Raw genomic sequence first — 57,671 nt, 5'->3', positions numbered from 1 at the left:
GCGGGACTCCAGGCTTCTCTCGTGCTTATTCCTAATGATTCTCTTAAACGAAGATATCACGATGTTCAACAACTTTTCGGTCTTTTGAGCATTAATACAATAGGTGCGGATGCAATGGAAGCAGCCTACTCTTATGGTGAAAAATGGCTTGATGAACTTCTCCCATATTTGGAGGAAAATGTTGTCATAATTGAAGACTATTTAAAAGAGCATTTTCCCCAAGTGAAAGTCATGAGACCCGAAGCCACATATCTTGTATGGCTTGATGCAAGAAGTTTAAATAAAACAGATAAAGAATTACAAGAACTTCTACTTAAAAAAGGGAAACTAGCATTACATATCGGATCTAAATTTGGAGAAAATGGTGAAGGTTTTTTAAGAATGAATATTGCCTGTCCAAAATCAACTATTATTGAAGGAATGGAAAGGCTTGTCACAGCTTTAAAAGCTTAATAACGATACCTCCAAAACTCTTTAGATAATCATTCAGTTGATATCTGAAGAGTTTTTGGTATATAAAAGTCCAGTTATTTTTAAAAACAATACTTACTGCCAAGAATGGAGGAGTCGATGTCTTTTCTATACTTTAATCCTTAACATAGTTAAACTTTCTTAAAGTATTAAAAATTTAAACAAATCCCCTTCAAGTAATGGTATAATTAGACAGAAAATACTTTTACTAACTAAAGGTGACTAATAATGGATCTCGTAAAAGATATCATCCTACAAACTACATTTGTTATTTTACCAATTTTTATCTTTCATCTTTTTTGGTTAAGCAGGAATGATCTTAATGCATTGAAAACGAATATACCTTTGATCACAATCGGATGCATGATTTCATCTATTCTTTGCATTATTGCTCCTATTGAAATTAATAATGGGGTATATTTTAATTTGCACACAATCCCCTTATTTATTGGCTTTGTATACGGCGGCTATATTTCCGGCTTTGTTATTCTTCTTTCAACAATAGCTTATTTCGTGTATCCGTATGATTATAGTTTGTTTTATCTGATTATTAGTATATTACTCTATGGTATCATTTCACTATCGATTCGGAATCGTTGGCTTACATATACCTTAAAGAAAAAATTCATATACACACTGCTTTATGGCGCAAGTATTCTGATTTTCACTTTATTAGTATTTTTATTTGTAAGCGTTTCAAAAATTGAATCAATTCATTTTCAACAAATTATCCTTGTCGGGGTTTCCATTTTCATTTTAACACTAATGCTGGCCTTATCCGTTTACCTAATTGAATATATGAGAGCAACAGCTGTTTTACGATTAGAGTTAGTGAAAGCCGAAAAGCTATCAATAGTGAGTGAACTTGCCGCGAGTGTAGCCCATGAAGTCAGAAATCCACTGACTGTTGTTCGGGGCTTCGTTCAGCTTATTGGAAACTCAACCGATAGCACAGATAATCAACGAAAAGAATATATGAATCTCGTTCTTGCCGAATTAGACCGAGCTCAATCCATCATCACAGACTACCTTGGAATGGCTGGTCAACACAAGGTTCAAAAGGAAAAAATCAACCTAACTGATACTCTAAATGAAATTACTGTTTTAATGACTTCGTATGCTAATTTCAAAACTGTACGATTCAACTGTGATATCGAAAAAAACTTGTATGTCTTTGGTGACCGTTCAAAATTAAAACAAGTATTTATAAATATTATTAAAAATTCTATTGAAGCTGTTCCAAGTATCAACGGTATCGTGTCTATTAAAGCTGAAGTGAAGGAAGAACTTATTTATATTAAGATTTCGGATAATGGGGTTGGAATGACTAAAGAACAAATCGAACGGTTGGGAGAGCCTTATTATTCGCTTAAAGAAAATGGGACTGGTCTCGGATTAACCGTTACCTACAGCATCATAAACAGTCACGGCGGATCTGTTAAATATTCAAGTGAACTAAACAAAGGAACAATTGCTGTTGTTCGATTGCCCTTCTATGTCAACAAAAGCACCACACACCCATTTGAGGTACACCAAAATTCAGGATAGAATAATGATAGATATTGTTTTTTTATCATACATACTTTATACACAAAAAAGGATGATTGTTAGTCATCCTTTTTTGTTCATTCCTCTTCCTCTTCAGGCTTAACTTCCTTCTTATCGCTTCGTTCTGCCTCTTTTTCAGTAATTTCACCACATGCGATTCTCTGTCCTGAATTGCCTGCAGGTTGGGACATACCGTCGTCTTTACCATCTGTTATGACAATAGACGTACCCTCTTGACGGAGCAAGGAGTTTTTCTTGTCAGCCTTTAACGTTAGCTGAGGAGCCATTAATGTTGCTTCAGCTTTCCCATTTTCCGAAACGATGTTTGGCAGGTCCCCTGCGTGTGCTCCTTCCGGATGAAGTAAGCCGTGTTGCTTTTCATCAGGGTTAAAATGATTACCAGCAGATTTAAACTCGGGAGCTTCACATGTTCCTTTTTCATGTATGTGAAACCCTAGCTCCCCATCCGGCAATCCCTCCAGCATAACGTCCAGTTCGACACCCTCAGACTGCTCCGACAGTTTAATTGTCCCTAGAGAATCACCGCTTGTATTAAACATTTCAACATCCATTTTCGTGATTTCCTTTTCCATACAACCGGTTAATACAAAAAGAAATACAATAGAAAAAAAGTTATATGTTTCATCATACCCTCCAACAAAAGTATTGGCTAAAGGGTATTTTTCGCCTTACAATCTGTTTTTATACTATTTAAGAACACAAAACTGTGAGCGATTGCAAAAACAGGTTAGATACTCACTTTTCTTTTGACTGTTTGCCTGCCTTCATTAATTTATCCACTTTGTCTTCTTCTTTTTTTGATACTTTTAATATAAAACGGAAAGCAAAAAACGCTGCGATGGTAAAGATGACCATTGTTATAGCTGCTGGAATATATTCCGTTTTATCCTCCGGGAAATATAAGAACAATCCTATTACAGGGTTTAGATAATCCAATTTATTCACGCCCTCTCTTTGTCCTACTATAGCAAGATTTTTTGATTTTCACTAGTTCGCAAAAGCAGATAAAACAAAACGTTCACAATTGCGTTGGAATACCGACATAATGAAATAAATGGTAGTATAGACAGGGAGTAGTTCATTTAAATGAAGATTAGTTTAAGGGGGTAAACATAGTGGAAGAAAAGAAAATTGGAGATGTTGTAACAGGGATTTATAAAACAGGAAAATATATCGGAGTTGTTACGGACATTCGCCAAATGCATTACTTAGTCCAAGTAAAAGCTGTGATTAAGCATCCTCAACAAGGAGATTTACATAATCCGAAACAGGTGGATGTCCAAATGTTTCATGAACGAAGAGCTTTAGCTTTTAATGAACAAACAAATGTACCAAAGCAGATGGTTAAATCTTATGATGGAGATATACCTGATTATCATCAGTCTTTACAGAAAGCTGTGATAGCCATGAAACAGGATTTAGAAGAAATGAACACTGAGTGGGCACAACAGTCGTTAAACAGACTACATGTATTGGAAAAAGAATACTTCTCTAAATAATCGTAAATGATTTACTCAATAACAATATTACTCCACACTTCATACAATATTGTTATTGAGCTTTTTTCTTTGTTTACTTCCATCGATAAAGTTATGTGGCATATTTATTTAAAACCTCTGATAAATCAATTCGGTCTCCAATTGTAGGTGGAGTCGGTTTTTGTAAATAACGCTTATCATCCTCAACTAACTTGAATAAATTATAGGTAGTTAGAGCATCATCCAGTGCACGATGATGTTTTCCAGTAGCTTTCTTTCCGTATTCTTCAACAGCCTTCCATAAACCGGTTTGATTACGATCTCCAAAGAACTTTTTATATTCCATTGATAAATCTCTAAATTTACCCGTGAACGGGAATTCTATTTTATTCATTTCACAATTATGTCTTAATACTTTCATATCCATATTCCCCCACGTAATAACTGTTGTAGGGGCTTTTTGATTATAATTAGATAAAATACTTAATAGTTCTGTAAACGTCATACCCTGGTCTATTTTTTCCTGTGAAATTTGCAGAAAGGTTTTACATCGTTCACTCAAATTGGGGAATTGGTTTGGTTTTACGTATGAGGAGAATTGCTCTTCAATCTTTTGGTTTTTAACAGAAACTATACCCACTTCAATTATTTCAGGGTAAAACCCCTTTGGGTTGGATTTTCCTTCTGGCATTGTAAATTCAAAATCAATAAATAGTAATTGCTCTTGTCCCTCCAATCTGCTTCACTCCTCCTTTACTAAGAAATAGTTTGTTAGTTTCATTATATCACCGAAGCGCTAGAAAGAACTTCAATTTTCCGAAAAATAATGAAATATCCCTTGACTATTTTTTTATAGTGAGACTTCCATCAGTGGGATTTTCCCTATCCCTACTGATGGCTAGCTGGACTTGTCACGCTCAGGAGCGCCACATCCTTAGTCTAACCAGACTTGGACGTCAATCGTTCGAAGGATCTTTACGGGCAGTTATCTCCCACTCATCTTCTTAGCTTCTTCTCGAAACTTAAGCGGGAGCTTTACTGCCCGTTAAGGTGGGATAAGTATCTATTTAAGGTGGACGATTCTTTTTAAATATATTCAACTGGCAGGATTGTTAGGTATAATTTTTTTTAGAACATATACAATCAATACGCTTATTTTTAAGAAAATCATGTACAATAGGACTAATGACCTTAAATAAGCCTTGTCTACTAATATAGAAAGAAAGTGAATGTATGCGGAGATTATTTGGCTGGATTTGTATCTTTATTATGGTTCCCATTTTCCTCCTTTGCGGATTTATAGCAGGAAAGGAATCTCAAGCAGTAAAAGGATTGGGAACTGTATTAGATGAAAAAATCCCTATCGATTCTGTCCAACTCGTTGAAAACAGCTATGTCTTTGACCATGAGGGTCGTCTAATATCAGAGATTGTTACTGATCAACAAAACCGAACATATCTTTCATATGAAAATATTCCGGATGTTGTCAAAACAGTATACATCGAATCAGAAGATAAGCGTTTTTTTGAACATATCGGATTTGATGCATCAGGTATGCTTCGGGCAGTTTTAATTAATGCCCAATCTCAATCGGTTGAGCAGGGTGGGAGTACCATTACCCAGCAATTAGCACGGAATGTTTATTTATCACACGAACAATCTTATAATCGTAAATTAAGTGAGCTTTTATATTCCTATCAACTGGAAAAAAACTTCACAAAGGAACAGATCTTAGAAGCCTACTTAAATGCCATATACTTCGGAAATGGAACATATGGAATCGGGACAGCTTCCAGTTATTATTTTAATAAACAAATTCAGGAACTAAGCTTGGCTGAGCTTGTCTTTATTAGTGCTATACCAAATAACCCGACAATGTACGACCCGGTAAAAAACTTTCAAGCAACGAAAGAGCGGCAGGAAAGATTGCTTCAGATTCTATATGATAATGGTTCTATTTCAAGTGATGAATTGCAGGATGCTTTGAAAGATTCTATCAACCTTTCCATAAAAACCCGGACAGATACTAATGCCGACTATGTGACATATGTTCATCACGAGTTAAAACAATTAATCGCTGAAAAAGAAGGCTTAGCTCCACAAGCAGAATCAGCAAAAAATAAAGATACCCTTAAAAAACAACTAAATGAAAAAGTGAATCAAGTATTAAGCAAGGGTGTTATTATCCATACAGCATTGGAAACTGAGCGTCAGAATACATTAGAACGTGCAATAGAACAGTATATTCCATCAAATGATATTCAAGGTTCAGCTGCAGTCATTAATCATAAAACACACAAAATTGTTGCATTATCCGGTGGTAAAAATTATGAAAAATATTCATTTAACAGAGCATATCAAGCTTACAGACAACCTGGTTCAGCAATAAAACCACTATTGGATTATGCTCCCTACATTGATATTACCGGTGCAACAGCTACCTCAAGAATTGACGCAGGTGAATTTTGTAAGGATGACTGGTGCCCGGAAAATTATAGTGGTAAAAATTATGGAAAAGTCACATTGGAGACAGCCCTAAAATATTCCTATAATACAGCAGCAGTTCGCTTACTCGATCAAATAGGAATTGAAAAAGGATTTTCTTACTTAGATCCTTTTCAGTTTGCCAACATCTCCAATAGCGACCATCAGCTTCCAGCTGCAATTGGTGGTGTCAGCATCGGTGTATCTCCACTTGAATTGACAAATGCTTATACAACCTTTGGTAATAAAGGGATCTTTTATCAAAACCATGCGATTACCAAAGTAACGGATTTAAATGGGCAAACCCTCTATGAATGGAAGGAAGACCCTACACGTGTTTGGAAGGAATCAACCAATACACAGATGCTTTCATTACTGTCAGCTGTTGTAAAAAGTGGCACAGGGCAAAAGGCATACTTTCCAAGTGATTATATCGGAGGAAAAACAGGCACTTCTAACAATTATTATGATCTTTGGTTTGCCGGTTTGACAGAAACCTATACAGGGGCAGTTTGGGTTGGAAAAGATCAGCCTGCTAACATTGAAAGAATGTATACCCAATCACCTCAACAACTAATATGGAAAGAGATGATGAAGTAACTCATTCTACTTAGGGGAGGGTTTAAGTTGGTGAATAACCATAATGCCTCTATATTGCTTTTTGATGGAGTTTGTCATTTTTGTGATCGATCTGTTCAATTCTTAATTCGCCACGATCACAAAGGGGTCATAAAATTTGCTGCTCTGCAGTCGAACAAAGGGCAAGAATTGTTACATGAACATCAACTCTCAACAACTAATTTAAATAGTTTGGTCTTTATACAAGGTCAACATTACTACACAAAATCAACAGCCGTGAGAGAAATTTGCCGTCAGTTAGGCGGTAAGTGGAAATTTTTAGCTGTTATACTAAAACTGACCCCAAGACCAATAGCTGATACGATATATGATTTAGTCGCAAAAAATCGTTATAAATGGTTCGGTCAAAAAGACCAGTGTATGATCCCTAGTAAAGAAGTAAGAAATCGATTTTTACAGTAGGAGTAGGCTATTTTTATAGGCTTTTTCGTCGTAAAGTTTGATGCTTTTAAATACTAATTTTTAAATTTTAGTGGAATGGAGCGGAAGACACTTGACTCCTGCGGGAGGTATAGGAAAGGCCGAGACCCCGCAGGCGAAGCTGAGGAGGCTTGGCTTCCTCCCCGCGGAAAGCAAGTGTCTGGAGCATAATGAAACAAAACTTAGTCTTAACATTACCTGTATAAAAAAGATGGCCTTTGACAAATGTCAAAAGCCATCTTTTTTATACAGGTAAACTAGCCATAATACTATTATAAAGCCTAAAACAAATATATAAGGTCCCTAATATAAAGATAAACCAAAAAAGAACATGAAATAAAACCAATCCTACTAATGAAAAAGATGTCAGTGTTTGACTAATCTTATAAACGATATAGATGAAATATCCAAGTGTCGAAAGCAGAAAAATCGCAATAATAAAGATTGGATTTTGCACGGCAATTAAAGATAAAGAACCACCTACTAAATAAATAACTGATCCACCTCTAATTTTCGTTAAGTTCTCCCCTGCAACATCTTTTGAAAAAAACAACAGTGAAACCTCTGTTACAGTGTTCGCTATTAGTTTTAATGCAGAAAAAACCATAAAATACAAAAGAGCAAAAAGGATAAACAAAGCCAATTTTATTCCATTATTTGAGAAAAACTCAAGCATTCCATCATAAATGCCAAATGTCTGTAAATAATCAATGACAATCATAACTGTCGAAATGGAAAGAGAAGCACTAAAAAGTAAAATTGTTATAAGTGGGAAATAACTTGTAAAGTATGTGTTTTTCATGGTCAAATTCCTTACTCTATAAAATGATCAGATCTACTTAATTATGAAGTAGAGGAAAGGTTTTGACAAGACTATGTTGGCCTTCATCACAACTCTTGTGGCAGACATACGAAAACAGGATGTATTTATTCTCACATCCTGTTAACGAATGACCACACGAACATATTCCCGTGGGCGAAACTTTTCAAAGACATTCGCTTCCTCTGTTAATTTCTCAATAGGTGTTTCTGTATTTGTTAACCGAATCGCGGAATCGTCAAATGAAACAGCTTCTACATATTCTCTTTTTACTTTTTCGTTCACGTACCAAGCACCGCTGAACAAGCATGAAAATAAGCATCCTGCAACAAAAATCCTTGCTTTGTGCATGGAATCACCTCAAGGTTAGGATGCTCTTTGGACTTTTATAATATACAAGTCAGCAGAAATTTGTTATCATTTTTATGTTCATATGAACCTGAAATGAGCAATTTTTGCTATCATTTCATAGTTGTCCACAATCTGGAACATAATAACTCAGTAAATGTTAAGGATGGATTTTTTCTTTTCTTAAACTGAAAAGCCAGATGAAATAATGAATACTGTAAGGAGGTTAAAAAAATGACGTTATTACATGTGGCCATCTTATCGCCCTTTTTGCTCGCCATCTTGATTCCGTTCCTGTATAAGTTTTTCCGTCAAATACATACAGGCTGGTTCGTGCTGGTTTTACCAGTTATACTCTTCACATACTTTATACAATTTATTGAAGATACCATGCACGGACACACTATCCGCCAAACGATGGAATGGATCCCTTCTCTCGGTATTAACTTTACAGCATACATAGATGGTCTGGGACTATTATTTGCCTTATTAATTTCAGGTATAGGTGCGTTAGTTGTTCTTTATTCAATTTACTATCTTTCAAAAGATAAGGAACAGTTAAACACCTTCTATGTGTATTTGTTATTGTTCATGGGAGCAATGCTTGGGGTTGTCTTATCTGATAACTTAATTGTACTTTACACGTTCTGGGAGATAACTTCTCTTTCTTCTTTCCTACTCATTGGGTATTGGTACAATCGAGAAAAATCCCGTTACGGTGCACAAAAATCGATGATTATCACTATTTTTGGCGGACTACTCATGCTTGGTGGTTTCATCATGCTTTACATCATGACAAACACCTTCAGCATTAGAGACATAATTAGTCAGGTCCCACAAATAACAGATCATACATTATTTGTACCTGCACTCATTCTTGTGCTTTTCGGAGCATTTACAAAGTCAGCTCAGTTCCCGTTCTATATTTGGTTACCAGATGCGATGGAGGCTCCAACGCCTGTCAGTGCCTACCTTCACTCAGCAACAATGGTAAAAGCAGGGATATATCTCGTCGCCCGTTTTAGTCCTGTATTCGCTGGTACACCTGAATGGTTTTGGATTGTGTCATCCTTTGGAATTTTCACGATGTTCTGGGGATCATTTAATGCAGTCAAACAAACCGACCTTAAAGGAATATTAGCATTCTCAACTGTCAGTCAATTAGGTATGATCATGTCAATGTTTGGGATTGGTTCCGCAGCACTTGTACTTGACTCTATCGATAACAGCTACTATACAGTAGCCACATTGGCGGCAATCTTCCATTTAATCAATCATGCTACCTTTAAAGGAAGTTTATTTATGGTTGTCGGTATTATTGATCATGAAACAGGTACACGTGATATACGAAAACTTGGTGGATTAATGAGTCTTATGCCGATAACTTTTACCATTTCGATTATCGGAGCTTTTTCAATGGCTGGCTTACCTCCATTTAACGGATTTTTGAGTAAAGAAATGTTCTTCACAAGTATGATACGAGTACTTGAAATGGATGTATTTAATATTGAAACCATTGGTCTTCTTTTCCCAATTATAGCTTGGGTTGGAAGTGTCTTTACCTTTATTTACAGCATGGTATTAGTTTTTAAAACATTTACAGGGAAATATCAACCGGAAAAACTAGAGAAGAAACCCCATGAAGCACCAATTGGTATGCTTATTTCGCCAATCATTTTAGCTTCACTAGTGATTATTTTCTTCTTCTTCCCTAATATCTTAGCATATACCATTATCGAACCTGCAATGGCGTCGGTTATACCTGCTTTATTAGGAGAAGAGGGACATTTCCATGTTCATATTTATCCTTGGCACGGGTTTACGGTTGAGCTGTTTATGACACTTGGTGTCATTGCTTTAGGTGTCATTGGCTATTTATCTCTTACAAAATGGAGATCCGTATATGGCTTGTTCCCAAAGAAGCTTACGCTTAACAAAGGATATGACGCAGCATTGGTTCAGCTGGATAAATCCTCTTTCCGTCTAACAAGATTTTACATGACAGGATTTATCAGAGATTATCTAGCTTATATTTTTACATTCTTTATTTTAATATTAGGAACTTCCCTTGCTCTAACCGGTGGGTTTTCCTTTTCTTTAGCCGATACAGCACCTGTTGGAATATATGAAGCTGTGCTTGCCATCGTGATGGTAATTGGTACAATTACTGTTTTATTATCTAGGTCACGGTTAACAGCGATCATTGCGTTAGGCTCTGTCGGATATTCATTATCCCTGTTTTTTGTATTATTTAGAGCACCTGACCTTGCATTAACACAACTTTGCGTAGAAACAGTTTCTGTAGCTTTATTCTTGCTTTGCTTTTATCATCTGCCGGAATTTAAGAAGAAAGAAAAGAAACTGAATTTCAAACTAACAAATCTTATTATTTCATTAGGTGTTGGAACAATCGTTACACTTCTTGCATTAGCTGCAAACAGTCAACGTGTAACTGAAACCATTTCAACTTACTTTGTTGAAAATAGCTACAAGCTTGCAGGCGGAAAAAATATGGTTAACGTCATTCTTGTAGATTTTAGAGGCTTCGATACATTATTTGAAATAACCGTATTAGGAATTGCTGCTCTAGGCATTTATGGGATGATTCGCTTAAAAGTCAGAAAGGGGGAAGAAGGGTGAAGAAAAACATTAAAACAAATGATGTGATCTTTCAAACAGCTACAAAAGTTATTGTGTTTATCATCATCCTCTACTCCTTACATCTCTTCTTCTCCGGACACTACACACCGGGTGGAGGTTTTATAGGCGGATTAATGACGGCAGGGGCTTTAGTACTTTTACTGTTGGCATTTGATATCAAGACCGTTGTCAATACGTTACCGCTTGATTATATAAAGTTGACAGCTACCGGGCTGCTCATAGCTGTTCTCACCGGGATTGGGTCATTCTTTTTTAAGGTCCCATTTCTAACTCATACATTCAGCTATGTTGAGTTACCATTTTTGGGTGAAACTGCTTTAGCCACAGCTGTTTTATTTGATCTAGGTGTATATCTTGTTGTTATTGGTGTAACGATGACCATTATTCAAACGATAGGAGAGACGGAATAATGGAAATATTAATGTCTGTTGTTGTCGGTATTTTATTTTCTGCTGCTGTTTATTTAATGTTATCTAAAAGTTTATTACGAATTATCATCGGTACAGGTTTACTTAGTCATGGAGCTCATTTACTCATCTTAACAATGGGCGGTCTGAAAAAAGGAGCTGCACCGTTGCTCGGAGAACATGCAGAAGTCTATGTTGATCCACTTCCACAAGCGTTGATTTTAACTGCAATCGTTATTAGCTTTGGGGTAACTTCATTTTTCCTTGTTCTTGCCTATCGCTCATATCAGGAATTAGGAACAGATGATATGGATCAACTAAGGGGAAATGATCAATATGAATAACTTAATTATTTTACCTATTGTCATCCCATTACTGATGGGGATTATTCTAATCTTTTTCAATAAAAACATTAAAATTCAAAAATGGCTAAGCGCTATTGCATCCTTAGCTAGTGTGATCGTTGCGATTATAGTCGTTCAAACTGTTCATACAAACGGAATTCAAACATTAGAGATTGGAAACTGGGTACCGCCTTATGGGATTGTTCTAGTTGCAGATATGTATGCTAGCTTATTGGTTCTAACTACTGCAATTATTGGCTTCACTTCCCTGTTATTTGCCTTCTCATCAACTACTGCTGAGAGAGAAAAATTTCACTTTTATCCTGGTGTACAGTTCCTTCTACTAGGTGTCACGGGAGCATTTTTAACAGGTGATATATTTAATCTGTTTGTTTTCTTTGAGGTCATGCTGATGTCATCCTATATGTTGATCGTCTTAGGGAGTTCAAAGAATCAACTTAGGGAATCAATAAAATATATTCTTGTGAATGTCATCTCTTCTGCCCTTTTCGTCATTGCTGTAGCTTATCTTTATGCCTTAACAGGAACATTAAATATGGCTGATTTAAGTGTAAGAATTGCGGAAATGGGTCAATCAGGGTTATTAACGGTCATTGCTATTCTTTTCTTAGTAATTTTCGGGCTAAAGGGTGCAATTTTCCCGTTACATTTCTGGCTCCCCGGTTCCTATCAGGCACCGCCTGCTGTTGTAACAGCACTTTTTGGAGCATTACTAACTAAGGTCGGGGTATATTCCATTACCCGTGTTTTTACACTTATTTTCTATCATGAACCGACCTTTACTCATGAGATTCTTGCATGGTTATCCGCATTAACGATTGTTTTTGGAGTGATCGGAGCGATTGCCTATTGGGATATAAAGAAAATTGTGATCTATAATATCATCACTGCTGTGGGAGTTATTCTCTTTGGTGTTGCGGCAAATACACAAAATGCTATTGAAGGATCTGTTTACTACCTTGTTCATGATATGATTATTAAAGGAGCCTTATTCTTCCTGGTAGGAGCTATTGTAGCCATTACAGGTACGAGTAATTTACGCAAGTTTAGTGGTTTAATTGCTAGCCATCCCTTATTAGGCTGGATGTTTTTTATCTCTGCTTTGTCTCTTGCCGGAATACCACCGTTAAGCGGATTTGTAGGAAAACTTAAAATTGTTCAAGGCGGCTTCGAAGCTGGTGAATATACGATTGCTTTTGTTGTTTTACTTTCAAGTTTATTGGTTCTCTATTCTATCATGAAGATTTTCATACATGGTTTCTGGGGAGAACCAAATAAAGAGGCAATTGCACAAACGTCACCAAAAGGGTTACTCATCCCAATTGCAATTCTTTTAGCATTATCTATTGCGTATGGTTTCGGTGTAGAATTCTTATCACCTTATATATCACAGGCTGCCGATACTCTACTTGATCCATCAATCTATATTCAAGCCGTATTGAAGGAGTAGTGCATATGGCATTTCAAATTTTACTTAACGTTTTTCTAGCGTTTATATGGATGTTTCTATCAAATGATTATTCTTCCCTGGCATTTTGTAAGGGATACTTTTTCGGGTTTATCATTATCTTTGCTCTAAGACGTTTTTTTGATCACCGCTTTTATTTTTTAAATATTATAGCGGTCATCAGACTTATTGGTATCTTTCTGATCGAGCTTATTAAATCCAATATCTCGGTGTTAAAAGTCATTCTATCTCCAAAGCTTGAGTTACGTCCGGGTATTTTTGCACTAGAGACAGAATTGAAAAAGGATTGGGAAATTACGATTTTATCCAATCTGATTACGTTAACACCTGGTACACTTGTTCTCGAAGTTTCTGAGGATAATAAGACGTTATATATTCATGCAATGGATATTGACGATGTTGAGCAAGCAAAGCTTGATATTAAAAACACGTTCGAAAAGGCGATTAAGGAGGTGAGCCGTTAATATGTTTAAGATTATCATGACCATTTCACTTATTATCGTGGCATTCTCAACACTGTTATATGTTTATCGATTAGTGAAAGGTCCTTCAACTCCTGATCGCGTTATTGCTTTAGATGCAATCGGAATTAACTTAATTGGTATTACGGCCATTATCTCCATTGTCCTTGACACAAGTGCGTTCGTAGAGGTTATCCTTTTATTGGGGATACTGGCATTTATCGGAACAGTTGCCTTTTCTAAATACTTGGAGAAAGGAGAGATTATCGAGAATGATCGAAATCAGTAAATTCATCGTAGGTTTTCTTATACTCCAAGGAGCGATTTTGAGTTTAGTAGCAGCAATTGGTGTTATAAGACTTCCTGATGTTTATACGCGTAATCACGCAGCATCTAAAAGTGCAACATTAGGAGTTATCAGTATTCTGCTAGGTTTATTTCTCCATTACATTCTCATTGATCATCATGCGAATTCAAGAGTCTTGCTAGGGATTATTTTTGTCTTCGTCACTGCACCTGTTGCAGGTCATTTAATTAGTAGAGCGGCTTACAATACAGGAGTACCTTTATGGAACAAAAGTGTTCAAGATGATTTGGCCAAAGTCCGATCCAAACAAAAAAGTAGATGAGCCATGTGCTCGTCTACTTTTTTTGTTTAACTATGGGAAAGGTTAAATTATTTGTTCCTCTTTAAAATGGCTATTGTACATCTAGAAAGACATATTAGTTGGTTTTCTTCATCAACGATCTTCACTTCCCACACCATTGTCGTTTTACCATGATGTACAGGTTTGCCATAAGCAGTAACAATACCTGATTTCTTTCCACGTATATGATTGGCATTGATTTCAAGGCCAACACAAGCCTCTGCTTCCTGATCTATTAAATGAAAAGCACCAAAACTTGCCACAGTTTCAGCTAAAGCGACAGAAGCCCCTCCGTGTAACAAACCGAATGGTTGATGTGTACGATGATCAACAGGCATTGTTGCAATAACTTCATGGTCTGTCACTGAAACCAACTCAATTCCCAGTGCTTCCATTAATGTTTTCTTCATGTTCAATTCCATTGGAATCCCTACCCCGCATTCAATTTATTTCCTTAGCACATACACCACAAGAGTAAAATATCCACAAATTAAAAGTAATACCGGCCACACTGCCATAATATCCATCATAACCTCCTCTACTAGTAAAGGGTATAATTAAGATCATAAAGGATAAACATCATGGCAATGTTGAGTCTATGTTTAGGTTTTGTAAAATTTTAGAAAAGCAAGACGCTGAGCATAAGGCGAACTGGAATGAAGGAGTTCTTTGCCTTCATTTCCTATTTCCATATATTTTTATCCTTTTTCACAGAATTGAAAATGTAAAAATTAATCGATTACCCCATTGGATTTTGCAATCAATACCGCTTCTGTCCGACTACTAACATTCAATTTGTTAAAAATAGATGTTAAACTGTATTCTATTGATCTTTTACTTAAATGAAGGTTATCAGCAATTTCCTGATTTGTAAGTCCTTTTTCTACTTCTTGAAGAATGGCTTTCTCCCGCTCATTAAACACCTCTTCTATCGCTTCAGAGTGCTCTGCATGAACTTGATTTTGTGACAGCAGCTTTTGGAAGAATTGATAAGGTACAACGATATCTCCCTCTATAGCAAGGCGAATATATGTAAGTAACTTTTGCTTTGATTCTGTTTTACTAATTGCACCATGTATACCTAGTCGAAGTGCCTCTTCAAAATAATCATCAACATCATAACCCGTGTAAAGAATGACTTTACACGTTTCTTTCATATCTAATATTGTTTTAGAAAGCTCCATTCCATTAACTTCACCTAAGTTTAAATCCATTAAAATAACATCAAACGGTGAAAAATCAAGTTTTTCGAAAGCTTCCTCAGTATAAGGCGGATTTAAACAATCCACTTTTACACCTTCCTCGGCTTCCAAGATCGCTTTCGTACCTTCCCTAACCGCTGGATGATCATCCACAACTAATATGTGTATCATAAGAACTCCTTTCAGAAAACCTATTTCCTACATTAAGGCAATTTGGAATAGAAGGTTTTCCCTTCCATTCCAAATTGCCTTATATTCAAGCCTTGTAAAAAGGGACTTGGTAGTTAACCAAGTCCTATTATATTTCAATATCTAATTTTAGACCATTGCCCAGTGAGGTTTCAACAGAAAAAGAGCCCTTAAGAGCCTTAACCCGCTCACTTATACCTGAAAGCCCCATACTCTCTGCTTTATCTTCCAATTCACTAGGCTCAAAGCCAACTCCATTATCCTCGTAATGAAAAACGATTTTATCTTTTATACAAACTAAAATAATGAGAACATTGGTTGCCTGTGAATGCTTATGTGCATTTGTGAGTAACTCCTGGACAATTCGATAAATATTCAACTGTGCATCAATATCTAATGTTATTGTGAAGTTTCCTGTATTTAATCGAATATCAAAGTTCACAATTTCTTGATATTGAGCTACTAATTTATTTAAAGCTTTTACAAGACCTAAATCATAAAGTAACTGAGGACGTAATTCCTGGCAGGTTTCTCTAGTTGTTTTAATAATCCGTGTCATACTACTATTCATGTTTTGCAACTGACTTTTTAATCCTTCGTTATTTGCCTCAGCCAGCGCTAATTCACACTGTCTTTTTAATGAGACTAAGTCTTGTAAAACAGAGTCATGTAAATCCTTCGCTAAGTTAGAACGCTGTTTTTCCTCAATTGAAAATAAAAGCTTTGTTAACCAGCCAGGATTTTCCCCCTCTGTTTCAACCTTTTGCAAATGCTGCATCAACTCATCGATTTTCAAGAAATTTTCCAATGAAACATTCGTATAAAAGGAAAGTGTCTTTAACCATGATATTTCATCGCGAGTTAAAATCGGCGTATTTAATATAGATAAACACACTAACACATAGCTGCGATCATCTGTTACACCTATATTAATAATAAACCCTTTATCCACTTCAATAATCTTACCAATTTCATTAGAAACTTCTTGGATTTCAGAAACATATGCTCCATAATCTGCTTCCTTAGCCTGTGGATCTATTGATCTAATATTCTTAAGCTTATCAACTTCAATAAAATAAGCCTTGCTGACAAGCAACACATCCACAATAACCTGCTTCAGCTCAGAAATAACCTGATCTAAATTACTCGCCTTTCGGATACTTTGAGTATATTTAAAGATACTATCCTGATAATTGTATTTCTCAGAAAATCGCTTAAGCCTAAAACGGAAGTCGAAGATTTCTTTGATGTAGAAGACTAGGATCAGACAGAAAAAGATAGCTACTGAAAGCTGAATTTGATAAAAATCCGGGTTTTTTTCTTTTAGAGTAAGCATAATTCCTACCATTACAAAGGTTGGTATTACCGCTAACAATGAATAATATCTAATTCGTCCAAGTAAGAATTCAATATCATATATTTTAGTGGCTAAAAATTGATATACGAGTGAAAATGGTATAAGTAATAAAAAGGTTGCTAGAAACGTTGGCGGGAAAACATAATCTTGAAATATTATAAATGGTAATACATAGAAAAGTAAAAATGGTGAAAATGCTAATACATTTGTCACGATTAACACTTTCACTATATAGGCCTGCTCCGAATATTTTATTTTTTTCAAACCAACAAATTTCAGTACAAAAGTCATAACTAGCATTATGAAGAAGGAAATTAAATTTATGATTTTATTAGTTTGACTACTGTACCCAATTATATCCTTAACCACTTCAAGTAATAAGTTAATTGTTACAATTATATAACCAAATTTTATATAGTTATGGCTAAATAAATTTTTCCCCAGTTCAATAAAATATTGATATAAGAAATGCAGGTACGTCACAGGTACCAATAAAAATAAACACAAGTTTACATATCTACAAATAATATCACCTTTTGACGATCCTGTTGCGCTAAGATAAGCCACTGCAATAATTAACAAAAACATATTCAATAAATTTGCAGATTTAAGGTTTGCCCTTTTATTTGATTTATAAATATAAAAGCTGCAAAATAAACACAGGGTTAAAACAGTAAAAGGAATAATAATTATAAGCAAACTTTGCGTGCTAAAAATCGTTTCATTTAAAACTGTATACTCTTTAATAACGCCCTCTCTACTAAGGGAGAATGAGTCTACTTTTTCAAGTACATGGTAATCAACTATAGGTTTGTGCTTTAAAGGATTATCTCCGTTAACCTCAACAACTACATCTCCTATACGGATTCCTCTTTTTTCAGCCCAAGAATTAGGTTCTAGATTTGTTACAATAATTTCTTCATTTTCATTTATTATTACATTTGCTCCAACATAGGGATGGTTAATATTCAATGTTATTATATATATAGAAAAGACTACGCTAAGGACAACAAAGAATATAAATGTTTTGTTGAAGTTATTATGCATTACAAACACCCTTCATTAGCTTTATAACCAGTACGTACTAAACATCTTCCCTGCTTCCTTAATTCCTTCAATTAATCCTAAAACATCGTCTAAATCTACACCTAGTAAACTAGCTTCTCCATTTACTACTTTTTCTAATACATCCGGGTTTTCAACTAGAAAGTTTACGATTTCTTGCATAGTGATCTCTCCTTGTTTTTGGGATTTAATTTTATGATCAAATGAGCAATTAAACGCTCACTTTGATTATCATCAATTGGTAATTGCCTGATCATTCGGGTTGCTTTGTTGATCGCAATTTGTTTTATAACGTTTAAGTATTGGGCGACCCCGGCATCGATCAGCTTTTGTTTTAGATTTAACGGGCTGCCAAAGTATTCGTTGATTGGCATGCCACTATTGAAGCCTTCTAAAATTTCTATGGCGTGATCATTGTATTTTTTTTGAAGATATAGATATGCCAGTGATTTCTTTTGTGAAGATACATCATTTTTGAGTGGATTAAATAGATCTCTAAAATCATTATCGATTTGCGCTGCAATACCTATTTGATATGAATACTCTTCTACAGCTGGAGAATTTGTGCCGGCAAGCAGCATGCCACTTACTGAGGCAAGGGCTATTAATGAACCGGACTTGTTTTTCATGACTTCCAAACAGTCTTCCTCAGTCAAAATGGAGTTTTTTAAATCTACATGTTGTCCTTCCATTGCTTGAATAGAAAATTTGATGAATGCTTCTACTATCTGATACTTAAGCGAAGATTGAAGGGATAAAACAGCTAGCTTGCTCAATGTATACAAAGTTGTTGCAGCATTAAGGGCTATTGGTTGTTCAATTTTCATCCAAGGCTCGTCCACATTATCTAAATCCTCGAGATCATCAAGCATATCAAAAGATAAAACGAGAAGCTCTACCGCAGCTGCTAATTGTGTAATTTCCTTATCATTTCCACCAAAAGATTGATAATGAATCAGTGTTAACTGTGCAAATGGAAGATCCTCTTTATTCGTTAAAAAAGAGAGTAAAAGATTCTTTAATTCAGTATTGTTCACACATGAGGTAATGGTATTAATCATTTGTTGTTTCACTACCTTAGATGATAATTCTATTCCACTCACCTCCATATGCTTATATTACTATATACCTGGTATTTTTAATAGAAAAAGAATCTATTATACCTATTATCTAATACATTTTTACCCCAAGGACCAAAATATGTCAATAAAAAAAACTTGGCTATCAGCCAAGTTTCTTAAGATACATTTAAAAATGCATATTTATCATATTTGTCAATACTTTTATTAAGTAGTTCAAGCGACTGTTTTGATTCTTTTAACTCTTTTTCAATTCGAAGTAATAACTCAGTCATTTCATCGATTTTCTTCTGATTCACAGTTTCACACTCCTCATAGATTGGTAACAAAACCAAACCAGTTTAACGTGTTTTCATATATTCATTTTAATTCAAATACGATCTGTTCGCACCGAAAATAATTCGTAAGGCATAATGCGTGATACCGCAACTAAAACGCAATAGTCCAAATTATACATTTTCGACCCTAGTTTTATTGTTCTTTTCACCTGTTTTATGTCATTTTAAATAAACAACATACTATTCGGCATTGTATACCTACTATAAGGGGGTAGAAGGAACGATTCAAAAAAAAGATCCGCACGTTTATTACATGCAGATCTCTACAGATTATTTTTATACAGTTAAAATGTTCGTTTCAAAAATATGATGAGCCTCTTCAATTGCTAAATTCATCAATTCAGCTTTCTTTTCAATAGGTCCATGATACTCTAAGGTGTAATCTTCTATACCTGTCTTTGAAAACAAGCATTCCATTGTTACTTTACAATTGTCCTTTTCCACCGAAAACACCGCAACCATCTTATCGTCAAGTACAAAAAATGTTGGCTGCCTACGCATAGAGTGTTCAAGACCTCCTTATTTAAGTATCAAATTGTTGAGGACATTCAATTTTTGCCATTCTACCAGTACAATTCTACATAAATGATCTTATTCCTTCCTTTTCTTATTCTATAATGAACAAAAGCGCAAGCGCCTTGATCAGCCTCGGGCAAATAAGACGCAAATGAATAGCCAGACGTTCTTTGTCTTCAATTCATTTGTGGCTAGACCCTAGAGGCAGTCAATAACGCGACATCCTGTCGCAATGACTGCACTTGCACGTCCTGTGCTTCGGGGCTAGGCGCTGAAGCTGGATGTCAAAGCGCTTATCCAAAGTTCAAGAATTTTATAATTTCGCTAACCAACAAAAAAATGAGTGCCCGTTAGACTAATTGGCACTCACTTTCATTAATTTTGAAGCCCATTCAATGGCCTTTATATAAAAATGATTGATTTCTTCTTGAGAAATCGGTAAGTCTTTGATATCCCAATCCGCTTTTTCGATTTGAATCGACCAAACTAATACCTTATGTAAATCGTTTTCTTTTCCAAGAAGGGCATCTTGTATATCATCAGATAGTGGCAAATCTTTTAATACCTCTGATATACTTCTGTGCATCAATGTATCAATTAAGGAAAACATGCCTGTTAACATATATGGAGCAGAATGTGAGTTCCCAAGATAATGAGCAATTTGTTCGCACAATTTCCCACGAACCAAAGATAATTTAATAACCTCCTGCATGTCATGATCATCAGGTTTTTTCATACTCTTTAGTGATAATACATAAATCCACTTTTTTAATTCATTTAACCCCAGTAAAACAATCGCCTGCTTAATTGACTCTATTTTATTTACAGGACGAAATGCGGGAGAATTGATTAGTTTTAGCAATTTGTAAGAAATGGAGATATCTTGTTCAATGGAAGTTGCGATCACATCTATATCAGGCTCTGTTTTTGATAGTTCAGCTAATATGTGATAATACGTTTTTAGATATACGGGTACATCATGACTGGAAATAATATTAGGACGACTAAAAAAATAGCCCTGGAAATACGTATAACCAGCATGTTTTGCAAATAAAAAGTCGTCTCTCGTTTCGACCTTTTCAGCCAGGAGCGTAATATTGTGCGGCTGATATTTTCTTACCATTTCTTCTTGAAACTGTTTCGTTGTTTGAAGAAAATCAACTTTAATAATATCAATATACTGTATCAGTTTTGGAAAGTGATCAGATTGCTCTTGTATTAAAAAATCGTCTAAAGCAATTGTATAGCCCAATTCCTTTAATTCTTTACAGGTGTAAATTAAGTCCTCATCTACAGCAACATTTTCTAATATTTCAACCACAATTGAACCTGGATTAAAAAAAGTCGGTACTTTGGACTTTAACAAACTTTCAGTGAAGTTAACAAAACATCTCTTTCCCTCTGACAGGTCATGTAATCCTATATTCAAGAAACTATTAATAATCACTTCTGTAGTCGCTTGATCACCATCAATCTCTGGGAAGACATTTTCATTACTCCCTCTATATAGAAGCTCATAGGCGATAGCTTCTTCTTTTAAGTTAAAAATTGGCTGTCTTGCGACAAAAACTTCCATCATTGATCCCCCATACAACATAACCAATAATTTCTAATTAACTCTATTCTACTACAGATTTTTAAATAGTGAATCATTTATTTATGAATATTTTCTTATCCCCACAACTATTATCCTATATTTTTAAAATGTTCAAGCTCATATTCTCTTATAAAAAACGAAAAAATGTTAATGTCAATTTCAACCATCCAAAAAAAGATAGCCACAGTGGAATACTGAGTAGCGTTGCCCAAAGCATTCCTTTAAAAAAGTTTTCTTCATGCATACCTCTCACACCCTTGAAAAGAGATTATTAGCTATATTTTTTCCATAGAGCTTCAATATAAAACATTCAGAAAACGCTTACATTTTGTTTTTTATTATTATTACTAACAATATTCACCTATTGCCTTTTCAATTCCTTTTATAACTCTTCATCAATTTCCAACATTGTTTTTAACCTTTTGTATGCTCACCCTCAAAATTTACTGGCATATAGTAGTTACATATGATGTAAGGAGTGGAAATCAATGCCTGCGATTGATGGAGAACAATACTTAAACCGTATGAATGAACTGAAGCCAAATGTATGGATAAAAGGTAAAAAAATACATGGCATATTATCTCAACATCCTGCTTATAAGGGAGCTATGCAAGCAAAAGCATCTCTTTATGATTTGCAGCTTTCTCCTGAGCTGGTTTCAAAAATGACGTATTCATCACCTGCTACTTCACAAAGAGTGGGATTATCTTTCTTACAGCCCAAGTCAAAAGAAGATCTAGAGTCTAGAAGATTTATGATAAAGACATGGGCAAAGAAAACAGCTGGACTAATGGGAAGAACACCTGATTACTTAAATACGGTTTTGATGACCTTCGCCGCTTCTGCCTCATTACTTAAAGAACAAGATGAAGAGTTCTCCAAAAATTTGCTGAAGATGTATGAAACAGCTCGCGAAAATGATCTTTCCTTTACCCACAGCTTTATTAACCCGCAAATAAACCGATCACTAAGCTATGAAGAAAATTCTATTCAGCCCATTGCTACTAAGATTATGAAAAAGACGGCAGATGGCTTAATTATTCAGGGAGCAAGAATGTTAGCTACACAGGGAGGCATGACCGATGAAATTTTAATTTTACCGACAGGACAAAGTGATGAATATGCCTTTTGCTTCAGCATTCCAACCGATACAATGGGAGTAAAATTTATTTGCCGTGATTCTTTTATACAAGATGAATCAATCTTTAATCATCCACTTTCTTCTCGTTTTCATGAAATGGATACAATGATTGTGTTTGATAAAGTATTAGTTCCTTGGAACCGTGTCTTTTTATCATCGACAAGACTTGGCTCTTAAGCTCTTTTCAAGAAGCAGCTTCACTCCACATACTCTTCATCAGGTTATTATTAGACAAATAGTCAAATCAGAATTTATCCTTGGTTTAGCACAAAAAATGGTTATGACCTTAAATATCACAGAATACCACCATATCCAGGATAAAATCAGTGAGTTGATTATCGGGTTGGAAACAATGAAGGCTTTACTGGATCGTTCTGAGCTAGAGGCGAAAATCGATGAATGGGGAACAATGGTACCAAATAGTCATTCTTTATTTGTTGCATCTAATTTATTTCCTAAACTGTATCCGCGTATGATGGAGATTATACAGTTGATAGGGGCAGGCGGTTTGGTAGCCATTCCATCTGAAGAGGATTTTGCATCTGATATATCGTCAGACATTAACCGTTATTGTCAGGGATCTGCTTGTGATGCCAAGACAAAATCGAAATTATTTAGACTTGCCTGGGACTTAACGATGAGCAGTTTTGGAACACGTCAAACTCAATATGAACGTTATTTTTTTGGAGATCCTGTTCGATTATCTTCAACACTTTATAATGGATATCCTCGGGAAGAATATATTCGTGAAGTAGAGGAATTTTTAGAGCTAGGAATAGATAAAGAGGCCTTTTGATTTAAGCCTCTTTTTTTGTTATGTTATTACATTTCACTAACCCACTGTTGTACTTTTCTGGCTAGTTCATCTGCTGTCTCTTGTTCCGTACTTTTTGCTAATGAAGTAATTAAACGACTGTACAGCTCGTCCCTTTTTTCTTCATAGGAAATTGTCGTAGACCATTCAATTTCAGGTATTGCGATTAAGCTGTATTCCTCTTTTTTATTTTCATAAATATACACATTTGTAATAGTAATATTGTCGTTCTTCACATTTGCTTTTCTTATTTTCATTCGAATCATCCTTTCAATAATCTATGAAAATATTATAATCGATGTCCAAACGAATTTCAGCTGTCAGGAATTTGCTAGGAACAAAAGCGCTGGAGCTGGCTGTAAGTGCACTCATCCACAATTCAAATGATTCTATAGTTTCCTAAGCGGTAAGAAAGAAGAAGTGCTTATTAAGCATCCTTCACTAGATAAGCACTTCTTTATGAGTTAAAAGTTAAAAATGTTAGTTTGATCTATTACATCACTATCTTCAAAATTTGTAATATTAAAAACATTTTGTGTATCGGTGAAATCCCCCGTATTAGCTACACCAGCGCCTAAGGATGACTTATTTGAGGATTTAGGAGATAAACTAAACGTATCTCCAACCTTAAAAACTGCAGAGCTATTGATACTAGTTAATTCAATGGGACCAACAAAAGCCGGCATTATCTTTTTCCCCTTCCGTTATCTAAATGAATAATGATAGCAATACATTATCTTATGTGTTTGGTAAAAGAAGGGTTCTTGCCTATTCGTTTACTCGACTGCTAATGATATCTTCCCTGGACTTTGCTCTTAATTTAATTAAGCGTACCACATTCAATGTAACGGCTTTTAAGACAGCATAAGTAGGTACTGCTAGTATCATTCCGATAATTCCGCCAAAACTGCCCGCTCCAATTAACAATAATATGATCGTTAAGGGATGAGTGTTTAGGCGTTTTCCAATAATGAGAGGAGACAAAAGATTCCCATCAAGCTGTTGTACGATGGTCACAACCAGAGCTGCAAGCAACGCTTTCGTCGGAGAGTCCAGCAAAGCAATCACAACCGCTGGTGCAGCACCAATAAATGGTCCAACATATGGGATAATATTGGTAACTGCCACTACGATTCCAAGAACTAAGGCGTAATCTAAACCAATGATCATATAACCAATATAACATCCAAGTCCAACTGCTAAAGACACAATCAGCTGTCCTTGAATATACGTTGCAAGTGTTTCGTATAAGTCTTTTAAAATTTTCAGACCCTCTCCACGGTATGTGGATGGAAATAGTTTTACTGCTTCACCAGAAAATTTATGACCATCCTTTAGCATGTAAAATAGAATAAAAGGAACAGTAATAATGGTTAACGTGATATTTGTTACTACACCTAATAATTTGGAAAAACTTGAAGTAATATTTTCCGGTAAACTTGTTGCATAACCGGTTAAAGTCTGTTCAATCTGATTTAATGACACATACTCCTGCTCCATTAACCAAGTGAACCAGTGTGATTGAGACATACTTAAAATAAAATCTGTGATTTCTCTAGCATATGTAGGAAAATTACTGATTAAGTCTGACACCTGTTGTGTAACAATAGGTCCAATGAAAGAAATAATACCGGTTACAACCCCAACAAACACAATATATGGTATTAAAATGGCCAATGTTCTGGGTACCTTGTTTCTTTCGAGTAATTTTACAAGGGGATTAAAAATAAAAAATAAGATCCCGGCAATCAATATTGGAAAGAATAAGGTCGAAGTAAATACAATAATCGGCTCAAATAAAAAAGAGACCTTTGTACCTACGTAGACAATTAGAAGCAATAATAAAATTTGTAATGTCCAAAAATGAACCTTTGATTTTAACACACATTCTCCTCCAGTTTTTATTCTGCCTTTCGTCAACATTATAGGCATGAGAAACCAATATTAACCAAGGCATGATCAAGTATATAGATGTATACGTACCAAAATAAAAATTGTTTCACCTTTTTGTTATTTCATCCTATTAATCTTTGCTATCTTCATCTTATCTTCTGTATATCTTTCAGTCAAACATTCAACAGCATATCTTTTGAACACTTGGATACTGAAAAACAGACCTTTATTGGGTCTGTTTCAATGTATGGATTAAACAGATTGGCGATATTCAGACATAATCTGCTCAATCTTATAATCCAAACGTTCTATTTGTTTAAAAGCATCCTCATACTTCATCTTGCGGTAATGATGTTTACCAAATGGTTCCTCATCCATTTCATCTGCTAGTCTAACAATTTGCTGTAATGTGTTTTTCTTCATAGAATTTTCCGGTAAATATGAATCTGTATGCAGGAGAATCGCAAGAGCAATTTCCTTGGCATATTTCCGGTCCTCTCCAAGCCTGATTAAGAGCTTATGAGCACGCTCAGCCCCTTTAATTGCATGGATATCATTTTTGACATAGGCATCATAATCCCATTCTCCATTGGTATACCATTCATAATGTCCAATATCATGAAGTAATCCCGCCTTAGCGGCTAGGTCAGGATTTACGTCATACTTATTAGCGAGCTGAACAGCATATTGAGCAACTGTAATTGCATGTGAAACTCCTGAACGGGTTAGATATTTTTGTGCAATAGGATGTGTGAATATATCGATCAAGCTTACTCGTCGCATGGTAACCCTCCTATTTTTTCATGTTGGTCAATCTTACTATATACATATAACGCTATACGTTTGATATTCAGAATAATCTAACACATTTATAAAACTTCTTCAAGGAAATTGTTATATTATCTAACGTTTATCCCTGTTAATAAAGGATGCTTTTATTATTTATATGATATGAATTGAATTTTGTAACATTCCCTTCTAAAAAATGGTCTTTGATTAAGGAATAAAAAAAGAAACCACATGTGCAGTTTCTTCAAGTCAAGGTTTATATGGTATTTTCACTTCGAACAATGTTGAATATTTATTTGATTCCACATTAATCGTGCCGCCATATTTTAGCACAACTTGTTTCACAATACTAAGTCCGTCCCCTCTTGGAACTCCTCTTTTTTCCGCTTTGGTCGAATAGCCCGCCTGAAAAATTTTGTTAAGGTTTTCCTTTGAAATGGTCGGCCCAATATTCTCTACTTTAAAGACATATTTATTTTGAGTAACACGAGCTTCAATATTGATGAACCTCTCAGATTCAAGTCCTAAAAGTGTGGCATCAAAGGCATTATCTATTAAATTCGAAAATATTTTAATTAAATCAATCGTATGTATATGCTTAAACAAATGATCATCAACATGGAGATGCATATCTACCTTTTCATTTTGTGCTCTTGCCCACTTAGACTGGAGCAAAATGAAGAGTGCCGGATTCTTGATCACAACAGGCAATTCCATTGTTTCTACTTCTGTTGTTAATGAGTTCACATATTCGTATGCCCGATCTTCGCGGCCAATCTTCATTAATCCCTGGATAACTTGAATATGGTTAAGAAAATCATGACGGATTGATCGCATTGTATGAAGCATTGACTGAAACTCACCCTGGTAGGTCTCCTCTGCATCCCCGACCTGGGAGTTCACTTTTTTCGGTACCAAATTTGAAAAGCTATAAATATACTAAAAGACAACAGAACTAGCACACCACTCATAATGAATGAGGGAATACTTTTTTGCATAACATCCTGTTTTACCTTCTCAACTGATTCATATGTTAATTCCACATCAAGGGACCCATTATATCCCTCTTCACTCTTTTTTCTATTTTGAGTTTTTAATAATTCCTCTAAACTAGCAGTATCCCAAAATTCTAACTCGTGGTTTGAAGTTGGCATCGCTAAATGCCCAATTGTCAGATCGATCGTTTTAATTGTATTTAAATAAGTAACATACAAATTAAATGCTGAAAACATCATGATAAGAAACATGGTTACAGAGATAATGACGGCATACTTTTTCTTTTTATTTTGTCTAATATTCAGCCACCTCTGTCCCTCGTACTCCCTAATGAAAAACTCTATCAAATCAATATCTATAGTTAATATACAACAGTTGACATTTTATAGGGTATTTTTTCTTTATTTTCTAATTTTTTATACTATCAAAAAGTATATGAATTTTTGGATGATCGTATAAAAAAAACGAAGGCTTACGCCATTAAAACTTGTCGACAAGCCAAGTTTTTCTAATCATAAAGGAAAATGGGATATTAAGGAAGGATAAATCCCTAATACTCTTCCTAAATTATCATTATACAGCAAAAATAATCCTTTTGTCATATCTAATCATAGAACTTTGAACCTACAAAAATTCTTTTATATCATATACCCTACCATTTTCTAACGGACCAGATAAAAGATTCATTAATGTCTTTGCTACAAAACTTGGAGAACGAAGCAGCCCTTTTTCATGATATTCCTCAAATTGATCGAGAGATGAGAACTCTTCCTTAGTTGCTTTTCTAATTGTTCCTTGCATGTCTGTATCCATAATTCCAGGTGAAAATGCAATTGATATGATATTTGTTCGTTGCTCTTCTTGTTCAACCCCAACCGTTTTTGTATACATATTTAGTCCGGCTTTGGTGCTACAATAAGCACTCCATCCTGGAACCGGTCGATTCGCGGCTCCTGATGTGATATTAACAATTACAACATTTGCAGAGGTCCCTTTTGTTTCGCGAATCAAAGCCTCACTTATTAATATCGGTGTTAGTAGGTTGAGATGAACATGCAGGATTAACTCTTCTTGCTTAGCATTGCCAGCTCCTTTAATCGGGTTTACCATGCCGGCGTTATTAATCAGTGTCACTTTTTGTGCACGATCGATATCCACCATCGATAATAGTTGGTCTATTATCTCAGAAAGATGCTGTATATCTGATAAATCACATTCGATAAATGATAAAGGAATTTGTTTTTCTGATGCGACTTTTTCAAGCTTTGTGTTCAAGGTTCTTGACAAACAAATGATCTTGCAATCTTGATCAGTTATTTCATTTACAAGTGCTTCACCTAACCCTCGAGAGGCGCCTGTTACAATATAATAATTCATTTATGTCAGCTCGCTTTCAGTTGGATCGTTCTTCCAGTTTCCTTCTTCTTTTTAGCACATGCTTCCAAGGAATGCAAGAAGTTCAATACCTCATATTTGCCTTTGACAAACTAGAACCTTAATACTAAGCTAAAATCAACATATACATATATAAATTGCTAAATAAAGTAGGGATAACATGACAGGATTTTCTAAGGATCCATTTAACTATCATTTTGAACGCCTTGAGGATGTAGCAGAAAAGATTAGTGAAGTCCTTCAATGTCCAATTACAATAGAAGATGTAAATCATCGATTATTAGCATACAGCACACATGATGACAGAACTGATCCTGCCCGAATCTCCACGATAATAGGGCGAAGAGTTCCTGAAAAAGTCATTAACAGCTTATGGAAAGATGGAACCATTCCTAAACTCCTTCATACAGATGAGCCTATACGAGTTAAACATATTGATGAGGTTGGTCTTGGCAATCGCATTGCCATTTCTATTTGGAAAAATGATGAGGTACTGGGTTTTATCTGGGCTTTGGAAATTGAAAAGCAGCTCCAACAATCAGACCTGCTTCTTTTGAAAAAAGCGGCAAGAGCTGTAAAAAACAAAATGCTGAAATTACAAGTTCGTAAAACCAAGAAAGAAGAAAGGAATCAAGAATTCTTTTGGAAGCTCCTCACTGGTCATGTCTCAACAGAGCATGAAATTACTCAAAGTTTCCATGAACTAAACTTACATGTCCCCTCTCCGTTTTCGGTAGTCATTTATAAGTTTCCTCAGGAAATAAATGAAGAAGCAGAAAAGAAACTTTCATACCTGCTCCAAACCACTCAGCAGGTAACCATTCTTTTATATACATTTGATTTTGATGAACTCATCATTTTATTATCAGCAAAGAGTTCTGCACCCCTAACGGATATCAAACATTTTACTTATTCTACTATTCGTCAGCTTAACGAAAGATATCAATTTAAAAATGTAACGGCAAGTATGGGTGGGATTTTTTCATCACCGGTCTTTATTGAAAAAAGCTACAAGGAAGCGGTAGCTGTACATTCACTTAAAAAAAGGTTTCCTAAAGAAACAACGGAATTAACCAGTTTTTCCGAGCTTGGCTTTTATCAGTACTTGGATATTTTATACAACCAACGAAAAGAATCAGGTCATCAGCATTATTCTCTGACAAAATTAAAAGAATACGATCAACGGCATAGTACTAATCTTGTTCACACACTAGAAGTATTTCTTGACCATGACAGCAACGTCCATGATGCTTCAAAAGCACTTAACATTCATATTAATACATTAAATTATCGACTAAAGAGAATTTCAGAAATCGGTGAACTAAATCTTAAAAATATGAACCAAAAGATCACTATCTACTTACATTTAAAGCTCGATCATATGCCTTTGTGATTTTTCACAAAAGGATTCAAAACCTTTCTCGTTTTTAAACAAAGATATTTATATAATTTTTATTTATACTTGCTTTATTAATTAGAAATTATATAAATATTGCGTTCAAAAGGAGGAAGGTTTATTTATGATTATCGGGGTTCCAAAGGAAATAAAAAATAATGAAAATCGGGTAGCCTTAACACCTGGCGGGGTAACACAGTTAGTTGCGTTTGGTCATCACGTCTTAATTGAAGATCAGGCAGGTGTTGGAAGCGGTTTTGAGAATGAGGATTACAAACAAGCAGGTGCTGAAATTGTAGATAACGCTGAGAAAGTATGGGCAAATTCCGAAATGGTTATGAAAGTAAAAGAACCTCTGCCGTCTGAATATGCATACTTTCGAAAGGGATTAATTTTATTCACATATCTACATCTTGCTGCAGAGCCTGAATTAGCCCAAGCTTTAAAAGATCGTGGTGTAACAGCAATCGCTTATGAAACAGTTACCGTAAATCGTGCATTACCATTGCTTACCCCAATGAGTGAGGTTGCCGGACGGATGGCAGCACAAATTGGAGCGCAATTTCTAGAAAAACCTAAAGGCGGAAAAGGCATTTTATTAGCAGGTGTTCCCGGAGTAAGTCGTGGGAAAGTGACGATTATTGGGGGTGGTGTAGTCGGTACGAATGCAGCGAAGATGGCAATTGGCTTAGGTGCTGATGTGACGATCATTGATTTAAGCGCAGACCGTTTACGTCAATTGGATGATATATTTGGTACACAAATTAAAACATTAATGTCAAACCCAATGAACATTGCAACATCTGTAGCTGAAGCTGATTTACTTATTTGTGCGGTATTAATTCCAGGTGCTAAAGCGCCAACTCTCGTTACGGAAGAAATGGTCCAAGCAATGAAGCCGGGTTCTGTCATTGTTGATGTTGCGATCGATCAAGGCGGAATCGTTGAAACCGTAGACCATATTACAACACATGATAACCCAACATATGAAAAACACGGCGTCTTACATTATGCGGTTGCTAATATGCCGGGAGCTGTACCACGTACCTCAACAATTGCTCTTACAAATGTTACAGTACCGTACGCATTACAAATGGCCAATACAGGTGCATACCGAGCAATTAATGAAAGTCCTGCACTTCAAGCAGGAGTGAATGTTATGGACGGGGAAATCACATATAAAGCTGTTGCTGATGATCTTGGATTTATATATAAGCCCGTTACTGAAGTTTTAAAAAGAGAACATTTAACAAAGTAATAATAGCTCAATTTAAAAAGCTGTTAATAATCACTTTTCCTTCATCATTTTTGTTGTTGGCCGATACAAATGGTAAGGGGGTGAAACCTTGGATATTGCAGCCTTATCAATTGGATTAAATCAAGCATCACTAAATCAACATGTGAGCATTGCACTAGCTAAAAAAGTAATGGAAACTTCACAGCAAAGTAACGAACAACTGTTAAAAGCTATGGAAGCCCCACACCCCAATTTAGGTAAAAGCATTGACGTAAAAGGTTAAATCAAAAGTCCCTGTATGAATATGGGGACTTTTGAAGTCCTATTGTATTCTAATTGGTGACAAAAAACCTTTCCTAAATGTCGAAATTCCACTAACAATTCCCCTTATAATCCATCCATCATTTGGAAAAGCTGATATTATCAGGTAAGACTAGACACAATCATCATCTCAGCCTAGTTGCTCTACTATTCATCCACGTCTTGCCTGTAAATGAATTTTCATCCTACTTCCCCTACTCTTTTTTATAATGATTTCGTATATTTTATAAAAGCGTTTTTATCATTTCTTGAAAATCAATGAACAATTAATAGAAAAATTAATAGTATAGTACAACCTCCGAATTATTTTTTGACAGTTATCTTTGGGTAACTGTCCTTTTTACATCCTATATTAATTCATCTGCTCTATGCCTCAATCAAAACTGTACCTTTGCTCAAGCCAAGGGTCACCATCCATATGATAGCCGTTTCTTTCCCAAAAGCCGGGATGATTATGCTCTGTAAACTGGATTCCTCTTATCCATTTTGCGCTCTTCCAAAAATAGAGATGAGGAATAACGGCTCGAAGCGGGAAACCATGTTCCGGAGTTAACGGTTCATTGTTAAAGCTATGAGCTAGTAAAGTTGTTTCTCTCATAAAGTCATCAATTGATAGATTCGTCGTCCATCCTTCTTCTGCATAGAGGATAACGTATCTGGCATGTGAGTGAACAGTAATTCCTTCTAATAAATCTACCGTTTTAACTCCCTGCCAATACGCATCTAATTTTGACCATCCCGTAACACAATGAATATCATTTAATTGTTCTGACTGAGGGTATTCCTCTTTTAGTTCCTTTAACGTAAGAAGCTTGGGATAATCGACTAATCCATAAATTTGTAAATTCCACTTACTAATATCTTCATAGTAAGGAACATTTCCCGTATGTAAAACTGGAAATGTCGTTGTAACATTTTGATTTGGTGGAACCCTCCCGGAAGGATGTGTTTTTTTCTGTTTTCCAAAATACATGACACTACCTCCATCACTCTATTATGTTAACTTAAACCAAAAATAAGTTGACAATCTTTTCTGGATTATATTATTCTTTTTTTAAGGATCTGTTTAGAAGGGGGAAATACAATGAAACGAAAATTATCTACATACGACATATCATTAGTCGGTATGTTTGCTGCACTAATGGCTATTGGTGCTAATATTACGTCTTGGGCGCCATTTCTTCAAGTAGCAGGTGTTCCATTATCAATGCAGCCTTTTTTCTGTATATTAGCAGGGCTTTTATTAGGAAGCAGGCTTGGTGCACTGTCGATGATTATTTACGCATTAGTTGGAATTGCAGGCGCACCTGTTTTCGCTCAGTTTAGCGGTGGAATTAGTGTAATTTTCCAAAGCACCGGCGGATTTATTTTATCTTATATTGTTGCTGCTTATGCAGCAGGTAAAATTCTAGAGGTCAGTAAAGAAAAGAAGCTGACTGTTTTTATGGCTGCCTCATTTGTAGGAATTGTTCTTATTTATATTGTCGGGACAACGTATATGTGGCTTGCCTTAAATGTATGGTTGAATGCTCCGATGTCATACGGTGCTGCTTGGGGAGTTATGGCATGGTTTATTGTGAAAGATGTTGCTTTTACAGTTTTAGGTGCACTTCTTGCTCCCCGTATTTATAATGCTGTGACGAAGGCGGTTAATAAAAAAATTGCTGCTTAATGTATAAAAAGGGGCTGACCCAAAAGTCTGGACTCTAGACCTTGGGTTAGCCTTTTTTCATACTTTGATCTTTTTAATTCAGACAAACGTAAAAACCGGGATGTCCATTGCACTCCAGACACAAGATTCGCCGCGGTGGTCTCAGCCTTCCCTCTACTTCCCGCAGGAGTCGAGTCTCTTCCGCTTCATTTCACTATAAAGTTCAATATTATTCAAATGCAACAATCTTTATGAAAACTGGCTTTAGAAAACACACTATACAAAGCATTTTTTATTTATTTAATACTTTCATCATATCTTTCTAAGTATTGTTGCTCTTGTTCTTCTGACATGATACCGGTTGCTTTTCCGATTGTTCCTCCTTGAATGCTCCAGATGGCATTGTGATCTTCATCTGCTTGTGAGAAATCGCCTTCCTTCCAGCGGGTTAATATGTCCATCATTACTTCCTCATGTTCATATTGACCATTTTCTACAACATTGAATAGAAACAAGACTCGCTCATCTGTCATTTCGTAATGTAACCACTTTTCATCTGCAATTACCTTTTGATGAGACATTCCGTGCATATAATTAAGAATATCATCTTCAGATAAAGATGCCTGCTCACTTCCGAACGGGTTATTACTCATTACTACTTCTTCAGATACAACCTCCTCGGGAGTTTTCGCGCTTTCTTCAACGTCTTCTACCTTCTGGGCAGTTGTTGGTGTTGTTTTTTGATTCAACATATCAAAAAGAATATACCCTAAAAACCCGAAACAAACAGCAACAACTACTACACTAGCTATTATCCACTTATGCTTTTTTATCCAAGACACTTATAACACCCTCCATAGAAGTATTTTACTTGTTAGCTTACTCAATAGCTTATCTATCAAAAGAATAATGATTCCATAAGATAAAGATAGTCTAGTATCATCATACAATGGATAAATTAGGGTAAACAAGAAAAGACTTTGTCGAAATAAATCAGATTCATATTTTTTACTATTCTGCTCTGTTATATGTATAATGTTTACTAGTTTTGGTTATAAAAATAGTAGAGTACATGAAAGAGGTGTGAATATGAAAACATTAGTTGTAAAAAAATATTTCTTAGATATAAAAGATAGAGAGGCATTCGAGAGAGAGATACTGGAGCACCATCCCGAATTGATAGAAACGATATTTGGATGGGATGACGAAGAATTGGTGGAACATTTACATATGATTAAGAAAAGCACAAGCGTCTCGATCAGTAGCGACAAGCTTAAGGCGATTTGGAATTGAAGGCGTTCTTTGCCTTCAATTTCAAATTGACTAGACCCTAGAGGGGCTAGTCGCTGGGGCTAGACACCTGCACTAAGTACAAGGTTTGAAACTTTCTTATCTGTTCGAAAAAAAACTTGGTAAAATAAAACCAAGTTTTTTTCCTTTATGTTCTTCTAAAGAATTATAGCTGCGATCCAACCGAAAATAATAAGTGGAATATTATAGTGAACAAAGGTCGGTACACATGTATCCCAAATATGATGATGATTCCCATCTGCAGCTAAACCAGATGTTGGACCAAGTGTACTGTCAGATGCAGGTGAGCCTGCATCTCCAAGTGCTGCAGCTGTTCCGACTATCGCAACTGTTGCCATTGGGCTAAATCCTAACTCCAGACATAGTGGAACGAAAATAGTCGTGATAATAGGAATTGTTGAAAAGGATGAGCCAATCCCCATTGTGATAAGAAGACCAACAATTAACATTAACAATGCACCAAGTGCCTGATTTCCATCAATTAACCCGGCAGCATCTTCTACAAGCTTTTCAACATGGCCAGTTTCTTTTAACACACTAGCAAATCCTGATGCTGTAATCATAACGAAGCCAATAAACGCCATCATCTTCATTCCGTTTGTCATCATAGCATCTGCTTCATTACGCTTTAGTACACCACCAATATATAAAATACTTAAGCCGGCTAACGCACCAAAAATCATTCCTTCAACCTCAAGCTTTTGGGATAAAAAGAGCTGAACGGAAAGTGATACAAATATGGCGAAAACGGCAATAGTAATACTTCTTTTCGTGTACACTTGTGCCACTTGTTGACCTGATATTTCACGGGTTTCATATTGTCTTTTTTTGCGATAAGTAAAGAAAACCGCTATAAGCAGGCCACACACCATGCCAATAGCCGGGATGGCCATTGCTGTTGGAATAGAAGATAAGGAAACAGTTAATCCACTCTCCTGCATATTCGTTTGCATAATGCCGTGAAAGATGGCCCCAAACCCAACAGGTAAAAACATATATGGCGTAATTAATCCAAATGTCATAACTGCTGCAATTAATCGTCGATCTACTTCAAGCTGATTCAAAACTTTCAAAAGGGGCGGAATAAGCACCGGGATAAAGGCAATATGTACCGGTACCAGGTTTTGAGAAAAAATCGCCATCATTAAGATTAGAAATACAATAAGTGCCTTAGATAACGTTTTTCTTCTCGCTTCTCCCTCACGACCAACAACTTTAATCACACTAGAAACCATCGCATCTGGTAATCCTGTTTTCGTTAATGCAACAGCAAATGCTCCTAGTAAGGCATAACTTAGTGCTACAGTTGCATTTCCACCTAAACCGTTTGTAAACGTCTCAATCGTTGCGGCTAACCCTAAACCTCCTGTTAGACCACCTATTAAAGCTCCAATCACAAGAGCAAAAACAACATTTATTCTTAATAAACTTAAAATTAGCATAACAATTACTGCTATTAAAACTGCATTCACCGTCAAGACCCCCGAAATCCTTTAGTTTGCTAATATAGTAGAGAAATAAAACATCGGAATTAAACTTATCATATTTGCTTGAAATCTGTCAATTAGTATATCAAGATATTAAATACTAGCTCCTTTTTAAAACACGCAAGCCTTCGGCACCCCGATGAATATAAAAGCCCTTTCATTTTCCTTTTCTTAAAAATTTTAACTTTTTATATTAAAATCATTTCCAGTTTGTCCGATATAAACACTGGTCAAGTGTAACATTGGCCAAACAACGGCAAACTTATTGAAAAATAAGGACGCAAAACTATGGGTCTAAGGCAATCGCTATGGCTGCCAAGTTGCAAATGCTAATTTTATTCCCTTCTTGGTTGTTCACCTTAGATCCTCGCTACAAAAGAGAGGAGACATACAATGTCAAAAGGTAATTATGAAATTAAAGTAAATCATGGTGCAAAAATTGTGGAGATGTTTATTGGCGGTACATTTACTCCAACAGATGTGCAAAACTTCGTCAGTGATTATCAGAAAGAGGTTTCAGCAATTAACGCTCCTGTTTTCACTCTTGAGATCGATTGTTCCTATATGGACCTTCTTAAACAAGAAATGATTCCAAGCTTAGAAAATTCCTACAAGATGTATAAGGAATCAGGATTCAAAAAAGTTATTTTCAAAATCAAACAAAATCCTGTGTTAAAACTTCAATTAAATCGCCTTGCAAGAAATACAGGATTAACCAATGCTGAAGTAATGGAAGGTTAATAACTTTTTAGGATGAATCAAAGTACTATACCTTGACTCATCCTCTTTTTTATTTCACAAATATAGGAGGAATACACTTTGCAATATGTAAAAATACATTCTGTTGATATTTATCATCCAACAAAAGTTGTTGATAACACCTATTTTATCAATCATTTTCAACAGAGAGAAAAAGATATTACGCGGTTTCTTGATCATATGGGACGAAAAAAACGTTATATCATTGATAACCCTGATGAGAATAGTTTAACAATGGCAATTGAAGCAGCCAAACGGGTTCTTACTAAAGCTAATATGAGTGGAAAAGATATTGATTTAATTATGTTCTCATCACAAATTCCTGAATACACATTTCCTACAAATGCTACATATTTACATGATGCAATTGGGGCTGGCTCACAAACCATTCTATTAGATTCAAATGCAAATTGCGCCGGTATGACTGTCGCCGTTGATTATACTTCAAGGTATATGTTAACAAGTAAGGATATCAAAACTGCCTTAATAGTCGGGTCAGATTATAACTCTATCATTAGCGACCCTGAAGATGAAATAACATTTTCGAATTATGGTGATGCAGCGGCAGCTGTTATATTAGAAAAAACGGATGTTGAAACAGGTTTTATTGACTCCATATATTTTACAGACTCGATTAATAAGGATAAAATTTTATATCCCGCAAAAGGCTTATCCAATGTTCTACAAAACAAGGAACAAGGAAAGTATATCAAGTGGCTTCCTTTTGATGGGAATATCGCCCTGCCTCCCACTTATAATATGATCCAAAAACTATTGGACCGTAATAATTTACAAGCAAGTGATATCAGTTGTTATTGCTTTTCTCAATTTTCTTTAGCCAATATTTTAAAAATACAAGAGAAGTTTGACATACTTGATAAACAAATTGTTTATGTTGGTGATCGTTTCGGATATACGGGAACCTCCAGCCCGTTTTTGGCATTACACGAAGCAATAAATAGGGGAACTGTTAAAAGAGGGGATTATATTTTATTTTGGACAATCGGTTCCGGATATCAATTAGTATCCATGTTATTTCAATATTAATAGAAGTGTAAAAATATCACGAGTGACAGGTACATCTTGTAAGTAACTGCCACTCGTTTTCGCCACCAAATTCCCTACACTTACATACTGTTATTGACTAACTTCAAACCTCTCAACAAATGTTGCTAGTGTTCTTGCCATTACACCTGTTGCACCTGATGGGCCAAGTTCGCTTTCTTTTGACGTTGTTGCTGTCCCCGCAATATCAAGATGTACCCATGGTGTATGTTCAGCAAATTCACCAATAAAGGTTCCTGCCATAATCGCATGCCCTTCTCGACCGGGTGAATTATTCAGATCAGCCATTTTACTATTTCGAACTCTTTTTTTATCGTTTTCCGAAATCGGCAAACGCCATACAGGCTCATCACATTCATGTGATGCTTGAAGAACTTGTTCAAATATCTCTTCATTATTTGTCATGGCACCAGTCGTTTCAGTTCCTAAAGCAATGATGACTCCTCCTGTTAAAGTGGCTACATCTACTAAGTAATTCGCTCCATGGAATTTAGCATATGTAACGCCGTCTGCTAGTGCCAAACGACCTTCTGCATCCGTATTTAGTACCTCAATCGTTTTGCCGCTTAAAGAAACAATGACATCATCGGGCTTAAATGCTCCACCACTTATCATGTTGTCTGTTGATGGAATAACAGCTACAACATTTTGTTCAGGCCTTGTTTCACCAATAATCTCCATGGCTCCAAGCACTGCTGCGGCACCACCCATATCTGTTTTCATGCCGACAATTCCATCCTTAGGTTTGATAGAATAACCACCTGTATCATAGGTAATTCCTTTTCCAACAAGTCCAATAACATCTTTCCATTCTTCTTTTCCTTGATACTTTAACACAATCATTTTTGGAGGCTCTTCTGACCCTTTGTTGACAGCTAACAGAGCCCCCATCCCAAGACGCTCCATATCTTCCTTTTCAAGGATCTCATACTCAAAATTATATCTCTTGGCAAGCTCTACAGAATACGTGGCTAATTCTGTCGCTGTTAACAGATTAGGTGGCATATTTGTTAGTGTTCTTGCACTGTTTGTACCTGTTCCAAATGCATACCCAACCTCGAGACTTGATTTTATTTCATCCAGCTTTCCATTTTCTGAAAAAACATAAACCGTTTCAATCTTTTTTTCAGGTTCATTAGATTTTAGCTTATAATCTAAAATTTTATATGTCGCGAGGACAGAAGCCTCTGAAAGCGCGTGGGCAATATCATTTATGTCATTTTCTTCATGGCGAAAAGAATCAAGTGCAATTGCAATACTTTGATGTTTTGCCTTTTGAAGGGTTTGAAATAACTCTCCAAAAGCTCTCTTTAATCGATCAAAGGTTAGGTTCTCCTCTTTTCCCAAACCAACAAAGTAAATACGTTTAAAAGAATGCTTCCCCAGGGTATGTAGCTTAGTAATAGATTTGTATTTTGTTTGCAGGTCTCCGTCTTTTAATAACTGAGATAGATCACCTTTTAGTTGTTCATCGATCTCACTAGCTAAACCTGTTAGTTTGCTTGTTTTTTGATATAGTCCAATAACAAGTGTTTCTTGATCTTTGATTTGCTCTAATTGATGATGTACTTTAAATATCATCTCTGCACCTCCGTATATGTATACAGTTCCATTTTAAAGCACAAAGTTTAAAAAGTATAATAAGGTGTAAATGAATAAGTGAAAAAGGTTTTCTGAACAAATTCTTTTCACGAGTAGAAGATGCAGGATGGTTATATGCTATAATGAAGAAAATCTTTTATCTTTTATCTGTTATCTATTTACAGTTTAGAGAGGTTTTATGCTGTTGAATCTAGGGCTTTAGATCAAGGTGAAATGACTCCAATCACTCTGTTTAAATAGATGAATACTTCGTTAGAATGCAGAATGAAAGGAGCATAACATTGGAATTACTATATAATTTTCCCTTACTCGCTTCTCTGGCGGCTATTTTCTTTGCACAATTCATTAAAGTTCCGATCTACTTTATTGTTTCAAAAAAATTGGATTGGTCTTTAATCACAAGTACAGGAGGAATGCCGAGTTCGCATTCAGCTGCTGTTACTGCCCTTTCAACAGGTGTTGCACTTGATCATGGCTTGGATTCCTCCATCTTTGCTATTTCGGCTGTATTCGCCATTATTACCATGTTTGATGCAACCGGAGTCAGAAGACATGCTGGTGAGCAAGCAACTGTACTTAATCAGCTTGTATTAGATTTCAATAAATTCGTCGAAGAAGCAAAGGTTTGGCCTAAAAAGGCTGAACAGGATAAACAAAAAAAATTAAAAGAACTGCTTGGTCATCAACCAATTGAAGTATTTTTTGGAGGATTAACAGGTATATTACTTGCTTTACTATTGCATTATCTTTTTATGATGTAGATACAGGGCTAAAACGAAATGATGTATACATAGAGAAAAGCTAATGGCTGCGTACCATTAGCTTTTTGTTTTACTTTTTATATATTTTTGTCTGAATACCTGCATAGATTCTTCTTCATTTAAATTTTTTAATTGTTCTTCTGTTAATGCTCCATTACCCATTTGTACAACGTAAACATCCAATTGTTTTTTTCCCCAGCTATTATACACGTCTTTTACTGTTTCATAATAGAGATCCAATCGGTTTCCTTTTATTGCTCCACCTTTATCAGCTACAACTCCATAGCCATATCCTGGAATAAAGAGGATTGTCCCTAAAGGGAATACGTCTAAATCAGCTGCAACCGTTGAATATAGGTCACGTTTTACTTTAACACCTGAATATGTAATTCCATAGCTTGGATGATTAGGGCTTTTACCTGTTGATTCTACACCCGCTGTATATCCTGTTGCCACTACTTTTCTCACCGGGTATTGTGACCAATCAATAGCTTCTTCTAATGACATATCTTGATTTACCGTCTCAACACGTGAAGATATCTCTGTTTGGACAGATGGTTCACTATTCATTGTCTTAAATGTGAGCCCTAAAACACGAAATGTACCACTTTCTTCACCATTTGTATGATCTTTAGCATACCAATTCACTACATCTTTTGCTTCTACTCCGGATATAACTTCAAAAGTTGTCGTTAGTGCACAAAGAAATAATATCGACATGAAAAGCCTTCTACACACTCTTTTTATACTGATCATATCTTCCCTATTCACTCCTCTCACAAATCTATTCGTTCCCAATTTGGTGAGGAAATATTCATTTTTAACGGGAAACATACTCTAGCAGTTTGAATGTGTTCTTTATTTCCTATGGGCTTTTTTTACATACTTTGTTGTTATTTTGGTCTTTAAACATAAGTACAGGTTCATCCATTGCGCTCCATACAACAAAAAGGCTGATCATCAACAATGTGATGATCAGCCTTTTTGTAATGTTATTAAAACATTTGGTAACCTCTTTTTCGAAGCATTTTAATGATTATGCCTGAAAGAATTGCTCCAAATAGTCCTGAAGATAAAATCAGTATGTCAGCTAAAGCTAATGACAGAATTTTATTTCCTAACGCTGAAAATGAGGCACCGGGTTTTTGAAAATATTCAATAAATCTTACATTATCTATAATAAAAATGCAGACAATCGGGTACACAATTGCCATAATCCAAGACATGCGTAAGAGCATATTTAATAAAAATCCAATACCGAAAAATAAAACTAAAAATAATAGCATTGATATTAGTAAAACAGGTAAGCTTAACATGTCTATCACCTCCATTACACCAACTTTAGTGTACTGAACAAAAGATAGACAGTCAATCATAACTAAGTGAACGTTTTATGACTTCTTCCCTGTTCCCTCACAGTTATTACAAGTTTCGGAGCCACCTAAGATCAATTGAAAATATCCTATTCCATCACAGTACGGACATTCCTTCGTTTCTACCTTAGTTGTTGTACTCATATAAGCCTCTCCTTTAGAAAATAAATGGTTGTAATATAATATACCAATTATTCTGACAATAATAAAGGGAGAAAACCTGACACAGATGTTTATGTAAGCGAATACAACACGTATTTCCCTTGAATTTCTTTATCTTGCTTATTTTTTAGAAAATTACAAAAATAAAGCGTAGGAACTATAGCCAAATTGATTCCCCGGATGAAAGTGATCATATTTAATTAATTTCGGCTTTATATTTCTATTTGCCAAATCTTTAATCAAATTCGATGAATCAGGATTCATGACTAATTCTTCGGGCAGCATGAAGATTACTTCCTCCAGCTCTTTCTCTTGAGTGACAATATCCTTTGTTATGGCAGTTAAAGAAAAAATAATCATGTTATCACTTATGTGGTCTCCAATTACACCTGACCTAATCCCAACTACTCCATTTACGGTAGCTGTAATCCCTGTCTCTTCTTTAATTTCTCTTAATACTGCTTCATCAATCGTTTCACCCTGCTCGACAAATCCGGCAGGAAGGGACCACAGTCCTTTTAGTCCATACTTTTTCTTAACAACAAGCCACTCACCATTCTCATTCTCTACAATACCTGAAACAGCAAGCCAGACATTTCCCCTTTTAGAGTGACTCAACTATCCCACTTCTCCTTTTTAAAAGGGACAAGAGCAAATGCTCTTGTCCCCAACTATATTATAGAATATTAAATTTACCTTTTTTCAGTACTAATGAAGGTCCACCAACCATATATAATGCACGGTTATCGATCATTTTCTTCATAAATGATGCTTTTGTTCCAACAAGTTTTTTACCAAACACAACACCAACTGCATCATCTTCACCAAGGGAAGCTACAGATCCTTTAATGTCTGGTGTAAAAGTACCCATTTCTCCGCGTCCGCGAATGGCAACAGCCAAGTTTTTCGCACAAGTTTCACCTTGTTGCATCGCAATTTGAGCTGTTGGAGGATATGGACGATTAATTTCTTCGTTGATAATTAATGAACAATCTCCGATGATGAATACTTCATCATGTCCTGGAGCACGTAAGTATCCATCAACTTTTACACGGCCACGCATGTTTTCAAAGCCGGCTTCTTCCACAACGCTGTTCCCACGTACTCCTGCAGCCCAAACAACCGTACCAGCTTTAATTGTTTCAAGCTCTTCACCTTTTGCAACGATGATTCCATCTTCGATACATTCTTTAATAGCTGTACCGATCATGAATTCTACACCTTTCTTTTGAAGGTGATTTACAGCATAATCAACTAACTCAGGATCAAATCCAGGGAGTGCAGTTGGTGCTGCTTCAACACAAAGGATACGCACTTTCTTGAAATCAATATCATATTCTTTGCAAAGCTCAGGAATTCTGTTTCCAAGTTCACCTAAGAACTCGATACCCGTGAATCCTGCTCCACCTACAACGATAGTTAAACGCTCATCCTTCTTCTCTGCTTCCATATTGTATGTTGCAAATTGGTATTCAAGGTGCTCACGTAATTGTCTAGCTGAGTCAATGCTTGTAATTCCAAATGCAAATTCTTTTAATCCTTTAATACCGAAAGTTTCAGGATGTGCTCCTAATGAGATCACTAAATAATCATACTCAACCTCACCGTTTTCTAACACGACTTTTTTCGCTTCTTTATCAATTGAAACAACTGTGTCTTTCACAAAATTCACACGGTTATTGTCAATGATATCTTTAATTTGATAGCGAGCTCGATCGTGATGCAGTGTACCTGCTGAAGCTTCATGTAACCATGTTGTTTCATAGTGATAATCATTTTTATTCACTAACGTAATCTCAGCTTCATCAACACTGATTTGTTTTTGTAAACGAGTAATTGTAATTAATCCACCATAACCTGCACCTAAAATAACGACTCTTGGCTTTCTCACCGATACATCCACCTTTTCCTTAGAATTGTTGTCAAATTCGAATGATGTTTATTACTATAGTCCACCGAATTTCAACATTTTATTTAGTTTAAGAGATAAAACTTTGTGAAATGATTCACTTACCAAAACACACGTTGGTTATTTTCTCTTAGAAATACATATAAATATATATAATTACGCCTATACTCCATATTATCTATACTATCATTTTTTTTCAAGTAGTTTTTTCTTACAAGGTAGTATATTTTTTTTGGAAATATACTATAATTTAGAATATTTCGCTATTTTTTAATTTATAGCTACAAAGTTGGTAAGACATGAAATAACAGAGCTGGATATGATAAGATTCTGACATAGATGAAAAAAGGAGGATGTTTTGTGAAAGAAGATACGAAAGTTTATGATATAACCATTATCGGGGGAGGTCCTGTAGGATTATTTACAGCTTTCTATGGAGGAATGCGACAAGCAAGTGTCAAAATTATTGAGAGTCTTCCACAATTAGGCGGACAGCTTTCTACATTATATCCTGAAAAATACATATATGATGTTGCAGGCTTTCCAAAAGTAAGAGCTCAGGAACTTGTAGACAATTTAAAAGAACAAATGGGACAGTTTTCCCCTACAATCGTTCTGGAACAAGCAGTAGAACAACTTGATAAACAAGCAGACGGCGTTTTTAAGCTCACCACTAACAGTGAGGTTCATTATACGAAAACAATTATTATCACGGCTGGAAACGGCGCGTTCCAACCTAGAAAATTAGAGCTAGAGAATGCAGAAAAATATGAAAGTGAAAATTTACATTATTTTGTAGATGATTTAAATAAATTTGCTGGTCGAAATGTAGCAATCCTTGGCGGAGGTGATTCTGCTGTTGATTGGGCACTAATGCTAGAACCTATTGCTAAAAATGTAAAATTAATTCATCGACGTGATAAATTCAGAGCTCATGAGCATAGTGTTGAGCTTTTAAAAAAATCCAATGTTGATATTCTTACACCATTTGTCCCATCAGAGGTTGTCGGTGAACCAGCCATTACCCAATTAGTTTTAGAAGAGGTAAAAGGTGACCGTAAAGAAATGCTCGAAATTGATGACCTTATCGTGAATTACGGCTTTGTTTCTTCGCTAGGTCCAATTAAAACTTGGGGTTTAAGCATCGAAAAAAATTCTATTGTGGTTAATTCCAAAATGGAAACAAATATTGAAGGAATTTATGCGGCCGGAGATATTTGTACGTATGACGGTAAAGTGAAGCTAATTGCGAGTGGATTCGGTGAGGCTCCAACTGCTGTAAATAATGCAAAAGCCTTTTTGGATCCGAAAGCACGTGTTCAACCTTTACACAGTACCAGCCTTTTTAATTAACTATAAGAAAAAAAACGACTACTGAATTTTCAGCTAGTCGTTTTTTGATGTTAACATTCTTCCGGTGTACCAGTATTCGTTGCTGTTCTGAAAGATGAACCACATCCGCATGAAGCAATCGCATTTGGATTATCAATGGTGAAGCCGCCGCCCATCATGGACTGTTTGAAATCAATAATCGTACCATTTAAAATCGGGGCATCTTCTTTTTTGATAAGTACTGTCATTCCATGCTGTTCTAGAACTTGATCTTCTTCGCTAATCTCATGCTCAAAGCCCATACCATAGGAAAGGCCGCTGCAGCCTCCACCTTTGACTCCCACACGAAGATAAGCATTTTCTTCCTCATGTTCTTTCATCATATCTTTTATCTGAAAAGCAGCTGCTTCTGTAATTTTCACAATATCACTCATTAACATATACCTCCTCGCTCTTTATGAAAGGATCTATTTATAGTATACATCTAATAGTGCTCATCACTCAAATAATTCACTCTAGAGGTCACATATATTACCTTCTCATGAAAAAAGCACCTGTACACACAACTTCTGCAGGACCAGTCATTAAAACAGTACCTGTTTTTGTCCAATTGACTAACAGATCTCCTCCCGCAAGGTGGACAGTCGTTTCTTCTCCTTGGGAAGTATGACCATTAAGTACAGATGAAACCACTGCAGCACACGCTCCTGTACCACACGCTTGTGTAACACCGGACCCTCTTTCCCATACCCTAAAATGAAGCTCATTTTTTGATAGAACTTCTACAAACTCTACGTTTACTCCCTCAGGGAAACGTTCATCTTTTTCGACAATAGGACCCAGACTTGTAACAGGGGCTTGATTAATATTATCTACATAAAAGATAAGATGTGGATTTCCCATTGAGACTGCTGTTGCCTGGTAAACTTTACCCGCAAATTCCATCGGTTCATTAATCGTTTTTTCTTGGTTCTCGCCTGCCATTGGTAGATCTGCCTTAAGTAATCTTGGTTCCCCCATATCAACTGTTACTAACTCGACTACGCCATTTTTAACATGCACTTTTGCTTCAACAAGTCCTGATAATGTTTCGATTTGGAATGTTTCATTTGTTACTAATTTATGTTCGAATGCATATTTAGCAACACATCTTAACCCGTTTCCACAATTTTTTCCTTCAGACCCATCATTATTAAAAATCCTCATTTTTATTTCTGCTCGGTCGGAAGGACAAATGAGAATTAGCCCATCAGATCCAATACCTGTATAAACACTGGATACTTGTCTTGCAATCTCTGGTAAAGATTCTTCCTTAAGCTGTTCCTCAAAAAGATTCACATATATATAGCTATTACCTAAACCGTGCATTTTTGTAAATTGAAAAGAACTCATCATATGCCTCCAAAACTCTTTATTTTTACTAGTATAAGACGATAAAAGTATGAAAACAATAAAAATATCCCCCGTTCATTAAGTAAAAGCTTCCTGTAAGCGCAGGAAGCTTTTACTTAATGACCTTTTACCTATAAAAAACTAAAAACTAGTTCGTCATTCATATAAATCTGGTATAATCAGATCATATATTATCGTTCAAAAACTTATTAGGAGTGATTCCTATGAATAAAGAACTAGAGTGCTTGTATGATCGAAAAGTTGAGTGTCAAATCTGTAAAAATACATATGTGACAAAAAAAGTAAGAACACGTTTTATACGTGCTCAGCGACATGATACTGATTTTTGTTCATTCTATACTTCAACAAAGATTAATCCTCTGTTGTATTACGTTTCTGTTTGCCCAGTGTGTGGCTTTTCATCTTCAGAAGAATGTTCCGACTATTTTCCACCAATGGCAAAGGATCTCATTAAACAGAAAATCTGTCATAATTGGCAAAGAAAAGATTATGGTCAAGAACGTACATTAGACATGGCCATTAATTCATACAAATTAGGAATATACTGCGCGACGATAAAAAAGGAAAAACATATTGCACTTGGTGGTCTTTATATACGACTTGCCTGGTTATATAGAACTGAACAGGTAAATCCTCAAGAAGAACAGCGTTTTTTAAGGCTCGCCCTTGATGAATATATTTTATCCTATTCTGTAGGTGATTTTACCGATACATCTTTCTCTGAGACCAAGCTGCTTTACTTAATTGGAGATTTAAGTAGACGAGTTGGATTAGACGGACAAGCAACACGCTATTTTTCACGAGTCATTGAAAAACAAAAAGAAACGATTGAGAAAGGAATCGTTCAAATGGCGAAGGATCGCTGGAGTGAAATGCGGGAAACAAAAAAATCAGGGTAAAAAGCCACAAAAAGTGGCTTTTTTAAAACATTGGATTTTCTTCTAAAAATGTATACACATTCTCGACCAGCTCATCTGGCGTGTCACCCATGACCATTTCTCCATTTACTAACGCATATAATGAGTGGCCACATTTGCCACAATAGCTTAAACAACCATATTCTATAATATCTAAATTAGGGTCCTTTTCCAGCTTCTCTAACGCTGCTTGTCCCCCATTAGCTAAATTACTTATACAAAATTCAATAATTGGCTTCATTTATTCCCACCTCTCCAATGTTTATCCTAATAGGATAAGCATTAATACGTCAAATTTTATTATACTCTATGTTTTCTATCAAAAATTAAATATTTCAATTCATAGACCATTATACATCTGGAAACTTTTTTGTATAAAGTATAGAAATAGGATTGTAAACACTATCTAAATAATACATAATTGTGTTGTACTGTATCTTAGAATAGTTCATTTCACCAAAAAAGAAAACGTTCTTTCAGCATTTATATTGTGAAAAAATGCGAATTTCGTTATACTTTTTATGGAAATTTTCAATTATAGGTAAGAAAAAATATTTATTTTAAGATATAGGGTTATCTCTTTCTTATTCATTCATTTATGTAATACAACATTATTTTCAAAGAGTTTTTTAAAAAAAGTGGGGAAAAAGGAGTATTAAAAAATGAAGAACCTAGTTATCCTTGGTGGCGGGTACGGCGGAATGAGAGTCTTACTTCGCTTACTTCCGAATCAGCTACCTGACGATGTGCAAATTACTCTTATTGATAAAAACCCTTATCACTGTCTGAAAACTGAATATTATGCTCTGGCAGCAGGGACTATTTCCGATCATCATATTCGTGTATCCTTTCCGGAGCACCCTAGACTTCAAACTGAATTTGGCACAATTACAAAAGTTGATCCTAACAAAAAGGAAGTTATTCTAGATGAGGATCGTGCTATATCTTATGATGATCTTATTATCGGTTTAGGCTGTGAAGATAAATACCACAATGTTCCTGGTGCTGATGAGTACACATATAGCATCCAATCGATCGACCAATCTCGTAAAGCGTACCAAAAATTAAATAATTTACAAGCTGATGCAACTGTTGCCATAGTTGGGGCAGGATTAAGCGGTGTTGAGCTTGCCAGTGAGCTTAGAGAAAGTCGCAAAGATTTAAAAATAAAGTTATTTGACCGAAGCAAACACATTCTTTCCAGCTTTCCGGAAAGATTAAGCACTTATGTAGCCAATTGGTTCACTGAACATGGTGTTGAAATTATAAGTGAAGCCAATATTACTAAGGTAGAACCAAATATCGTATTTAATCATGATCAACCATTTGAATGTGATGCGATTGTTTGGACAGCCGGTATACAGCCAAATAAAGTTGTCAGGGATCTTGATGTTGAAAAAGATAATCAAGGAAGAGTTAAATTAACGACCCAGCATTTCATCCCTCAATATGAAGATATATTTGTCGTAGGTGACTGTGCAAGTCTGCCACATGCTCCCAGTGCCCAGTTAGCTGAAGCACAAGCTGAACAAATAGTTCAAGTTTTACTTAAAAAATGGAATAACGAGCCTCTTCCTGAAAATTTCCCACCATTTAAATTAAAGGGAGTTTTAGGATCATTAGGAAAGAAACAAGGCTTCGGACTTGTTAATGACAGACCTTTAATGGGTCGTGTTCCACGATTATTAAAATCCGGTGTTCTTTGGATGTACAAATATCATAACGGATAATAAAAACACACACACTCGTCGAGTGTGTGTGTTTATGTTCATCACTGACCTTCATACCCGTACCTTTCCATTTCTTCGTAAATGGTTTTCAGTCGCGGGCTTCCTTCACCAACAACCTTGCCTTCAATCACAACTAGTGGATAAAAATATTCATCATCTAAAATCTTTTGAACAAATTCCTGTTTTTCTTCATCATGTTGAGGTTTATCAATATCAATATAAGTGATATGAAAAGGCTGATTATTAAATTTTCGTTTCAGTGCTGCATCAAGCCATTCATATGTTTCCTTTGCTGATGGTAAATTAACACAGCTTGGACAAAGTACCTCTGCACCATATACACTAATTTCAACTTTTTTCACTCTAACACCACCGCTCTTTTCTACATTGTATTCCATTTCTTAAAATCTTTCCATCTTCATCATTTGGGTATACTTACTAATGTAAACAGGTGGTTATCTCTTACGTTTATAAAAGAAATATGATAAACTATACTCGATTACTTAATGAAAAAAATAAATCATTCAATTAGATTTTTCTCGCGATTTCAAATATAATATGAAATAAGGAAAGGAGTCGATCATAATGACAACTGAAACTGCAATGTTTGAACAAGTTCAAGAAGTCCTAGATAAATTACGTCCATTCTTACTTCGTGACGGAGGAGATTGTGAACTTGTTGATGTAGAAGATGGTATTGTAAAACTTCGCCTTTTAGGTGCTTGTGGAAGCTGCCCAAGCTCAACAATCACATTAAAAGCTGGTATAGAACGTGCATTATTAGAAGAAGTACCAGGAGTTGTAGAAGTAGAGCAAGTGTTTTAATAATGTGAAAGAACTCGGTAGACCATTTTGGTTTATCGAGTTTTTTTATTTTCATTTACATTGTTATTACTTGTGTTGCTTATTATTAAGCATGACTTTTTAATTCTTATTTAATCTTAGTTTGTCCTTCATTAGTCTTATGAAAGACTTTTTCTTTCTGTATTTCCTTTGATTTGTTCTTCATCCTACCAATGAATGACTTTTCCTTTCTTTTTTTGTTTTATTTGTCCTTCATCTCCTATGTTTAATGCACTTCCTATACCCCAAAAACATTGTAAAAAATAAAAGGCATGCCTCATATTATGAGTACATGCCTAAAAAGCTAATTAGTATTAAATAAGACCCGCTTGTGAGCGTCTTCTCATTATAAACTCTTTATCTCCTGCACCTGCTCTACTCGACAGCCAACTACATCTATCTCCAAGCTTTCAACATTACAATTTACAAAATCTTTCGCAAGTGTTTGAGCAAGGTCATTTCCCTTTCCTTTTGCTGTGAAACAAATGACAGTTGGACCTGCCCCGCTTAGCGCTGAACCATAGGCACCCAGATGTTGAATTTTTTCTTGAACAGCCTGAATCTCTGGAATCAGCTTGCCGCGATATGGTTGATGAAATAAGTCTTTAACCATCATCTCTCCAACAAGGTTCCAGTTATTTGTAAGAAGTCCAGCCACGAGCATATTGCTAATCGCACTAGCTTCTACAGCGTTTTTATAGGATAGTTCTTGTGGCAAAACATTTCTAGCGTCACTTGTGAATACCTCGTATTTCGGAATCACGACAACCGTATCTACATCGATATTCTTTACACAAACCAAGTTTGTTTTTTCAGCCTGGTGTAAACCAATAACCAAACCTCCGTATAATGACGCCCCAACATTGTCAGGATGTCCTTCTTCAAGACTTGCAACCCGAAGTTTTTCTTCATCACTCAATTGCAACTGACAAAGCTGATTAGCAAGCTCAATCCCGGCAATAATAGCAGCGGCACTGCTTCCAATTCCTCTTGCCATAGGAATGTCACTCCACACCTTTACCTCACAAGGAGGAAGGGTTTTGTTGTACGTTTCTGCAACTTGTATAGCAACCTTAGCAATTAAATTATCTTCATTTGTAGGTAGATCCTTTACATGCTCTGTCATCGGCAAAAAAAGCAATTTGTCTGCTTTTTTCACCTCAAGTGTTAAGTACTTACCAAGGGCAAGACCGATAGAATCAAAGCCAGGACCTAAATTAGCTGTACTGCCCGGAACGATAATTCTTAACATGTCCCCTTCAATCATTGTACCGGTACTCCGCTTAATTGCTGTAAGAATGCTTCCTCGTCATTTGGAAGTACGATCGGCTTAATTTCAGAAACATCGATTGCTGTGTTAGGATCTTTTAATCCATTACCAGTTAAAACAGCTACAACCTTGCTTCCTTCTGCAATAAGACCTAATTTGCGATGTTTGATAAGACCTGCGATTGACGCACATGAACCAGGCTCAGCAAAAACACCTTCTTCACGGGCAATCAATTGATATGCTTCAAGAATTTCCTCATCTGTTACCGAATCAATACGGCCATTTGATTCTTCCTTCGCTTTAACTGCTGTTTCCCAGCTGGCTGGATTTCCGATACGAATCGCAGTTGCTACTGTTTCAGGATTCTCAATTGGTTCACCGCGAACAATGGCTGCTGCACCTTCTGCCTGGAAACCGTGAATTTTAGGTAAGCCAGTTTGTTTTTTCTCATTGTATTCCTTGAATCCTTTCCAGTACGCAGTAATATTACCTGCATTCCCTACAGGAATAGCCAAATAATCCGGAGCACTTCCCAATTGCTCACAAACTTCAAATGCAGCTGTTTTTTGACCTTCAATACGGTAAGGATTAACAGAGTTAACAAGTGTAATCGGTAGCTTTTTACTTATGTTACGAACCATTGTTAACGCATGATCAAAGTTTCCTTGAATCGCGTAAATATCAGCACCATACATAACTGCTTGAGCTAATTTTCCGAAAGCAATTTTCCCGTCAGGAATAAGAACGATACACTTCATATTCGCTCTGGCTGCATAAGCTGCTGCAGCTGCTGATGTGTTTCCTGTAGAAGCACAGATAACTGTATCACTGCCTTCTTCTTTTGCTTTAGCAACTGCCATAACCATTCCACGGTCTTTAAATGAGCCTGTAGGGTTTGTTCCCTCTGTTTTCACATAAAGCTCCACACCCAGCTTTTCAGAAAGCTTAGGAAGATGGATAAGTGGTGTATTTCCTTCTTGAAGTGTTAATTTAGGTGTTTTTTCTGAAACTGGTAAAAACTCTGCAAATTCTTGAATTAAGCCTTTCCACATCATACTAATTCGTTCCCTTCTACACGATAAGTACTTTTTACTTCTTCTACTACATCTAAATCATTCAGGAGTTGTAATATTTCTTCAAAGTCACTTTGTGCAGCTTTATGTGTGACAATGACAATTTCTGCAAGGTTGCTGTTTTTTATTGGTAACTGCAGGATTTTCTCAAAGCTTACGCCTCTCTCAGAGAAAAGTGATGTAATATTTGCAAAAGCTCCAACTTGATCTTTCGCACTAATTCTTAAAAAGTGTTGAGCGTAAATATGCTCAGGACTTTTTAATTGTTTTTCAAATTGAGGTGCTACCGCACTTCTTCCGTTAACATCAAGTCTCATATTTTTCATTACACCAACTAAATCGGACACAACAGCTGTTGCAGTTGGTAAGCTTCCTGCTCCAGGACCATAAAACATTGTTTCTCCTACAGCTTCACCATACACATAAACCGCATTGTACTCATCATTAACTGATGCTAGCGGATGTGTTTCAGGTAATAATGTTGGCTCAACTGATACTTCAATTTTTCCGTTTTCACGCTCAGCGATTCCAATTAGTTTCATAGTGTAACCTAGACGTTTACTATAACTAATATCATCATCTGTTACACTTGAAATCCCATTTACATTTACATCATCTAAATCAACATGCATCGAGAAACCAAGTCTGGCAAGGATTGCCATTTTCCTTGCCGCATCCAATCCTTCTACATCTGATGTAGGATCCGCTTCCGCATAGCCTAAGTCCTGTGCTTCTTTTAACACTTCATCATATGCACTACCGAATTTGGACATCTTTGTGAGAATAAAGTTTGTTGTTCCATTCACAATTCCCATCATTTTTGTAATCCGATCAGATGCTAATCCATCTACTAAACTACGTAAAATTGGAATACCTCCTGCAACACTTGCTTCATAAAATAAATCACAGCCGTTTTCTGTCGCAATCGATAATAATTCTGTTCCGTACACTGCCATTAAATCCTTATTCGCTGTTACAACATGTTTTTTTGCTTTTAACGCTTCGATCAATTGCTTGCGTGTTTCTTCCACGCCACCCATTACTTCAATGACAACGTCAATATCAGGGTTATGAATAACATCCTCTACATTTGTTGTAAGCATTTCTTTATCGATATGAACTTGACGCTCTTTTTCTATATTTTTCACGACAACTTTCTTTACTTTTACCGGACATCCTACTTGATGCATAAGTTTATCTTGATGGTCTTCAATAATTTTCACAACACCACTACCAACCGTACCGAGACCTAAAAGTCCAACATGAATTGCCTCCACACTACTCCACTCCTTCTTGTATATCCATAAAGTACAACTGTACTCTCATAAAAGACACTAATAATATACTTGTCATTATAAGATGCTTAGAACTGTTTTACAAGGGTGAATTTTCAGTTTTTTAAATTAAAACGTTTTCACTCCAAAAAAATATATAAATGAACACTTTTTAATTAAATAACCACCCTTGTTTTTGGCTCATTTCCATTAAGAACTGCTGCTATATTCATTGCGCAAAGCTTCATCATGGCGTACCTTGTTTCATAGCTTGCACTTCCGATATGCGGGAGAGCCACAACATTATGTAATCCAACAAGAGGATGCTCGGCACCAATCGGTTCATTTAAAAAGACGTCAAGCCCTGCTCCTGCTATCTCTCCATTTACAAGAGCCTCATACAAGTCATCTTCATTTACAACAGCTCCCCGACTCGCATTGATAAATATGCTTGAGTTTTTCATTTTTTGAAAGGTATCTTTATTAAAAAGCTCTCTTGTTTCCGGAGTTAAAGGTGCGAGACATACAATAAAATCTGAAACAGTAACCAATTCATCAAATGAACTATAAGTTGCACCTAATGTTTTTTCAGCGTTTTCATTTCTTGAACGATTATGATAAAGAATGTCCATCCCAAAACCTGTTGCACGCTTTGCGACAGCCTGTCCTATTTTACCCATTCCGACAATGCCAATCGTTTTATGGTGAACATCATGTCCTGCTAACAATAATGGTCCCCAGCTTTTCCATTGATTTTGTTTAACATATTCAGAAGCTTCCATTAAACGCCTTGCTGTTGAGAGCAATAATCCAAATGTCAGGTCAGCAGTTGTGTCAGTTAATATATCAGGGGTATTACACACAACAATACCTTTTGAGTCGGCATATTGAACATCAATATTATCAAATCCTACCGCAAGATTAGCGATCACTTTCAATTGGCCTGCCTTATCGAGTAATTCCTTATCGATAGAATCTGAAAGCATTGTTAATAAACCATCTGCCTTTTCAGCCTTTTCAAGTAAAATTTCACGGGGACAAGGTATTTCCTCTTCCTTCCACATGTCAACATCCGCCACTTCATATAGCTGTTTTAACTGTTCTTCTGAGCATTTTCTCGTAATATAGATGTAAGGTCTTTTCATCTTTTTCACCTCTTCTATTAAATGAACTACCTTTATTTTATCATAATAAAAAAGAATCCTCCCTATAAGTATTGGAGGATTCTTAATGATATTATGAGTATGTCGTTAACCACTCTATGTTTGGAAGCATGATTCTTTTTGTCTTCATGGATAACATGCTCGCATAGGCTCGTAAGAAAGCTTCATATTGTGCAGAATCATTTAGAATACGTTTTAATTCTTCTTCAAATAATGGTTTTACATCTTCGGGTGATAAATAGTATTCTTCCACACATTCAAAGTAATGGATAGGAAATAACAATCGGCTGTAAATTAATCTCCAGGAAAATGGAGATAATGGCGATGTTCTATCATACTCTTCCAGAAATCGAAAGCCTTCCAGCTTTAGCTGCTCTTGTTTTTCAAAGTAAAGATGTCTCATATATTCTGCTATATCCCTACTAGCGTGGTCAAACACCCAGTCAACAGGCGATTTAATCATCAATGCCGGATTCCACGTTGTTGAATGAAATCTTTGGTGACAAATGGTTCCTGAGTCATTTGGAAGTGGTTCCTCATCCAGTTCTGTGTCTACTAAATATTGAATCGCATTTTCCGCCAGCCCTAAATAATATGGAAATGATTCAACAAACATTTTTTCAAATTGAGTGAGTGGTTGTGTTTGGACTTTTCCTCTCCAAAACATTTCTAATTGATCTAACCGTTTCTCCCATAAGACTTTCCACTGGCCGATACGCTGGGTCTTCGTAACTTGATAAGGATAGACCCTTGCTTTCGCGTGGAAACGAGCTAGGTCTCTTCCAGGTTGTGTAGAGCGCCCTTCTGTATAGGCTGAGCATTTCATTACGACATACCTTACTTGATTTTCTTCAAAAAACAAATGATTTTTTTTGGTTAATACAAAACTTGCAACATATGGTTCTCTTTTTTCAATCATAAATTGACTTAATTGATATAGTTCAAATAATTCCTCTTCTTCTATATGCGAAACTGGTACAATCACAAATTGGGTTTGATGCAGACGAAATGAATCATATCGTCCAACCTTTTCGAATTCTGTTACCTTAATACCATACTCATCATATATTGTTTTTTTCACCACATTTCCCCCCTGTATTGCATTCCCTATTCTATCGTAATCATTTATTGGGAAGTTTATGATTAAATGAGGAAGGGAGAAGCCTTTTTTTGGAGAAGTATACTATAAGGATCGGTTTCTATTTACAGCATAAACGATTACCAATCCTTGATTTCGTTAAGAATGGTAAAAGTTCATTGTTTTTAAAGTTTACATGCATATATCCAGGCATGGCATCATACAATGAATGAATACACCATATGCAAAATAAAAGAATGGGTGATCAAGATGAAAAGCAATGAAAAAATGGATTTTGTAGAAAAAACAGCTAGAGATTGGTTAGTCAAAAGAGGAGTCAAAATAGAAGATATAGCAGACCTCGTTTATTTTCTTCAAGAAAAATATCATCCGAATTTATCAATGGACGATTGCATTGAAAATGTAGACAGAGTCCTGACAAAAAGAGAAGTTCAAAATGCCATTCTTACTGGAATACAGTTTGACATACTTTCTGAAAAAGGCCAATTAGAGGAACCATTACAATCGATCATAGCGACTGATGAGAGCTTGTATGGTGTAGACGAAATTTTAGCCTTTTCGATTGTCAATATATATGGATCAATCGGTTTCACTAATTATGGATATATCGATAAAATGAAACCAGGTATATTACAGGCCCTAAACGATAAGTCATCAGGACAATGCCATACTTTTTTAGATGATATTGTTGGAGCTATTGCAGCGGCTGCTTCAAGCAGACTTGCTCATAGAGCTAAAAATGTGGAATAAGCTTTGAAATATTGAAAATAGGAAAAGCCATCAGACAGGTTAGAAGATGCTAATCGATGTCCATATGGCTTTTTCTTATGTTTATGATTGAAGCAAGTTTAAATAATCTGTTAATGAATCAACTGAGTATGTTGGTTTTTGCTCGTATCGCTCTAAATGCACCCTTGTCGTAACCCCTGTATGAACAAGCAATGTATCCAATCCACAGTTCATTCCAGCTTTTATATCTGTATCATAATTATCCCCTACCATGATCACCTTGTCCGAATCCATCCCAAGAACTTGTATTGCCTGTTCAACAATAATTTTTTCCGGCTTCCCAATGAAAATCGGTTTTGTATTGGTCGAAACAGAAACAACTGAGGTTAAAGCTCCATTTCCAGGTAAAAGACCTCTTTCTGTCGGAATTGCAATATCTGCATTTGTTGAGATAAAGGTGGCTCCATTACGTACCGCAATACATGCCTTCGCAAGCTTTTCATAGGAAATTTCCCTATCAATTCCAGTAACAACAAAATCGGGATTTTCTTCTACAATCTGCAGTCCACTTGATTGAAGGGCTTGTTTTAACCCCTCTTCTCCTATCATATATACAGCAGCATTTGCCTTTTTTTGAGCTATAAAGTTGGCTGTTGCCTGACTAGTGGTGAACACACGATCTTCTGTTGCTAAAATATCAAATTCATTTAGCTTTTTCGCCACACGTTCAGGTGGCTGTGATGAATTATTTGTAACAAACAAATATGGTATGTTTTTCTCTGCTAAATAGTGAACAAATCGACTTGCATCTTCAATTCTCTCCGTCCCTCTATACATCGTCCCATCTAAATCTATAAGGTAACCACCATAGGTTTTCAATCGAAATTCCTCCTTTTCCTCAATAGAAAGAAGGATGACTTCATCGTCACCCTTTAGCTCTATTTTATATACCACCTTAACGGGCAGTATATCTCCCACTTTAAGATTGGAGTAAAACAGAGAAGATAAACTGTCCGTAAAGATCCGATACGTCTCGCTAAGCCACTCCACTGATGGAATTCTCACTTTATTTATTTAAAGGTATGAAAGCTGAAACCGGACCAAGCTCATTTTCCAGATAATGTTTAACGTCGTATGAAAAACTAACTAAACCTTGTTTATGAGAAGAAATAGTCGTCACCAGT

The 57,671-nt window shown here is 35.8% G+C and carries 65 protein-coding genes, 1 pseudogene and 1 riboswitch (2 of these 67 running past the window's edge); of the genes and pseudogenes, 26 read left to right on the top strand and 40 right to left on the bottom strand.

Going from position 1 to position 57,671, the window contains the following annotated elements; genetic code table 11:
- Nucleotides 1–453, top strand: the 3' end of a protein-coding gene (locus AC0L8O_RS02740) for a MalY/PatB family protein (protein WP_473446501.1). The gene continues 720 nt to the left of window position 1, outside the view; the window shows 453 of its 1,173 coding nt (coding positions 721–1,173); the start codon falls outside the window, past its left edge; its stop codon occupies nucleotides 451–453.
- A gap of 246 nt (nucleotides 454–699) precedes the next feature.
- Entirely contained in the window at nucleotides 700–2,019 is a 1,320-nt protein-coding gene (locus tag AC0L8O_RS02735) for an ATP-binding protein (protein ID WP_473446500.1), read from the top strand.
- A 77-nt stretch (nucleotides 2,020–2,096) separates the two neighbouring features.
- Here AC0L8O_RS02735 and AC0L8O_RS02730 read toward each other — a convergent pair whose 3' ends face one another.
- Together AC0L8O_RS02730 and AC0L8O_RS02725 are read right to left on the bottom strand one after the other, a co-directional pair.
- Nucleotides 2,097–2,591 (bottom strand): superoxide dismutase family protein, encoded by a 495-nt coding sequence (locus AC0L8O_RS02730; RefSeq protein ID WP_473446499.1) that lies wholly within the window; start codon nucleotides 2,589–2,591, stop codon nucleotides 2,097–2,099.
- Nucleotides 2,592–2,775: 184 nt separating this feature from the next.
- Nucleotides 2,776–2,976, bottom strand: coding sequence for a hypothetical protein (locus tag AC0L8O_RS02725; RefSeq protein WP_473446498.1), 201 nt, complete (start codon nucleotides 2,974–2,976; stop codon nucleotides 2,776–2,778).
- Nucleotides 2,977–3,155: 179 nt separating this feature from the next.
- Here AC0L8O_RS02725 and kapB point away from each other — a divergent pair, with 179 nt between their 5' ends.
- A complete protein-coding gene (kapB, locus tag AC0L8O_RS02720) occupies nucleotides 3,156–3,539 on the top strand; it encodes a kinase-associated lipoprotein KapB (protein ID WP_473446497.1) in 384 nt (127 codons plus the stop codon).
- Nucleotides 3,540–3,630: 91 nt separating this feature from the next.
- On the opposite strand, the gene kapD is transcribed toward kapB, so the two are convergent.
- Nucleotides 3,631–4,209: a 3'-5' exonuclease KapD gene (kapD, locus tag AC0L8O_RS02715; protein WP_473448615.1), complete on the bottom strand. Its 579-nt coding sequence runs from the start codon at nucleotides 4,207–4,209 to the stop codon at nucleotides 3,631–3,633.
- Between the two features lie 542 nt (nucleotides 4,210–4,751).
- On the opposite strand from kapD, the gene AC0L8O_RS02710 reads away from it, so the two are divergent.
- The gene (locus AC0L8O_RS02710) at nucleotides 4,752–6,602 is read left to right on the top strand and encodes a transglycosylase domain-containing protein (protein WP_473446496.1); all 1,851 of its coding nucleotides are present in this window, start codon (nucleotides 4,752–4,754) and stop codon (nucleotides 6,600–6,602) included.
- A 30-nt stretch (nucleotides 6,603–6,632) separates the two neighbouring features.
- Nucleotides 6,633–7,043, top strand: coding sequence for a thiol-disulfide oxidoreductase DCC family protein (locus AC0L8O_RS02705; protein ID WP_473448612.1), 411 nt, complete (start codon nucleotides 6,633–6,635; stop codon nucleotides 7,041–7,043).
- 262 nt (nucleotides 7,044–7,305) lie between these two features.
- Here AC0L8O_RS02705 and AC0L8O_RS02700 read toward each other — a convergent pair whose 3' ends face one another.
- Nucleotides 7,306–7,863 (bottom strand): DUF5366 family protein, encoded by a 558-nt coding sequence (locus tag AC0L8O_RS02700; RefSeq protein WP_473446495.1) that lies wholly within the window; start codon nucleotides 7,861–7,863, stop codon nucleotides 7,306–7,308.
- A gap of 141 nt (nucleotides 7,864–8,004) precedes the next feature.
- A complete protein-coding gene (locus tag AC0L8O_RS02695) occupies nucleotides 8,005–8,232 on the bottom strand; it encodes a hypothetical protein (protein ID WP_473446494.1) in 228 nt (75 codons plus the stop codon).
- Between the two features lie 231 nt (nucleotides 8,233–8,463).
- Between AC0L8O_RS02695 and AC0L8O_RS02690 the strand changes: the two genes are divergently transcribed.
- The 7 genes from AC0L8O_RS02690 to mnhG are packed head-to-tail and all read left to right on the top strand — an operon-like array spanning nucleotide 8,464 to nucleotide 14,220.
- Nucleotides 8,464–10,869, top strand: a complete 2,406-nt coding sequence (locus AC0L8O_RS02690) for a Na+/H+ antiporter subunit A (RefSeq protein ID WP_473446493.1) — start codon at nucleotides 8,464–8,466, stop codon at nucleotides 10,867–10,869.
- Between the two features lie 8 nt (nucleotides 10,870–10,877).
- Nucleotides 10,878–11,300: a Na(+)/H(+) antiporter subunit B gene (locus tag AC0L8O_RS02685; protein ID WP_026558989.1), complete on the top strand. Its 423-nt coding sequence runs from the start codon at nucleotides 10,878–10,880 to the stop codon at nucleotides 11,298–11,300.
- A complete protein-coding gene (locus AC0L8O_RS02680; protein ID WP_078431259.1) occupies nucleotides 11,300–11,641 on the top strand; it encodes a Na(+)/H(+) antiporter subunit C in 342 nt (113 codons plus the stop codon). Before AC0L8O_RS02685 ends, AC0L8O_RS02680 begins: the two co-directional genes overlap by 1 nt.
- Nucleotides 11,634–13,112, top strand: a complete 1,479-nt coding sequence (locus tag AC0L8O_RS02675) for a Na+/H+ antiporter subunit D (RefSeq protein WP_473446492.1) — start codon at nucleotides 11,634–11,636, stop codon at nucleotides 13,110–13,112. Before AC0L8O_RS02680 ends, AC0L8O_RS02675 begins: the two co-directional genes overlap by 8 nt.
- A 5-nt stretch (nucleotides 13,113–13,117) precedes the next feature.
- The gene (locus tag AC0L8O_RS02670) at nucleotides 13,118–13,594 is read left to right on the top strand and encodes a Na+/H+ antiporter subunit E (protein ID WP_026558992.1); all 477 of its coding nucleotides are present in this window, start codon (nucleotides 13,118–13,120) and stop codon (nucleotides 13,592–13,594) included.
- 1 nt (nucleotide 13,595) lies between these two features.
- Nucleotides 13,596–13,880: a Na(+)/H(+) antiporter subunit F1 gene (locus AC0L8O_RS02665; RefSeq protein ID WP_026558993.1), complete on the top strand. Its 285-nt coding sequence runs from the start codon at nucleotides 13,596–13,598 to the stop codon at nucleotides 13,878–13,880.
- Entirely contained in the window at nucleotides 13,864–14,220 is a 357-nt protein-coding gene (gene mnhG / locus AC0L8O_RS02660; RefSeq protein WP_026558994.1) for a monovalent cation/H(+) antiporter subunit G, read from the top strand. The genes AC0L8O_RS02665 and mnhG overlap by 17 nt, the downstream gene beginning before the upstream one ends.
- 47 nt (nucleotides 14,221–14,267) lie before the next feature.
- Here the strand turns inward: mnhG and AC0L8O_RS02655 are convergent, their stop codons facing one another.
- The 8 genes from AC0L8O_RS02655 to AC0L8O_RS02620 form a co-directional block, all read right to left on the bottom strand.
- A complete protein-coding gene (locus AC0L8O_RS02655) occupies nucleotides 14,268–14,648 on the bottom strand; it encodes a hotdog fold thioesterase (RefSeq protein WP_473448609.1) in 381 nt (126 codons plus the stop codon).
- Between the two features lie 321 nt (nucleotides 14,649–14,969).
- Nucleotides 14,970–15,611: a response regulator transcription factor gene (locus AC0L8O_RS02650; RefSeq protein ID WP_026558996.1), complete on the bottom strand. Its 642-nt coding sequence runs from the start codon at nucleotides 15,609–15,611 to the stop codon at nucleotides 14,970–14,972.
- Between the two features lie 127 nt (nucleotides 15,612–15,738).
- Nucleotides 15,739–18,033, bottom strand: a complete 2,295-nt coding sequence (locus AC0L8O_RS02645; RefSeq protein WP_473446491.1) for a histidine kinase — start codon at nucleotides 18,031–18,033, stop codon at nucleotides 15,739–15,741.
- Between the two features lie 21 nt (nucleotides 18,034–18,054).
- Nucleotides 18,055–18,213 (bottom strand): competence pheromone ComX, encoded by a 159-nt coding sequence (comX, locus tag AC0L8O_RS02640; RefSeq protein ID WP_473446490.1) that lies wholly within the window; start codon nucleotides 18,211–18,213, stop codon nucleotides 18,055–18,057.
- Complete coding sequence (locus AC0L8O_RS02635; protein ID WP_473446489.1) at nucleotides 18,198–19,154, bottom strand: polyprenyl synthetase family protein; 957 nt, start codon at nucleotides 19,152–19,154, stop codon at nucleotides 18,198–18,200. Before AC0L8O_RS02635 ends, comX begins: the two co-directional genes overlap by 16 nt.
- A gap of 134 nt (nucleotides 19,155–19,288) precedes the next feature.
- The gene (locus AC0L8O_RS02630) at nucleotides 19,289–19,429 is read right to left on the bottom strand and encodes a DegQ family regulator (protein ID WP_026558999.1); all 141 of its coding nucleotides are present in this window, start codon (nucleotides 19,427–19,429) and stop codon (nucleotides 19,289–19,291) included.
- Between the two features lie 315 nt (nucleotides 19,430–19,744).
- Entirely contained in the window at nucleotides 19,745–19,969 is a 225-nt protein-coding gene (locus tag AC0L8O_RS02625) for a hypothetical protein (protein WP_368657602.1), read from the bottom strand.
- 370 nt (nucleotides 19,970–20,339) lie between these two features.
- The gene (locus AC0L8O_RS02620; protein ID WP_473446487.1) at nucleotides 20,340–21,563 is read right to left on the bottom strand and encodes an EAL and HDOD domain-containing protein; all 1,224 of its coding nucleotides are present in this window, start codon (nucleotides 21,561–21,563) and stop codon (nucleotides 20,340–20,342) included.
- 506 nt (nucleotides 21,564–22,069) lie between these two features.
- Here AC0L8O_RS02620 and hpaB point away from each other — a divergent pair.
- Nucleotides 22,070–23,519: pseudogene (gene hpaB / locus AC0L8O_RS02615) on the top strand (4-hydroxyphenylacetate 3-monooxygenase, oxygenase component).
- A 26-nt stretch (nucleotides 23,520–23,545) separates the two neighbouring features.
- Here hpaB and AC0L8O_RS02610 read toward each other — a convergent pair.
- From AC0L8O_RS02610 to AC0L8O_RS02580, 7 genes are all read right to left on the bottom strand, one after another.
- Entirely contained in the window at nucleotides 23,546–23,794 is a 249-nt protein-coding gene (locus tag AC0L8O_RS02610; protein WP_026559003.1) for a YueH family protein, read from the bottom strand.
- Nucleotides 23,795–24,001: 207 nt separating this feature from the next.
- Nucleotides 24,002–24,223, bottom strand: coding sequence for a spore germination protein (locus tag AC0L8O_RS02605; protein WP_473446485.1), 222 nt, complete (start codon nucleotides 24,221–24,223; stop codon nucleotides 24,002–24,004).
- 82 nt (nucleotides 24,224–24,305) lie between these two features.
- Nucleotides 24,306–25,421, bottom strand: coding sequence for an AI-2E family transporter (locus AC0L8O_RS02600; RefSeq protein ID WP_473446484.1), 1,116 nt, complete (start codon nucleotides 25,419–25,421; stop codon nucleotides 24,306–24,308).
- 261 nt (nucleotides 25,422–25,682) lie between these two features.
- Nucleotides 25,683–26,213 (bottom strand): HD domain-containing protein, encoded by a 531-nt coding sequence (locus AC0L8O_RS02595; RefSeq protein ID WP_026559006.1) that lies wholly within the window; start codon nucleotides 26,211–26,213, stop codon nucleotides 25,683–25,685.
- A gap of 255 nt (nucleotides 26,214–26,468) precedes the next feature.
- Complete coding sequence (locus AC0L8O_RS02590) at nucleotides 26,469–27,068, bottom strand: sensor histidine kinase (protein WP_473446483.1); 600 nt, start codon at nucleotides 27,066–27,068, stop codon at nucleotides 26,469–26,471.
- A 50-nt stretch (nucleotides 27,069–27,118) separates the two neighbouring features.
- Nucleotides 27,119–27,562: a hypothetical protein gene (locus AC0L8O_RS02585; protein WP_473446482.1), complete on the bottom strand. Its 444-nt coding sequence runs from the start codon at nucleotides 27,560–27,562 to the stop codon at nucleotides 27,119–27,121.
- A gap of 277 nt (nucleotides 27,563–27,839) precedes the next feature.
- A complete protein-coding gene (locus AC0L8O_RS02580; protein WP_473446481.1) occupies nucleotides 27,840–28,592 on the bottom strand; it encodes a (S)-benzoin forming benzil reductase in 753 nt (250 codons plus the stop codon).
- Nucleotides 28,593–28,770: 178 nt separating this feature from the next.
- On the opposite strand from AC0L8O_RS02580, the gene AC0L8O_RS02575 reads away from it, so the two are divergent.
- The 3 genes from AC0L8O_RS02575 (at nucleotide 28,771) to AC0L8O_RS02565 (ending at nucleotide 31,526) form a co-directional block, all read left to right on the top strand.
- Entirely contained in the window at nucleotides 28,771–30,003 is a 1,233-nt protein-coding gene (locus AC0L8O_RS02575) for a PucR family transcriptional regulator (RefSeq protein WP_473446480.1), read from the top strand.
- 127 nt (nucleotides 30,004–30,130) lie between these two features.
- A complete protein-coding gene (gene ald / locus AC0L8O_RS02570) occupies nucleotides 30,131–31,264 on the top strand; it encodes an alanine dehydrogenase (RefSeq protein ID WP_473446479.1) in 1,134 nt (377 codons plus the stop codon).
- Nucleotides 31,265–31,352: 88 nt separating this feature from the next.
- Nucleotides 31,353–31,526, top strand: a complete 174-nt coding sequence (locus AC0L8O_RS02565) for a YjfB family protein (protein WP_473446478.1) — start codon at nucleotides 31,353–31,355, stop codon at nucleotides 31,524–31,526.
- Between the two features lie 411 nt (nucleotides 31,527–31,937).
- On the opposite strand, the gene AC0L8O_RS02560 is transcribed toward AC0L8O_RS02565, so the two are convergent.
- On the bottom strand, nucleotides 31,938–32,537 hold the full coding sequence (locus tag AC0L8O_RS02560) for a sulfite oxidase-like oxidoreductase (protein WP_473446477.1): 600 nt from the start codon (nucleotides 32,535–32,537) through the stop codon (nucleotides 31,938–31,940).
- 111 nt (nucleotides 32,538–32,648) lie between these two features.
- Between AC0L8O_RS02560 and AC0L8O_RS02555 the strand changes: the two genes are divergently transcribed.
- Nucleotides 32,649–33,236: a biotin transporter BioY gene (locus AC0L8O_RS02555; RefSeq protein ID WP_473446476.1), complete on the top strand. Its 588-nt coding sequence runs from the start codon at nucleotides 32,649–32,651 to the stop codon at nucleotides 33,234–33,236.
- 275 nt (nucleotides 33,237–33,511) lie between these two features.
- Here the strand turns inward: AC0L8O_RS02555 and AC0L8O_RS02550 are convergent, their stop codons facing one another.
- On the bottom strand, nucleotides 33,512–34,057 hold the full coding sequence (locus tag AC0L8O_RS02550) for a DUF6241 domain-containing protein (RefSeq protein WP_051475389.1): 546 nt from the start codon (nucleotides 34,055–34,057) through the stop codon (nucleotides 33,512–33,514).
- A gap of 247 nt (nucleotides 34,058–34,304) precedes the next feature.
- Here AC0L8O_RS02550 and AC0L8O_RS02545 point away from each other — a divergent pair, with 247 nt between their 5' ends.
- On the top strand, nucleotides 34,305–34,508 hold the full coding sequence (locus tag AC0L8O_RS02545) for a hypothetical protein (protein ID WP_473446474.1): 204 nt from the start codon (nucleotides 34,305–34,307) through the stop codon (nucleotides 34,506–34,508).
- A 155-nt stretch (nucleotides 34,509–34,663) separates the two neighbouring features.
- Here AC0L8O_RS02545 and AC0L8O_RS02540 read toward each other — a convergent pair whose 3' ends face one another.
- On the bottom strand, nucleotides 34,664–35,998 hold the full coding sequence (locus tag AC0L8O_RS02540) for a Na+/H+ antiporter family protein (RefSeq protein WP_473446473.1): 1,335 nt from the start codon (nucleotides 35,996–35,998) through the stop codon (nucleotides 34,664–34,666).
- A gap of 260 nt (nucleotides 35,999–36,258) precedes the next feature.
- Nucleotides 36,259–36,341, top strand: a riboswitch (cyclic di-GMP riboswitch).
- A gap of 65 nt (nucleotides 36,342–36,406) precedes the next feature.
- Here AC0L8O_RS02540 and AC0L8O_RS02535 point away from each other — a divergent pair.
- Together AC0L8O_RS02535 and AC0L8O_RS02530 are read left to right on the top strand one after the other, a co-directional pair.
- Nucleotides 36,407–36,754 (top strand): hypothetical protein, encoded by a 348-nt coding sequence (locus tag AC0L8O_RS02535; protein WP_026559014.1) that lies wholly within the window; start codon nucleotides 36,407–36,409, stop codon nucleotides 36,752–36,754.
- 78 nt (nucleotides 36,755–36,832) lie between these two features.
- A complete protein-coding gene (locus tag AC0L8O_RS02530; RefSeq protein ID WP_473446472.1) occupies nucleotides 36,833–37,819 on the top strand; it encodes a ketoacyl-ACP synthase III in 987 nt (328 codons plus the stop codon).
- A 90-nt stretch (nucleotides 37,820–37,909) separates the two neighbouring features.
- On the opposite strand, the gene AC0L8O_RS02525 is transcribed toward AC0L8O_RS02530, so the two are convergent.
- Nucleotides 37,910–39,415, bottom strand: coding sequence for a leucyl aminopeptidase (locus AC0L8O_RS02525; protein ID WP_473448606.1), 1,506 nt, complete (start codon nucleotides 39,413–39,415; stop codon nucleotides 37,910–37,912).
- Between the two features lie 305 nt (nucleotides 39,416–39,720).
- Here AC0L8O_RS02525 and AC0L8O_RS02520 point away from each other — a divergent pair, with 305 nt between their 5' ends.
- The gene (locus AC0L8O_RS02520) at nucleotides 39,721–40,200 is read left to right on the top strand and encodes a divergent PAP2 family protein (RefSeq protein ID WP_251681714.1); all 480 of its coding nucleotides are present in this window, start codon (nucleotides 39,721–39,723) and stop codon (nucleotides 40,198–40,200) included.
- A gap of 57 nt (nucleotides 40,201–40,257) precedes the next feature.
- On the opposite strand, the gene AC0L8O_RS02515 is transcribed toward AC0L8O_RS02520, so the two are convergent.
- The 5 genes from AC0L8O_RS02515 to AC0L8O_RS02495 form a co-directional block, all read right to left on the bottom strand.
- Nucleotides 40,258–40,956, bottom strand: a complete 699-nt coding sequence (locus tag AC0L8O_RS02515; RefSeq protein ID WP_473446471.1) for a 3D domain-containing protein — start codon at nucleotides 40,954–40,956, stop codon at nucleotides 40,258–40,260.
- Between the two features lie 239 nt (nucleotides 40,957–41,195).
- Nucleotides 41,196–41,516 carry a YuiB family protein gene (locus tag AC0L8O_RS02510; protein WP_026559019.1) on the bottom strand — a complete coding sequence of 107 codons (321 nt, stop codon included), beginning with the start codon at nucleotides 41,514–41,516 and terminating at the stop codon, nucleotides 41,196–41,198.
- A 75-nt stretch (nucleotides 41,517–41,591) separates the two neighbouring features.
- Nucleotides 41,592–41,717 carry a YuiA family protein gene (locus tag AC0L8O_RS02505; RefSeq protein WP_473446470.1) on the bottom strand — a complete coding sequence of 42 codons (126 nt, stop codon included), beginning with the start codon at nucleotides 41,715–41,717 and terminating at the stop codon, nucleotides 41,592–41,594.
- A gap of 153 nt (nucleotides 41,718–41,870) precedes the next feature.
- Entirely contained in the window at nucleotides 41,871–42,353 is a 483-nt protein-coding gene (locus tag AC0L8O_RS02500) for an NUDIX domain-containing protein (protein ID WP_473446468.1), read from the bottom strand.
- Nucleotides 42,354–42,411: 58 nt separating this feature from the next.
- The gene (locus AC0L8O_RS02495) at nucleotides 42,412–43,626 is read right to left on the bottom strand and encodes an NAD(P)/FAD-dependent oxidoreductase (RefSeq protein WP_473446467.1); all 1,215 of its coding nucleotides are present in this window, start codon (nucleotides 43,624–43,626) and stop codon (nucleotides 42,412–42,414) included.
- 378 nt (nucleotides 43,627–44,004) lie between these two features.
- On the opposite strand from AC0L8O_RS02495, the gene yumC reads away from it, so the two are divergent.
- Entirely contained in the window at nucleotides 44,005–44,997 is a 993-nt protein-coding gene (yumC, locus tag AC0L8O_RS02490; RefSeq protein WP_473446465.1) for a ferredoxin--NADP reductase 2, read from the top strand.
- A gap of 50 nt (nucleotides 44,998–45,047) precedes the next feature.
- Here yumC and AC0L8O_RS02485 read toward each other — a convergent pair whose 3' ends face one another.
- Together AC0L8O_RS02485 and dapF are read right to left on the bottom strand one after the other, a co-directional pair.
- Complete coding sequence (locus AC0L8O_RS02485; protein ID WP_026559023.1) at nucleotides 45,048–45,410, bottom strand: HesB/IscA family protein; 363 nt, start codon at nucleotides 45,408–45,410, stop codon at nucleotides 45,048–45,050.
- Nucleotides 45,411–45,507: 97 nt separating this feature from the next.
- Nucleotides 45,508–46,368: a diaminopimelate epimerase gene (gene dapF / locus AC0L8O_RS02480; RefSeq protein ID WP_473448603.1), complete on the bottom strand. Its 861-nt coding sequence runs from the start codon at nucleotides 46,366–46,368 to the stop codon at nucleotides 45,508–45,510.
- A gap of 224 nt (nucleotides 46,369–46,592) precedes the next feature.
- Between dapF and AC0L8O_RS02475 the strand changes: the two genes are divergently transcribed.
- On the top strand, nucleotides 46,593–47,288 hold the full coding sequence (locus tag AC0L8O_RS02475) for a DUF2225 domain-containing protein (RefSeq protein ID WP_473446464.1): 696 nt from the start codon (nucleotides 46,593–46,595) through the stop codon (nucleotides 47,286–47,288).
- Nucleotides 47,289–47,310: 22 nt separating this feature from the next.
- On the opposite strand, the gene AC0L8O_RS02470 is transcribed toward AC0L8O_RS02475, so the two are convergent.
- Nucleotides 47,311–47,547 (bottom strand): YuzB family protein, encoded by a 237-nt coding sequence (locus AC0L8O_RS02470; protein ID WP_026559026.1) that lies wholly within the window; start codon nucleotides 47,545–47,547, stop codon nucleotides 47,311–47,313.
- Nucleotides 47,548–47,968: 421 nt separating this feature from the next.
- Here AC0L8O_RS02470 and AC0L8O_RS02465 point away from each other — a divergent pair, with 421 nt between their 5' ends.
- The gene (locus AC0L8O_RS02465) at nucleotides 47,969–49,036 is read left to right on the top strand and encodes an NAD(P)/FAD-dependent oxidoreductase (RefSeq protein WP_026559027.1); all 1,068 of its coding nucleotides are present in this window, start codon (nucleotides 47,969–47,971) and stop codon (nucleotides 49,034–49,036) included.
- A gap of 41 nt (nucleotides 49,037–49,077) precedes the next feature.
- Here AC0L8O_RS02465 and AC0L8O_RS02460 read toward each other — a convergent pair whose 3' ends face one another.
- The gene (locus AC0L8O_RS02460) at nucleotides 49,078–49,398 is read right to left on the bottom strand and encodes a YuzD family protein (RefSeq protein ID WP_473446463.1); all 321 of its coding nucleotides are present in this window, start codon (nucleotides 49,396–49,398) and stop codon (nucleotides 49,078–49,080) included.
- A 223-nt stretch (nucleotides 49,399–49,621) separates the two neighbouring features.
- Here AC0L8O_RS02460 and AC0L8O_RS02455 point away from each other — a divergent pair, with 223 nt between their 5' ends.
- The gene (locus tag AC0L8O_RS02455) at nucleotides 49,622–49,861 is read left to right on the top strand and encodes a NifU family protein (protein ID WP_026559029.1); all 240 of its coding nucleotides are present in this window, start codon (nucleotides 49,622–49,624) and stop codon (nucleotides 49,859–49,861) included.
- 364 nt (nucleotides 49,862–50,225) lie between these two features.
- Here the strand turns inward: AC0L8O_RS02455 and thrB are convergent, their stop codons facing one another.
- The 5 genes from thrB to yutH form a co-directional block, all read right to left on the bottom strand.
- Complete coding sequence (gene thrB / locus AC0L8O_RS02450; protein WP_473446462.1) at nucleotides 50,226–51,146, bottom strand: homoserine kinase; 921 nt, start codon at nucleotides 51,144–51,146, stop codon at nucleotides 50,226–50,228.
- Nucleotides 51,143–52,201 (bottom strand): threonine synthase, encoded by a 1,059-nt coding sequence (thrC, locus tag AC0L8O_RS02445; protein ID WP_078433422.1) that lies wholly within the window; start codon nucleotides 52,199–52,201, stop codon nucleotides 51,143–51,145. The genes thrB and thrC overlap by 4 nt, the downstream gene beginning before the upstream one ends.
- Nucleotides 52,201–53,499, bottom strand: coding sequence for a homoserine dehydrogenase (locus AC0L8O_RS02440; RefSeq protein WP_473446460.1), 1,299 nt, complete (start codon nucleotides 53,497–53,499; stop codon nucleotides 52,201–52,203). The genes thrC and AC0L8O_RS02440 overlap by 1 nt, the downstream gene beginning before the upstream one ends.
- Nucleotides 53,500–53,672: 173 nt before the next feature.
- Nucleotides 53,673–54,641, bottom strand: a complete 969-nt coding sequence (locus AC0L8O_RS02435; protein WP_473446459.1) for a 2-hydroxyacid dehydrogenase — start codon at nucleotides 54,639–54,641, stop codon at nucleotides 53,673–53,675.
- 91 nt (nucleotides 54,642–54,732) lie between these two features.
- Nucleotides 54,733–55,743, bottom strand: coding sequence for a spore coat putative kinase YutH (gene yutH, locus AC0L8O_RS02430; protein WP_473446458.1), 1,011 nt, complete (start codon nucleotides 55,741–55,743; stop codon nucleotides 54,733–54,735).
- 264 nt (nucleotides 55,744–56,007) lie between these two features.
- Here yutH and AC0L8O_RS02425 point away from each other — a divergent pair, with 264 nt between their 5' ends.
- Nucleotides 56,008–56,508, top strand: a complete 501-nt coding sequence (locus AC0L8O_RS02425) for a phosphatidylglycerophosphatase A family protein (protein ID WP_026559035.1) — start codon at nucleotides 56,008–56,010, stop codon at nucleotides 56,506–56,508.
- An 81-nt stretch (nucleotides 56,509–56,589) separates the two neighbouring features.
- On the opposite strand, the gene AC0L8O_RS02420 is transcribed toward AC0L8O_RS02425, so the two are convergent.
- Nucleotides 56,590–57,366: a TIGR01457 family HAD-type hydrolase gene (locus AC0L8O_RS02420; RefSeq protein WP_473446457.1), complete on the bottom strand. Its 777-nt coding sequence runs from the start codon at nucleotides 57,364–57,366 to the stop codon at nucleotides 56,590–56,592.
- 187 nt (nucleotides 57,367–57,553) lie between these two features.
- A protein-coding gene (locus AC0L8O_RS02415; protein ID WP_473446456.1) for a DUF86 domain-containing protein crosses the window boundary here: on the bottom strand, nucleotides 57,554–57,671 show its end. It continues 329 nt past the right edge of the window; 118 of the gene's 447 nt are visible here — the last part of the coding sequence; its start codon lies beyond the right edge, outside the window — the gene reads right to left on this strand; the stop codon is at nucleotides 57,554–57,556.

Source organism: Metabacillus sp. KJ11-3 (assembly GCF_055808295.1).
The sequence above is the reverse complement of the archived record's forward strand: the minus strand, read 5'-3'. Positions and strand labels throughout refer to the sequence as shown.

Bases quoted from the DNA above. Each gene is read 5' to 3' on its own strand.
- AC0L8O_RS02735 (WP_473446500.1), top strand. From the start codon at position 700: ATGGATCTCGTAAAAGATATCATCCTACAAACTACATTTGTTATTTTA.
- AC0L8O_RS02730 (WP_473446499.1), bottom strand. From the start codon at position 2,591: ATGGATGTTGAAATGTTTAATACAAGCGGTGATTCTCTAGGGACAATT.
- kapD (WP_473448615.1), bottom strand. From the start codon at position 4,209: ATGCCAGAAGGAAAATCCAACCCAAAGGGGTTTTACCCTGAAATAATT.
- AC0L8O_RS02710 (WP_473446496.1), top strand. From the start codon at position 4,752: ATGCGGAGATTATTTGGCTGGATTTGTATCTTTATTATGGTTCCCATT.
- AC0L8O_RS02700 (WP_473446495.1), bottom strand. From the start codon at position 7,863: ATGAAAAACACATACTTTACAAGTTATTTCCCACTTATAACAATTTTA.
- AC0L8O_RS02695 (WP_473446494.1), bottom strand. From the start codon at position 8,232: ATGCACAAAGCAAGGATTTTTGTTGCAGGATGCTTATTTTCATGCTTG.
- AC0L8O_RS02690 (WP_473446493.1), top strand. From the start codon at position 8,464: ATGACGTTATTACATGTGGCCATCTTATCGCCCTTTTTGCTCGCCATC.
- AC0L8O_RS02680 (WP_078431259.1), top strand. From the start codon at position 11,300: ATGGAAATATTAATGTCTGTTGTTGTCGGTATTTTATTTTCTGCTGCT.
- AC0L8O_RS02675 (WP_473446492.1), top strand. From the start codon at position 11,634: ATGAATAACTTAATTATTTTACCTATTGTCATCCCATTACTGATGGGG.
- AC0L8O_RS02670 (WP_026558992.1), top strand. From the start codon at position 13,118: ATGGCATTTCAAATTTTACTTAACGTTTTTCTAGCGTTTATATGGATG.
- AC0L8O_RS02665 (WP_026558993.1), top strand. From the start codon at position 13,596: ATGTTTAAGATTATCATGACCATTTCACTTATTATCGTGGCATTCTCA.
- mnhG (WP_026558994.1), top strand. From the start codon at position 13,864: ATGATCGAAATCAGTAAATTCATCGTAGGTTTTCTTATACTCCAAGGA.
- AC0L8O_RS02655 (WP_473448609.1), bottom strand. From the start codon at position 14,648: ATGAAGAAAACATTAATGGAAGCACTGGGAATTGAGTTGGTTTCAGTG.
- AC0L8O_RS02650 (WP_026558996.1), bottom strand. From the start codon at position 15,611: ATGATACACATATTAGTTGTGGATGATCATCCAGCGGTTAGGGAAGGT.
- AC0L8O_RS02645 (WP_473446491.1), bottom strand. From the start codon at position 18,033: ATGCATAATAACTTCAACAAAACATTTATATTCTTTGTTGTCCTTAGC.
- comX (WP_473446490.1), bottom strand. From the start codon at position 18,213: ATGCAAGAAATCGTAAACTTTCTAGTTGAAAACCCGGATGTATTAGAA.
- AC0L8O_RS02625 (WP_368657602.1), bottom strand. From the start codon at position 19,969: ATGCGTAGGCAGCCAACATTTTTTGTACTTGACGATAAGATGGTTGCG.
- AC0L8O_RS02620 (WP_473446487.1), bottom strand. From the start codon at position 21,563: ATGATGGAAGTTTTTGTCGCAAGACAGCCAATTTTTAACTTAAAAGAA.
- AC0L8O_RS02610 (WP_026559003.1), bottom strand. From the start codon at position 23,794: ATGAAAATAAGAAAAGCAAATGTGAAGAACGACAATATTACTATTACA.
- AC0L8O_RS02605 (WP_473446485.1), bottom strand. From the start codon at position 24,223: ATGCCGGCTTTTGTTGGTCCCATTGAATTAACTAGTATCAATAGCTCT.
- AC0L8O_RS02595 (WP_026559006.1), bottom strand. From the start codon at position 26,213: ATGCGACGAGTAAGCTTGATCGATATATTCACACATCCTATTGCACAA.
- AC0L8O_RS02590 (WP_473446483.1), bottom strand. From the start codon at position 27,068: ATGCTTCATACAATGCGATCAATCCGTCATGATTTTCTTAACCATATT.
- AC0L8O_RS02580 (WP_473446481.1), bottom strand. From the start codon at position 28,592: ATGAATTATTATATTGTAACAGGCGCCTCTCGAGGGTTAGGTGAAGCA.
- AC0L8O_RS02575 (WP_473446480.1), top strand. From the start codon at position 28,771: ATGACAGGATTTTCTAAGGATCCATTTAACTATCATTTTGAACGCCTT.
- ald (WP_473446479.1), top strand. From the start codon at position 30,131: ATGATTATCGGGGTTCCAAAGGAAATAAAAAATAATGAAAATCGGGTA.
- AC0L8O_RS02560 (WP_473446477.1), bottom strand. From the start codon at position 32,537: ATGTATTTTGGAAAACAGAAAAAAACACATCCTTCCGGGAGGGTTCCA.
- AC0L8O_RS02555 (WP_473446476.1), top strand. From the start codon at position 32,649: ATGAAACGAAAATTATCTACATACGACATATCATTAGTCGGTATGTTT.
- AC0L8O_RS02545 (WP_473446474.1), top strand. From the start codon at position 34,305: ATGAAAACATTAGTTGTAAAAAAATATTTCTTAGATATAAAAGATAGA.
- AC0L8O_RS02535 (WP_026559014.1), top strand. From the start codon at position 36,407: ATGTCAAAAGGTAATTATGAAATTAAAGTAAATCATGGTGCAAAAATT.
- AC0L8O_RS02515 (WP_473446471.1), bottom strand. From the start codon at position 40,956: ATGATCAGTATAAAAAGAGTGTGTAGAAGGCTTTTCATGTCGATATTA.
- AC0L8O_RS02510 (WP_026559019.1), bottom strand. From the start codon at position 41,516: ATGTTAAGCTTACCTGTTTTACTAATATCAATGCTATTATTTTTAGTT.
- AC0L8O_RS02505 (WP_473446470.1), bottom strand. From the start codon at position 41,717: ATGAGTACAACAACTAAGGTAGAAACGAAGGAATGTCCGTACTGTGAT.
- AC0L8O_RS02485 (WP_026559023.1), bottom strand. From the start codon at position 45,410: ATGAGTGATATTGTGAAAATTACAGAAGCAGCTGCTTTTCAGATAAAA.
- dapF (WP_473448603.1), bottom strand. From the start codon at position 46,368: ATGAGTTCTTTTCAATTTACAAAAATGCACGGTTTAGGTAATAGCTAT.
- AC0L8O_RS02475 (WP_473446464.1), top strand. From the start codon at position 46,593: ATGAATAAAGAACTAGAGTGCTTGTATGATCGAAAAGTTGAGTGTCAA.
- AC0L8O_RS02470 (WP_026559026.1), bottom strand. From the start codon at position 47,547: ATGAAGCCAATTATTGAATTTTGTATAAGTAATTTAGCTAATGGGGGA.
- AC0L8O_RS02465 (WP_026559027.1), top strand. From the start codon at position 47,969: ATGAAGAACCTAGTTATCCTTGGTGGCGGGTACGGCGGAATGAGAGTC.
- AC0L8O_RS02455 (WP_026559029.1), top strand. From the start codon at position 49,622: ATGACAACTGAAACTGCAATGTTTGAACAAGTTCAAGAAGTCCTAGAT.
- thrB (WP_473446462.1), bottom strand. From the start codon at position 51,146: ATGATTGAAGGGGACATGTTAAGAATTATCGTTCCGGGCAGTACAGCT.
- thrC (WP_078433422.1), bottom strand. From the start codon at position 52,201: ATGTGGAAAGGCTTAATTCAAGAATTTGCAGAGTTTTTACCAGTTTCA.
- AC0L8O_RS02435 (WP_473446459.1), bottom strand. From the start codon at position 54,641: ATGAAAAGACCTTACATCTATATTACGAGAAAATGCTCAGAAGAACAG.
- AC0L8O_RS02425 (WP_026559035.1), top strand. From the start codon at position 56,008: ATGAAAAGCAATGAAAAAATGGATTTTGTAGAAAAAACAGCTAGAGAT.